The organism is Marinobacter lipolyticus, assembly GCF_018424605.1.
Classification (GTDB): domain Bacteria; phylum Pseudomonadota; class Gammaproteobacteria; order Pseudomonadales; family Oleiphilaceae; genus Marinobacter; species Marinobacter lipolyticus_B.
The window spans coordinates 114028-158058 of record NZ_QTKT01000010.1; the positions used below are offsets into that span (position 1 = coordinate 114028).

Here is a 44031-nt window from a genome sequence, read left to right on the forward strand (position 1 = left end):
ATCAGCCAGAAGCTGAAAACCGCGGTGCCTGATCAGGAACTGATGGCGGCCATGACGAACCCTCCGATCACCAGAAAGCGCGGTGGCCGGCGACCTCAGGGTAGCCGGGGCCAGGGCGGGCGCAGTCAGGGTGGACGACCCTCCCGCGCGCGCCGGAATTAAAATAAGCGGACAGCTCAGACTATGTTGATCGTAGCAGACGAAAACATCCCCCTGCTGGAATCGTTTTTTGCGGATATTGGCGAGATTCGACGGGTGTCCGGGCGAACCCTGTCGCCCGATGATGTCAACGACGCCGATATTCTGTTGGTCCGCTCGGTTACGCGGGTTAATGAGGCGTTGCTGAAAGACAGCAGGGTGCGGTATGTGGGTACCTCGACCATTGGCACCGACCATGTCGATGTGGCCTGGCTGGAGGCCAGGGGCATTGCGTTCTCGGCGGCGCCCGGGTGCAATGCCAACAGTGTTGCGGAATACGTGCTGTCGGTGTTGTCGTTGTATGCCGAGAAACAGGGTCGGGACGACTGGGAAACGCTCAGCGTGGGCATTGTAGGCGCCGGCAACGTGGGCAGTGAGCTCGCTCGCAAACTGGACAGGCTGGGCTTTACCGTGCGGTTGTGTGATCCCCCCAGGGCAGAGCGGGAAGAAGGCGCGGAGGAGCTTTTCTGTAGTCTCGACGAGGCCCTCGAGTGCGATGTGGTATCGCTCCACACCCCCCTGATCCGGGACGGCCAGCACGCCACGTTTCATATGATCGATGCCGCAAAGCTGGAGCGGATGACCGCAGGGCAATTGCTGATCAACAGCAGCCGCGGTGAGGTCATTGATTCTGCAGCACTGCTGGAAAGGCTCCAGGGAGCGAATGCGCCCACGGTGGTGCTGGATGTCTGGGAGCAGGAGCCGCGGATCAACCCGCAGTTGGTGGATCGGGTGTGGCTGGCGACCCCGCATATCGCCGGTTACAGCCTGGAGGGCAAGGTGCAGGGCACCGAAATGGTGTATCAGGCATTGTGTCGTTTCCTGGGGCTTCCCGTGCGCAAGAAAGCCGGCCAGTATCTGCCGGAGCCGGCCCTGAGCAAACTCTCGTTCACCAGCGCAGCCGAGGAAACGGGGGCGGGCAATATCGCCATGCGGTCCTGTTACGATCCCCGTCGGGACGATGCCCGGCTCAGGCTGACCATGGATCTGCCAGCGGAGGATCGTGGTGGGGCCTTTGACCGCCTGCGGAAGAACTACCCGGTTCGCCGCGAGTTCTCAAGCGTCAAGATTCAGCTCAAAGGCACCAGCAAGTCGCTCCAGGACACCTTTCGTGCCCTGGGTTTCAAGCTGAAGATCTGATCAGAGGCTTGCCCGTTGCAACGCCGCTATGCGGTCATCCAGCGGCGGGTGAGTCATGAACAGGGCGCTCAGGCCAGCGCGGGCGCCGCGAATGATGCCGAACGCCTGGAGTGAATCGGGCATCTGGTCGGGCACCTCACTTTCCTGCTTCAGTTTCGCCAGCGCGTTGATCATTGCGCCGCGCCCGGCCAGCTGGGCCCCGGCAATATCGGCACGAAACTCCCGACGGCGGGAGAACCAGAACACGATGGTGCTGGCCAGTATGCCCAGCACGATTTCCGCAATAATGCTGACCACGAAGAAACCGATGCCGTGGCCACTCTCGTTCTTGAACACCACCCGGTCCACAAACGACCCGATGACCCGTGACGCGAAGATCACAAAGGTGTTCACCACGCCCTGAATCAGCGCCAGCGTGACCATGTCACCGTTGGCGACGTGGCCAATCTCATGGCCGAGCACCGCGCGGATTTCGTCCTTGTCGAATCGCTGGAGAAGCCCTTCGCTGACCGCGACCAGAGAATCGTTCTTGTTCCAGCCAGTCGCAAAGGCATTGGATTGCGACGCTGGAAAGATTGCCACCTCCGGCATGCCAATCCCGGCGTTCTTCGCCAGTTGGCCAACGGTGTCCACCAGCCAGCGCTCCGCCGGGGTGCGTGGCGAGTCGATGACACGGGCCTTGGTACTCCATTTCGCCATGGGCTTGGAGATGAGCAGCGAGACAATGGCGCCGGCAAAGCCGAACACAGCGGCAAAGGCGAGCAGTGAACCGTACTGGATACCGTTCTGGGCGAGATAGCTGTCCACCCCGAGCAGACGCAGGGTGAAGCTGGCGACAATGATTACGGCCAGGTTAGTGGCGAGAAACAGCAGAATACGCATTATCGGTTCCTTTTATCAGTCTCAATCCACATGGGCGGCACAGGTGCCACGGAGGGAATACGTGGTCTGGTCAACTCCGTTCAAGCGACTAACGCGGATTTAATGATCGCCCGGGGCGACAGAAGTTCCTGCAAGGGTATTGCTGAAGAAGGTCTCCTGCATCACCTGGCTGATGGTGGCGGAACTGCCACTGCGCAAGGCGTTGCGTATCAGGTGGATGTGAGTGGAGAGATCCTGGCGGACGGAATCGGGCAGTTGGTCCCGCTCATCGGGAGTCAGTGTATCCAGAGTGCCCGGCAAGGTCCCGCTGGCGGGCATGCTCAGGCGAACAAAGGCGCGGCGGGTCAGCACCGCCTGATCCAGGGTTTCCTGACGAATGGTGTCCACATAGCGCAGCAGGCCTTCTTCCTCTAGCCAGAGCAGGGCGCCGAAGCACGCCATGTGGCGCTTGCTGTGGAGGCCAAATTCATCCGGTTCGTCGGGCCCGGCAATGTCTTCGACAAACAGGTTGATGCGCCGTGGAAAGGCGTTGAAAAGCTGGACCAGCGCAATAGCGGCGTCTTTGTAGAATTCCTCTATGTGGATGTCTGCCATGTCTGGTACCGCTTACTGCTGGTAGGTGGATAGGAAGTGTGCAAGACGCTTCATGGAGTCCTCCAGGGTATCCACCCGCGGCAGGAAGACCACCCGAAGATGCTGGCGGTCGTTGATGTTGAACGCCGACCCCTGAACCAGCAGGATTCGTTCCTGCAGCAGCAGGTCCAGAACCAGCTTCTCGTCGTTGACGATCGGAAAACGCTTGGGGTCGAGCTTCGGGAACAGGTAGAGCGCGCCTTTGGGTTTGACGCAGCTGACCCCCGGGATATCGTTGAGCAACTGCCAGGCGGTTTCCCGTTGTTCGTACAGGCGGCCACCGGGCGCTACCAGGTCGTCGATTGACTGGTACCCGCCGAGGGCGGTCTGGATAGCAAGCTGAGCCGGGACGTTGGCGCACAATCGCATATTCGACAGCATCTCGATGCCCTCGATGAGATCGCGGGCACGATGTTTGGCGCCGCTGATGATCATCCAGCCAGAGCGGTATCCCGCCGCGCGATAGTTCTTGGACAGGCCGTTGTAGGTAAAGAACAGCACGTCGTCGGCCAGCGACGCGGTGGATACGTGCTCCGTGCCGTCGTACAGAATCTTGTCGTAGATTTCATCGGACAGGATGATCAGGTTGTGCTGCCTGGCCAGTTCAATGACCTGCTCCAGCAACTCCGTGGAATAGACCGCCCCGGTAGGATTGTTGGGGTTGATCAGCACGATCGCGCGGGTACGACTGGTGATTTTCTTGCGGATGTCGTCAATGTCCGGGAACCAGTCCTGGGCCTCGTCGCAGTGGTAGTGCACGGGTTTACCGCTGGACAGGGTGACGGCGGCCGTCCAGAGCGGGTAATCCGGAGCGGGTATGAGGACTTCGTCGCCGGTATTGAGCATGGCCTGCATGGACATGACAATCAGTTCGCTGACGCCGTTGCCGAGAAAGATATCGTCTATGTCGACCTTGTCGATGCCCCGTTGCTGGCAGTAATGCATGACCGCCTTGCGGGCGGAGAAAAGGCCCTTGGATTCCACATAGCCCTGCGCCAGGTGCATGTTGTAGATAACGTCCTGCTGAATCTCCTCAGGTACATCCAGCTCGAATGCCGCAGGGTTGCCGATGTTGAGCTTCAATACCCGGTGCCCTTCCTCTTCCAGCCGGCGCGCCTCGCGCAGAACCACGCCACGTATCTCGTAGCACACGTTATCCAGCTTGGCGGACTTCTGGAAGTTCTGCATAGGACCCTGGTTTCCTTAACCCGTTATCGGAAAAAAATATAATAACATCAGCTCGGTATTCTAACGGAGCATGACCGCCCGACAACAGGGCAATTATGATGAATTGTGGCGAAAGCAGACATCCGTCGACAAATAATGTATTGTGCACAATCTAATCACGAACAATTAAAGGAGACAGTGCGTGAGCGAGAGCATTTACGATTTTACCGTGCAGGACATACAGGGAAACGAACACGACATGGGCGAGTACCGGGGCAAGGTACTGCTGATTGTGAACACCGCGAGCAAATGCGGTTTCACACCCCAGTTCGAGGGTTTGCAGGGACTTTACGGTGATCTGAAGGAGAAGGGCCTGGAGGTGCTTGGCTTTCCGTGCAACCAGTTTATGAATCAGGATCCGGCGGACAACGGCGCGATCAGTCAGTTCTGCAGTCTGAATTACGGCGTGGATTTTCCGATGTTCGCCAAGATCGAGGTCAATGGTCCCGGCACTCATCCGCTCTACGCTTTTCTGAAACAGCAGGCCAAAGGGCTGATGGGCTCCGAAAAGGTCAAATGGAACTTCACCAAGTTCCTGGTGAACCGGGACGGCCAGGTGGTGCGCCGTTATCCGCCGACCACCAAGCCGGAAGCCATTCGCAGTGACATCGAGAAGCTGTTGTAACCGATGATGGCGTCCGACGATGACATGGGGCTGGACAACCAGCTGTGTTTCGCGCTGTATGCCGCCAACCGGGCTGTTGTGGCCCGGTATCGGCCGCTGCTGAGCGAGCTCGGGCTTACCTACCCGCAGTACCTGGTCATGCTGGTGCTGTGGGAGGCCGCTTCGGATGGGCGACGGCTGAACGTGTCGGATCTCGGTGGCCGGCTGCGGCTGGATTCCGGAACGCTGACGCCGCTACTCAAGCGTCTGCAGCAACGAGGGTTGATTAGCCGAACGCGGAGTAAGGAAGACGAGCGAATCGTGAGCGTCGGGCTCACCGACGCGGGCAAGGACCTGCGGGCGCAGGCCCGGGCCATCCCGGGGCAGTTGCTGTGCGCCACCGGTGTGGCGCCGGAAAGGCTGGTGGCACTGCGTGACGAACTCAGGTCGATTCTTGCCCAACTGGAGAGCCCGGCGCCCAACGGGCAATGACGGCCTTCAACTCGTCACGGTTATAGGGCTTGGTGATGTAGTCATTCATGCCGGAGGCCAGGCAATCCTCACGGTCGCCCTGCATGACGTTGGCCGTCACCGCGACGACTGGCAATGCCTGCCAGTCCGGGTTCTCCCTGATCCGACGGGTCGCTTCGTATCCGTCCATCACGGGCATCTGGCAATCCATCAGCACGATGTCGTAGTTCTTGTTCGTCAGCGCCTGCAAAGCGCGCTTGCCATTCTCCGCAAGATCCACGTGATGACCGAGCTTACGCAACAGGCTGCTGGCAACCAGCTGGTTGACCTGGTTGTCCTCGACCAGAAGGATGTCGAGCGCAGGGATGGGGGCGTGTTCTTCTTCCGGTACCACAGCCGGTTCCGTTATCGGGACAGCCTGTTCATAGATTGGCAGGGGAAGCGTCACGGTAAAGTGAGTGCCGTGGCCCACATCGGAATCGACCAGAATCTGCCCGTGCATGCGCTCTACCAGCTGACGGCAAAGTGTCAGCCCAAGCCCGGTGCCGCCGTAAAGTCGGGTAGTATCGCTGCCGGCCTGCGAGAAAGGCGAGAATATGCGGTGCAAACTCTCCCTCGACATGCCGATGCCGGTATCGATCACCTCGATCTTGATGTTGCCGCCGACGCGGCCGGCCCGGATTTTGACGCTGCCGTTCTCGGTAAACTTGATGGCGTTGCTCAGCAGGTTATTGAGAATCTGGCGGGTGCGCGTGGGATCGCCCAGGACCATCTCGGGCAGCTCGCGGTCGATGTCTGTGAACAGATCAATGTTCTTGCGACGCGCCTGCTGGGCGTGCAGGGTGGCGCACTCCTCGATGAGGCCGCGGGCGCTGAATGGGATGTTTTCCAGGCTCAGCTTGCCGGCTTCGACCTTGGAAATATCGAGAATATCGTTCAGCAGCCCCAGCAGGCTCTGACCCGCATTGAGCGCGATCTCAAGCCGGTTTCTCTGTTCCGGGTCGAGATCGCCTTCCAGCGCCAGCCCCAGCATGCCCAGAACGCCATTCAGCGGAGTGCGGATCTCATGGCTCATGCTGGCCAGGAAGTTGGCCCGGGACCGCGCACGCCGCACAGCGTCCTCCTTGGCCTTCACCAGCGCATGATTACCCCGCTGCAGCGCCTCATTCTTTTCCGAGATTTCCCGGGTGCGATCGTCCACTTCCCGTTCCAGTTGGCTGGAATAATTTTTCATGGCGCTCTCGGCGTGACGGAGCTGGGCGAGACTGGAGTCGAGCGTTTGCAGGTGTTGATTGATGATGCCCACCATGGTGCCGATTTCGTCGTCCTCATGGTTGACCGGGATCGGCACTCGCACTTTTTCGGGGCTGTCCGCCTGCACCCGGCTTAACGCATTGATCACGTTCATCATTGGCCGGGTGAGTACAAAGTAGAAAATACCCAGCAGCGCCACCGTCAGGATCAGGCTCTTGAAGAAGCCGCTGAGCAAGGTGTAGCCCGCCCGCTGCAGGAACAGCAACCCGTAATGGTAGGTATCGATGGTGACGTTCAGCGTGCCGAGGGGCAGATCCGCCAGTTGGCGGACCCGCAGTTCATCACTGAAGGTCCGGTTTGCTCCGAACAGGGCATCGCTGATCCAGCGATAGGGGGAGGTCGGGCTGCTCTGGCTGGCGGCGGCCATGGTGTGCCCGTCGTTGTCGATAATACGGGCGTCTATGGTGGCCGGATGGCGCAGCAGGCCGTCCAGCAGCTCCTCGGCGAGACGGACGTCGATGTTGTAGGCGATCTGCGAGGCTGGGCTGTGACTGATTTCAATCAGCGCCTGGATTTCGTTTTCCATCGATTCCCGGGCGTTGAAAAATTCCAGCGCAACCTGAACCAGATTCAGTATCAGGCCCAGCAACATGGCCAGCAGCACCGTATCGCGGGTCAGGCGGTAGGATAGACGTTTACGGAATAGCCTGGTCACCAGTGTTCACAATCCTTGTCCGGAGGCAGTTCAGAAGCGAGTGGCGGGCCGTCGCTCAGTCGTCATAGTCGGCTTTTTTCTTCCACTCGTCATCATGGAGGAAGGTATCCCATTCCCGGTCCAGTTTGGATTGGTCGTCCTGACTGCCGGCGGTTTGTTCGCCGTCGTTGCTCATGGCTTCCAGTTCCTTGATCCGGGTTCGGAAACTCTTGACCGCTTTCATCGCCAGGGGATTGTCGCGGGATTTCCCCATCTCGGTACTGGCGAGGTGGTAGGCGTGAATGGCCTTGCGAATCTGGTTCTGTCTGACGTAGTCCCTTGCCTGGAACACGTGCAGGTCGGCGTGGGTTTTGTGCACCAGGAACAGCACGTGTTTGAGATTCTTCTTCGCCGTGGCGTTGTCGAGTTTTCCAGCCTTGTGCATGCCTTCAATCATCTTGAAAAGACTTTGAAGTAACTCTTTGACATAGGTTGATTTTTCAGCGGAATCGATTTTTATCGGAGAGCGGTTGTCGGTACCGTCCAGCACGTGTTTCTTGAGTTGCTGTGCAGCCTCAAGCCATTGCCTGGCGGGCAGGGCTGATTTCAGGGCGGCCAGCTCGTGACTGGCCTCCTCCATACGTTTGATCAGCAACAACTTGAGATCCGGGGTCAGGTACTGACCGGGAATTTCGTTGAGCAGGCGGTTGGCCCGGTTGTATTGGTCTTCCAGGGCAGCGGTTTTTCGGGCCCGTTCGATTCTCGACCTTTCACGCATCTGAATGGCCACAATAATGATGATCGAAATGGCAACCAGGGCAGCGAGAATCAGAACGATCGTAGTGGTATCCATAAGATTGGCAACGACTCCGGTGACAGTACCAATGGCGAAGAAACCGGCAATGGAGGTTCCGGTTTTTCCGCAAGTAACCGAAAGACTAGCAGAAAACGAGACCCGAATCCGTTTCCAAGTGTGAAAGATTGACTCATTATATTGATTTCATGAATCTGTATGATCATGTACATTAACACAGTGAATGCTGGCGCCTTTGTTCAGTATCACGAAGCTGTCTGGAGTGGATGAATGGATATTTCCCGGGTCGATCTCAATCTTCTGGTGTACCTCGATGTTCTCTTGCGGGAGCGCAACGTTACCAAAGCGGCCAACCACCTGGGCATCACACAGCCAGCCATGAGTAATGGTCTCAGGCGCTTGCGGGACGTATTCGGCGATCCATTACTGGTGCGCACCAGCGAGGGCATGTCGGCTACCGAGCGCGCGCGGGAACTGCAGCCGCTGGTCCGCGGAATACTCTCGGACATTGAGCAGGCGGTGCAGGAAAAGACGCCATTCTCGGCAATGGAAAGTCAGCGTGTGTTCCGCATCATGGCCAGTGATTACGCGGAATCCTGTTTGATGCCACGGGTACTGCGCCGCATTCGCCAGGAAGCGCCACACGTAACCCTGGATGTCCTGACGCCCAGTGACGTCAGCTTTCTGGACGTGGAGCAGGGCCGGCTCGACATGGCCATCAACCGCTTCGACAAGATTCCCCAATCGTTCCACCAGAAGACGTTGTGGACCGAGTATTTCGCCTGCCTGATGAATGCGCGGAACCCGATTCTGAGGGAGCCTTTTACGCTGGATACCTACCTGGCCGCCAGTCATATCTGGGTCAGTAAAACCGGTTTCGGGGTGGGCGTGGGTGTGAACCCGAAAGACGTCCAGCGCCTCGGGTGGGTCGACGAAGCGCTGTCACTGATTGGTCGCAAGCGCCAGATATCCGTGTTCACCCGCCACTATCAGGTGGCGATGCTGCTGGCCGAGCAGCATGACCTGATCGCCACCCTGCCATCCCGTGCGGCGTGGTTGCAGAAAGATAACGCCAACCTGGTGGTCAAGGTGCCGCCGTTCGAGATTCCGCCGTTTGAACTCAAGATGGCCTGGAGTCCGCTGCTTCAGCACAACGCCGACCATCAATGGTTGCGTAAGCTGATCGCGGAAGTGGCCGGAGAGGTGGACGCCGAGTTCGCACCCTTTGGCGCCCAGTTCGAATCTGCGGAGGTTTCGCCGCCTTTTCACTCAGAGCGGTAAGTCCCGCAATTCCAGCGAGGGGCGCCCGGTTTCCCACATGCGAAGGAAATTTTCCGCGAGCAGTTTGACTCTGCCGCCGTCGGCGAAACTGGCAAAACCCTCGGGCTTGAAGAAATCGTGGCGGTAGAGGACGCCTGCGCGATCCACCAGCATGAACGGTTGATCCGTGGCCGGGTAATCTCCATGCACCAGCCGCAGTTCCATACGGCTGGGCAGTCGTTTCATCAGTTCAACAATCTGGTGCCGTCGCTTGACCAGTGGTTTGTCGTCGTGGATGAGCAGGCGGATTTCGCTTAACCGGTTGCGGCGTGCCAGCGCCGACAGCAGTTCACGGAACTGAGGGCGGTCGTAGGTGTCATGGTCCAGCACCCGGTCATAGAGCCAGAGGCGCTGGGAGGCCTGCGCTGTCAGGGAATCCAGCAACTGGGTCATGGGCTGTTCGGAAGAGAACAGCCAGGCGTCGCGGTCGTTCCCCAGTATAGCCGGGCAGTGGCGTTGGCCCGGGTCGCGGGCAATCAATTCTGCCATCAGGCAGCGCATATCCACATGGGGGATGCCGGCATCGTCATAAACGCCCGAGCACACGTGAAAGCCGGAACGCTGGTAAAAGGCGATGGCGTGCTGCTGGGCCGACAGTCTGAGCTCGCGGAAACGACCGCCGGCGTCACGGATAAGGTGGTGGAGTAACGCCTCACCGACACCTTGACCGCGCCAGGCCGGCAACACCGCCATGCGGCCAATGTGGCCGGTCTCTTCAAGGGTGGAAAACAGGCGGGCGACGGCGACGGGCTGATTATCCGCATTGACGGCCAGATAGTGGTCGGCGATTTCATCCCTCGCATCCCACTCCAGCTCAGGCGGCACCTGCTGTTCCTCGATAAACACCCGTTGCCGGATATCGCGCAGGTCCCCCGGCGCCAGTTGCCAGCTGTACTTGCGTATGCGTATCCGCGTCATTCGAAGTAAACCGACCCCTGATTGTAAAGATGGCTGAGCAAACCGCCGATAGCGGTATCGTCCACCAGGGTGGCCAGTTCGGTCATGTCGATTCGGGCGCCGGCGCACATCAGTGGCGCCAGGGGCCGGGCATCCCCTTTCAGCAGATACTGCTCGCCATCCACGAACAGCGCGGTTTCGTCCCCGAACTCGTGAAACGCAAACCGCGAGCCTTCATTCCAGCGTAATTGTGCGCCTTCGCGTACGAGGTCGCTGAATACCTCCGGGGCAATGGGCTCTTCCGACGGCACCACGATGTCCATGCTTTTCGGTGCGGTGGTGAACTGGCCAAACCACAACGTGAGTTGGCGGCGGTCCGACATTTTGCGGTGAATGACGTCTGCAACACGGTCAATGACTTCCGGGGCAATGGTGCCGGGATTGCGTTGAATCTGCAGATCCGGATCGTCCAGATGATCAGAAGCGTCGGACTGGCCGCACAGGAAATCGGTAAACCCGGTGAGAATGTCGTCAACGGTTGGTGCGCGGAAGCCCACCGAGAGGGTAATGCAGTCGTCTTCCGCTACGCCGTGATGGCCAATGCCGGGGGGCAGATAGAGCATGTCGCCGGGTGCCAGGGTGACGGTTTCCTCGCCTTCCCAACTGCTCAGGATGCGCAGGGGAGTGCCATCCACCCGTGGCGAGGTGTGATCGCAATGGCCGCCGAACGTCCAGCGACGATGGCCCTGGGCCTGCAGCAGGAATACATCGTACTGATCGTAGTGCGGCCCGACACTGCCGCCTTTGGGGGCGTAACTGGCCATGATGTCGTCCAGCCGCCAGTTGGGAACGAAGCGGAAATGCTCCAGCAGATCGGCGGCGTCCGGGACCCAGTGGTCGAGCCCCTGCACCAGCAGCGTCCAGTCGTGCTCCGGCAGGCTGCTGAAGCGTTCGGGGTCGAACGGGCCATTGTGCAGTTGCCAGGGCTTGCCATCGTCGTTTTCGATGACCAGTCTTGACTCCACCCCTTCTTCGCAGGCCAGGCCCGCCAACTCGTCCGGAGAAACCGGAGAACGAAACTCCGGAAACGCCTGGCGGATCACCAGCGGCTTTTTCTGCCAGTAATCTCTGAGGAAATCAGCCGCTGAGCGTCCGCCGAGCATATCCATAAAGCGTTTCCCGATATCAGATGTTTTGTGCCTGATCGATAGCGTTGCCGATATACGATCCCGGCGTCAGCGCCATCAATTCTGCTTTGGCAGCCTCCGGGATAGCCAGAGACTCCACGAAATTCTGGATCACTTCCGGCGTCATAGCCTTGCCTCGGGTCAACGCCTTGAGCTTTTCGTAGGGTTTTTCGATGTTGTAGCGGCGCATCACGGTCTGGATCGGCTCCGCCAGAACTTCCCAGGCGTGGTCGAGATCCTCGTTCAGCCGCGCCGGATTGATCTCGAGTTTGCCAAGGCCCTTCAGCGATGCCTCATAGGCAATCAGGCTGTGGGCGAAGCCGACGCCGAGGTTACGCAGTACGGTGGAGTCGGTCAGATCGCGCTGCCAGCGGGAAATGGGCAGTTTCGCGGAGAGATGACTGAACAGCGCGTTGGCGATACCGAGGTTGCCTTCGGAGTTCTCGAAATCAATCGGGTTAACCTTATGGGGCATGGTGGATGAGCCCACTTCGCCTTCTACCGTCTTCTGCTTGAAGTAGCCGAGAGAAATGTAGCCCCAAATGTCCCGGTCCAGGTCAATCAGAATGGTATTGAAGCGGGCAATCGCATCGTAAAGCTCGGCGATATAGTCATGGGGTTCGATCTGGGTTGTGTAGGGGTTCCAGTCCAGCCCCAGGCTCTCGATAAAGTCTTTGGCGTTCTGTGCCCAGTCGATAGCCGGGTAGGCGGACAGGTGCGCGTTATAGTTACCGACGGCGCCGTTGATCTTGCCCAAAAGCTCGGTGGCGCGAATTTGCGAAAGCTGGCGCCGTAGCCGGTAGACCACGTTGGCCAGCTCCTTGCCCACGGTCGATGGTGAGGCCGTCTGACCGTGGGTGCGGGACAGCATGGGTTGTTCGGCGTGATCGTGGGCCAGCTGTGCCAGCTTGTCGACCACGCGATCCATAGCCGGCAACAAGCCATGATCCAGTCCTTCCCGCAGCATCAAGGCGTGGGAAAGATTGTTGATGTCTTCCGAGGTGCAGGCGAAATGAACAAATTCTGTCACCGCGTGCAGCTCGGCAACCTCGGCGATTTTTTCCTTGATGAAGTACTCGACGGCTTTGACGTCGTGATTGGTGGTCCGCTCAATCTCCTTGATACGTTCCGCATCCGCCAGGCTGAACTCACTGACCATTCGATCCAGAAAAGCGGTCGCTTCAGGGGACAGCGCGGGCACCTCGCTGATCTCCGGGTGCGCCGCCAGCTTTTGCAGCCAGCGAATCTCGACGGTCACCCTGTTCCGGATAAGGCCATATTCACTGAAGATGTCACGGAAGACGGTGACTTTGCTGCCGTAACGTCCGTCGACCGGGGAAATGGCGGTCAGGGCGGTGAGTTCCATCGAAAACCTCTCAAATCAACTGGGAATGGGTCATAAAAGGATTGGTGCCTATGATACACCAGCACTGCATGCGAATCAGTCGTAAACCGCCCGGTTCGCCTTCTCGGCCAGCTCTTTTGCGGTGGCGATAACCCGGCGCCGGGAAATGACCAGTTGCCAGCGGCGCCCGCCACTCTGGCGCCACAGCACCGCCGAACGGATACCCGCAAGCAGCAGCGTACGGACCCGGGCGGCATTCTCCTCCCGTTGCAAGGTGGCGGGGTCGCCGGTTACCTGGATCCGCATGCGAAAGGTGCTGATGGTGTCCGTGTAGATCGACGCCAGATTGGCAATCAGGTTGCTGTGCAGATAGCCGAAGTGGCTGGCGGTATGGCGGGCCTGGTCGATGCGGCTGCCAAGCACGGACATCATGTCTTTGTTACGGTTGAGCTTGGATTCCAGGTGAATCAGGTTCAACGCGTAGCGAAGCACTTCGATGTCCTGCGGTTTGCTTTGCTGGCTCAGTACATTGGCCAGCGTGGTCAACCCCTCGCGAAGATCTTTCAGTTCCCCGCCATAGACGTCCAACGTCGTGTCGGGATCGGTGGCAAACAGGGATCGCACCGAGGTTTCGAAACTGGAATCCGTACACTGGCCCGTATGGGCCACCTGCTGGACCTGGGCGGCGGCCTGAAACACGCCTGCAAGGGCCAGGGTCTGGTCGTACAGGGATCGGCTCATGCGGGCTCCCCGTTGGCGGCCGCCCGATCTGGAAGGCTCTCGCCGTCGCGCCAGGTCTGCTCGATGACACCGCCGCCAAGGCAGATGTCATCCTGATAGAACACCACGGACTGCCCGGGGGTCACCGCTCGCTGGGCGTCATCGAAGATCACCGTAACGCCTGTGTCACCCAGGGTCACAGTGCAGTCCTGGTCCGGCTGGCGGTATCGGGTTTTGGCCTTGCAGCGAAACGTCGGGGCCGGCGCCTCGCCGGCAACCCAGTCGATAGCGCCGCTGACCAGCCCGCGGGAAAACAGCAATGGGTGCTGCTTGCCCTGTACCGCGATGAGCACATTGCGGCTGAGGTCTTTCTCGGCCACGTACCAGGGCTCGTCACCGAATTCACTCAGGCCCCCGATACCCAGGCCCTGGCGCTGACCGATGGTGTGATACATAAGGCCCTGATGGCGGCCGATCACCGTGCCGTCGGGGGTCTCGATGTCGCCGGGCTGGGCGGGCAGGTACTGTTTCAGGAAGTCGCGGAACTTGCGCTCGCCGATGAAACAGATACCGGTCGAGTCTTTCTTGTCGTGGGTGATAAAGCCCTGGGCTTCGGCGATGCGCCGCACTTCCGGCTTTTCAAGCTCGCCGACCGGAAACAGGGTGCGGGCGATGCGGTCGCCGGAAACAGCGTGGAGAAAATAGCTCTGATCCTTGTTCGGATCCAGGCCCTTGAGCAGTTGGGCCTTGCCGGAACCGTCGTTGAGCGGGCGTTGGCGGGTGTAGTGGCCCGTGGCAATGAAATCGGCGCCCAGGGTGACAGCGTAATCCAGGAACGCCCGGAATTTGACTTCCTTGTTGCACAGAATGTCCGGGTTGGGGGTGCGGCCAGCGCCATATTCGGACAGGAAATGCTCGAACACGCGGTCCCAGTACTCGGCCGCAAAACTGGCGGTGTGCAGGGGAATGCCAATGGCGTCGGCGACCGCCTGCGCGTCCGCAAGGTCGGTCATGGCGGTGCAGTACTCGGTGCCGTCGTCTTCGTCCCAGTTTTTCATGAACAGGCCTTCAACCTGATAGCCCTGATCCTTCAAGAGCCAGGCGGCCACCGAGGAGTCGACCCCGCCGGACATGCCAACAATTACTCGGGTGTTTTCAGGAACGTATGTCATAGTCGAACCGTGCTGCTCAAAGCGCAGCAGTTTACCATTGTTGGTCACTCACGTCTCAGCGTCGACCACCACATCCAGCGGGAAGCGCCGCCCGTTTCGGTAATCTTCTATGCATCTCAGAACCAGCGGGCTGCGGAGCCGGTCTCCAAGCCCGGCGATCTCCTCGAGGCTTAGCCAGTGCGCGGCGATGATGCCGTCGTCGAGTTGATCGGTGACCTTTTCCAGTGCCCTGGCGGAATAGCAGAATCGGTGATAAGTCACCCCATTGGCCGGCGCCTTGTAGGTGTAGAGCCCAAGGAAGTGGGTCGGTTCTACCTTGTATCCGGTCTCTTCGAGGGTTTCCCGGCGCACGGCGTCCAGAATGGCCTCATCTTCCTCGATGTGTCCTGCGGGTTGGTTGAATACGACCAGGCCACTGCTGATTTCCTCGACCAGCAGAAACCGGCCTTCCGTGTCTTCAACCACCACGGCGACGGTGGCATGGGGTTTCCAGGTCATGGCGATGAATGTCTCCGGGTTGATCTGCCAGAGCCAGATCGCCGAGTACCGCGGCGGCGGGCGACCGGTGAGGGGGCTGGCGCGTGAATGCTGAGTTTGCGAAATTGGCCCGGTGGCAGATTGTCCAGTGTCCAGTCACCGATGCGGTAGCGGATCAGTCGCAGGGTAGGGAAGCCGACCGCAGCCGTCATCCGCCGGACCTGGCGGTTCCTGCCCTCGGTAATGGTGAGGGTCAGCCAGGATGTCGGTATAGACTCTCGGTGCCGCACCGGTGGCTGACGGGGCCACAGCTCGGGTTCGGGCATGGCCTCGGCCTTGGCAGGGAATGTCTTGCCATCTTTCAGAACGACGCCGTTGCGCAATTTGGCCAGGGCTTCGTCGGTGATGCTGCCTTCCACTTGCACCCAGTAGGTTTTGGGCATTTTCTGGCGGGGAGAGGCAATTCTGTGCTGCACCTGACCATCGTCCGTAAGCAGCAGCAGCCCCTCCGAGTCGTAATCCAGCCGGCCGGCAGGGTAAACGCCGGGGACGGAGATCCAGTCTGCAAGGGTTGCGCGGGGAGCGCCCTCATGATCTGAATCCGTAAACTGGCTCATGACCTGGTAGGGCTTGTTGAAGAGTATCAGGGTTGCCATGGCTAGAGGGTAGCCGAAGCCATTGCAGAGGAAAAGAAGAAATCCCGAGTCGTTACACAAACCGGCCTGGGGCCTCGGTGATTCGAGGCCAGAGAGTCTGCCGAATCTGATCTGGCCGGCTTGTCAGGGAGCCGGCGAAGATTCAGGCGTTCACGGCTCGCGGTTCGGTCGGGCGGTCGCTGCCTTCGCGGTCCGATCCTGCTTCCGCGTCAGACTGCTTTTCCCGGGAATCGCCTGCGCTGGCCTGAGCGCCTTTCTGTGGCTGCTCATCCGGCACAATATTGACCGCGTGAATACCCTTGTCACTGGGTTTTTTGTCAAAGGTGACGGTTTGGCCGGCCTTCAGGGTTTTGTAGCCGTCCATCTGCACCGAGGAGAAATGGGCAAACAGATCATCGCTGCAGCCGTCCTCGATAATGAAACCGTAACCCTTGGCATTGTTGAACCACTTTACTTTGCCCTTTGGCATGATGAACTCCCCTGTTCCTTCACTGTCAATCACTGTTATTGGTGTTATTGCCATGCGTTGAGCCTTGCACGGGTGATATCGGGTTACCTGATACGGATGCTTCCGTGGATACAAATAGATTACACCGATTTACATAATTTTACATTGCACCTGTACTGTTGACCAATATCGTCTGCGAGTCAATAGCGGACATTGCTCGAATGTATGGTTGAAGAGGGGGCGGAAGCGTTATCATGAGCGTATTGATAACCAGCGCACGTCCGCTCGGCTTGCAAGCTTGAAAAGCGGACGACTCACAACCACATTACAGGCAAGGGCACCGACTTCCGGTAAAGAATCATGAGGACTATCCAGAATTCTCTACTAGTATTGAATCAGGGGGAGGACGAACAACAGCCAGGGCGTCAGGACGACCTCAGTGTTGCTCCCGAGAAGCCAGCCCTCAAGCGCCCTGCGCGCTTTCGGGTGATGCTCCTGAACGACGATTACACCCCCATGGATTTTGTGGTGGATGTGTTAATGAAATTCTTCGGTATGAACGAAGAAAAGGCGACGCAGGTGATGCTGCTCGTCCATACGCAAGGAAAAGCCGTATGTGGGGTATATACCCGTGACATCGCAGAAACAAAGGCGGCACAGGTGAATCAGTATTCTTCGGAATGCGAACATCCGCTCCTTTGCGAGATTGAACGTGCGGACTGATAGACCCAGGGGTGGCCCATGCTGAGCAAAGATCTTGAAATTACGCTGAATACGGCCTTCAAAAATGCCCGCGACAAGCGCCATGAGTTCATGACGGTGGAGCATCTTTTGCTGGCCCTGCTGGACAATGAATCGGCGGTGGGTGTCCTGAAAGCCTGTGGTGCAGACCTGAAGCAGCTGCAGGAAGAGCTTGTCGAATTTGTCGACTCCACAACGCCCCTGATTCCGAGCAGCGACAGTGAGCGGGAAACCCAGCCCACGCTGGGTTTTCAGCGCGTACTCCAACGCGCGGTGTTTCATGTGCAGTCCTCCGGCAAGAAAGAAGTGACCGGCGCCAACGTGTTGGTGGCTATTTTCAGTGAACAGGAAAGCCAGGCGGTGTACGTGCTCAAGAAGCAGAGCATCGCCCGGATTGATGTGGTGAACTTTGTCTCCCACGGCATCTCGCGGGTGCAGGGCGCCGAAGACCAGGAAGGCCATGACCAGGCCTCCCACGAGGAAGGCGCCGAGGAGAGCGGCGCGTCCCGCCCGCTGGAAAGCTACGCCACCAATCTCAACGAGCAGGCCCGCCAAGGCCGGATCGATCCGCTGATCGGTCGCGAACACGAAGTGGAGCGCGTCGTCCAGATACTGGTGCGCCGCCGCAAGAACAACCCGCTGCTGGTAGGTGAGGCTGGCGTGGGCAAAACCGCCATCGCCGAGGGCCTGGCCAAGCGCATCGTGGACGGTCAGGTGCCGGAAATCATCTCGGACGCCGTGGTGTACTCGCTGGATCTGGGCGCGCTGCTGGCCGGTACCAAGTACCGGGGGGATTTTGAGAAGCGACTGAAAGGCCTGCTGGCGGAACTGAAGAAAGAGCAGCACGCCATTCTCTTCATTGATGAGATTCACACCATCATCGGTGCGGGTTCGGCGTCCGGCGGCGTCATGGATGCCTCCAACCTGCTCAAGCCCATGCTGAGCTCTGGAGAGATCCGCTGTATTGGCTCCACCACGTTCCAGGAATTCCGCGGTATCTTCGAGAAGGACAGCGCGCTGGCGCGGCGTTTCCAGAAAATCGACGTCAACGAGCCGAGTGTTGAGGACACCTACCAGATCCTTCGCGGCCTGAAGCCGAACTTCGAGAAACACCACGACCTCAAGTACACCGACAAGGCCCTCAGGGTGGCGGCGGAACTGGCGGATCGCTATATCACTGACCGTCACTTGCCGGACAAGGCAATCGACGTGATTGACGAGGCCGGCGCGCGCCAGCGGCTGATGCCTGAGGGTAAACGCAAGAAGACCGTCGACGTGCCCGATATCGAGGATGTGGTGGCAAATATCGCCCGGATTCCGCCGAAAAATGTGTCCACCAGTGACAAGGACCTGCTGCGCAATCTGGAGCGGGATCTCAAGATGGTGGTCTTCGGACAGGACCCGGCGATCGAATCGCTGTCCACGGCAATCAAGCTGGCTCGTGCTGGCCTGAAAGCACCGGAGAAACCCGAGGGCGCCTTCCTGTTTGCCGGTCCTACCGGTGTCGGCAAAACCGAAGTCACCAAGCAGCTGGCCAAGGTTCTGGGGATCGAACTGGTGCGTTTCGACATGTCCGAGTACATGGAGCGCCACACAGTTTCCCGCCTGATTGGTGCGCCCCCGGGCTACGTGGGTTACGACCAGGGTGGCTTGCTGACCGAGTCGGTCAACAAGCATCCCCACTGTGTGCTGTTGCTGGATGAGATCGAGAAGGCGCATCCGGAAGTCTTCAACCTGTTACTGCAGGTGATGGACCACGGCACGCTCACGGACAACAACGGCCGCAAGGCGGATTTCCGCCACGTGATTCTGGTGATGACCACCAACGCCGGTGCCGAGAGCATGGCGCGTCGGTCCATCGGCTTCAACGAGCAGGACCACAGCTCGGACGGTATGGAAATTATCAGCAAGACCTTCACGCCGGAATTCCGTAACCGTCTCGATGGCATCATTCAGTTCGCCGATCTGCAGAAGGAAACCATCACCCATGTGGTGGACAAGTTCCTTACCGAGCTGCAGGCGCAACTGGATGAGAAGCACGTGGTACTCCACGTGGACGAGCCAGCGAAACAGTGGCTTGCCGAGAAAGGCTACGACGTCACTATGGGTGCAAGACCGATGTCCCGGCTGATTCAGGACAAGATCAAGCGCCCTCTCGCCGAGCAGATCCTGTTCGGTCGCCTGTCAGAGAAGGGTGGTGACGTGCACATTCACCTGCGGGACGACGAGCTGGTGTTCGACTACGAGGATGAGCCCGCCGAAGCGGTGTAAATCCGCCTCTGGAGTGTAAAGCAGAAACCGCGCCTTTCCGGGCGCGGTTTTTTTATGCCCCTGCCTTTTGCAGTTGACCGCTTTTTAACCGATGCAATGGCGGCCCTGTCAATCCATTCAAGGCTGATCTCTGTCAGTTTAGAAAGCTCCGCCGGATGAAGCGGTTTCCGAGGGGGCTCACTAACAACAATGACAAGGAATCAGACGAATGAGGTTTCTCGCTGCATTGCTGGCAGGCGCACTGGGTCTGTTGGTCTGGACCCCGGCAGTGGCTGTTGAACAGAAACAGTTCTGTGTATTTGACGTCGCGGGTGCCGGTGGCTTTGTTTACAAGACCTTGCAGGAATACCAGCGCAAGATGATTGAGACGGGCGTGAAGCTGACGATGAAGCCCTACACCGACGAGGACCGGGCCGTTGCCGATTTTCGGGCGGGGTATTGCGATATCGTTGCACTCACCGATATGGGTGTTCGCCATTTCAACGATTTTACAGGCTCTATCAGCGCCATAGGGGCGGTGCCTTATTACGAGGATTTGCGGGTGTTGATGCATATCCTGTCCAGCCCGCGGGTGGACGAGCATCTTGCCCAGAACGGCTTCCAGATACTGGGGGTCGCCCCGATGGGTGCGGCTTACCTGTTTGTGAATGATCGCCGGATCGATCACGTCAATGCCCTTGAGGGCAAGCGTATTACCGTGTTCGAGGGTCACCACGATGCCCGCCACATGGTTGAGTATGTTGGCGCTATACCGGTGAACGCGAAAATCTCGAACTTTGCCCGACTGTTCAATTCCGGTGAGGCTGACATCAGTTACGCGCCGGCCGCGGCGTACGAGGTGCTCGAGATGTTTCGCGGCATGGGTGACCAGGGCGGCATCGTAAAATATCCGGTAGGCCAGGTGACCGTGCAACTGGTGGCCAGGGAGGGGGAGTTCGATGAACGTTTTGTGCGCCGGTCTCGAAAGAATGTTGCCCGTCTTTATCCGGAATCGATCCGGGTGATTCGCCAGTACGAAGAATCGATACCCGACGAGCGCTGGGTGGATATCTCACCGGCGTCCATTCGCGGGTATCAGGAGATGCTGCGCAGCGTGCGTATCGACATGCAGAATTCGACGGAGGGCGGTGGCATGCTGGCGGCGGGTGTATACGACGACAGCATGATGACCATCCTCAGGAAGGTCCGGTGTTATACCAACCCCGGAGCGGGAGAGTGCAGTGCTGAAGATCGGGAATGAGTGCGTTCAAAACTGAAAAAGCCCCGGATCCGGGGCTTTTCAGATGTCACGCTGACGATTAACGGGCGCGGTAAACGATGCGTCCCTTGCTGAGATCGTATGGGGTCAGCTCAACTTTTACCTTGTCGCCGGTCAGTATACGGATGTAGTTTTTCCGCATCTTGCCTGAAATGTGGGCGGTCACAACGTGGCCGTTGCTCAGCTCCACACGGAACATGGTATTCGGAAGGGTATCAACAATAACGCCTTCCATTTCAATGACATCTGATTTCGCCATTCAGTAGAAACCTCGTTTGGAATTAACTTGCCTTGATTTTAAATTGCGCAATTCTGCCTGAATTGTCGCCATTTAGCAAAATCAGTTGCGCTCCAGTACCTGCCACTGGCCATCCCGCAGGGCTTCTATGGGCCGGAAACGGGTTTTGTAGTTCATTTTCCGGCACTGGCGAATCCAGTAACCGAGGTAAAGGTGTGGCAATCCCCGGGTTCTGGCGGCCTCTATCTGCCAGAGAATGGCAAAGGTGCCGAGACTGCGGGCTTCATACGCTGGATCAAAAACCGTGTAAATGGCAGACAGCCCGTCGTCGAGCAGGTCAACGGCGGCGAGGCCGACCAGCTTGTCGGCCAGGCGTATCTCCAGAAACCAGGAGTCGGTGGCGCCTTCCACCAGAAAGGATGTGAATTGCTCCCGGGAAGGCGGGTACATGTCACCGTCGGCATGGCGCTGCTCGATATAATCGGCATAGAGCTGATAGTAACGCTCGGTGAAACTTGCAGGCACCAATTCGCAGGTCAGGTCGGCATTCCGGTCACGTACCCGCCGCTGACTGCGGTCCGGGAGGAAGTCGTCGACCCTCAGTCGAACCGGTATACAGGCATTGCAGGATTCGCAGTGGGGCCGGTAATAATGCGAGCCGCTGCGGCGAAAGCCAAGCGCTGTGAGCTGGCTATAAAGTTTCTTGTCGATATTCGCCCTGGGATCCACAAACATGGTGGTGGCCTCACGATTCGGCAGGTAACTGCAATCGTGGGGTGGTGTGGCGAAAAATACCAGGGTTCTGAGATTACTCATGCACTCCTCCGGGCCCGGGCCATTGCCACTGGAGTTGCCAGGAGCTCTGGTTCGGAGAGCGGTCGACACCTGCTCTGAGTATAGATAAAAACTCGCTTCGGGGAATGCTTCGTGCACCCATTTTCAGCAGATGAGAACTCTCGACCTGGCAGTCCATAACGCGGTAGCCCCACTGATCAAGCTGATGGGCCAGGTGAACCATCAGCACCTTGGAGGCGTTGGTTTCCAGCGAGAACATGGATTCCCCGAAAAAGCACTGGCCGATGCCCAGTCCGTACATGCCGCCCACCAGTTCCCGGCCGGGATTCCACACTTCGATGGAGTGGGCAATGCCTTGCTGGTGCAGCTGGGTGTAGCTATGGATCATGTCGTCGGTGATCCAGGTGCCTTCGGTTCGGGTGTCCGCGCACAGCCGGATAACCTTGCGGAAATCCTGATCGCAGGTCACCGTGAAATAGCCACGGTTAAGGGTGCGTCTGAGGCTGCGGGATACGTGGATCTCATCGGGAAATAACACGCACCTTGGATCGGGAGACCACCAGAGGATGGGCTGGTCGTCGCTGAACCAGGGAAAAATGCCGTTGCGGTAGGCGAGGATCAGGCGTTCGGTAGAGAGGTCGCCACCCAGGGCGAGTAGCCCGTCCGGTTCGTCGAGGGCTTCTTCGGCGGGAGGAAACCAGAGGTGGTCAGGGTCTATCCAGGGTAGTGAGGTCATTCGGATCCGTTGCTTTCAGTGACTTGCAAACCGAATTCCGGAGTAGCGGGCCTCGGGTACAAGCGGCTGAAACACGCTGTGGATACGTCCTTGTACGCTTGGCTCCGCCATCCATGGCTCCGCACAGTTTCAGCCGCTTGCACCCGAGGCCCTCGTCGAGCTTCTGAGTTGCTTTCCTCAGTGTAGATCAGTCCTGTTGGTCCAGAAATTTCTCTGCATCCAGAGCCGCCATGCAGCCGAAGCCTGCGGAGGTCACGGCCTGGCGGTATACGTGGTCAGCCACGTCGCCGGCGGCGAAGACGCCCGGGATGCTGCTCTGGGTGGCCATGCCCTCAAGGCCTGAACGGATCTTGATGTAGCCGTTTTCCATGTCGAGCTGGCCGGTGAACAGGTCGGTGTTCGGCTTGTGACCGATGGCGATGAAGACGCCGGCCAGATCCAGATCCTGCGTACTGCCGTCTTTGGTGCTCTTGATGCGCATGCCGGTGACGCCGGTGCCGTCGCCAAGTACCTCGTCAAGGGTGTGGTCCCACACGATGTTGACGTTTCCGTTCTCGGCCTTTTCGAACAGCTTGTCCTGCAGGATTTTCTCAGCGCGCAGGCTGTCGCGGCGGTGTACCAGGGTGACCTCGTCAGCGATGTTGGAGAGGTACAATGCCTCTTCCACTGCGGTATTGCCGCCACCGATAACCGCGACTTTCTGTTTCTTGTAGAAGAAGCCGTCGCAGGTGGCGCAGGCGGATACGCCCTGGCCTTTGAATTTTTCCTCGGATTCCAGGCCCAGGTACATGGCGGAAGCGCCGGTGGAAATGATCAGGGCGTCGCAGGTGTATTCGCCGCTATCGCCCTTGAGGCGGAAGGGGCGATTGCGCAGGTCAGCTTCGTTGATGGTGTCGTAGACCACGTTGGTCTCAAAGCGCTCGGCGTGCTTGAGCATGCGCTGCATCAGCTCCGGACCCTGAACGCCGTCATTGTCACCGGGCCAGTTGTCCACGTCGGTGGTGGTGGTGAGCTGGCCACCCACTTCAATACCGGTGATCAGTGTCGGCTTGAGATTGGCCCGGGCGGCGTAAACCGCTGCGGTGTAGCCTGCGGGGCCGGAGCCAAGGATGATCAGTCGGGAATGTTTGGTTTCGCTCATTGTGGGTCTCTCGTCAAAATCTCGATTCAACAGGGTGGAAAACGTTATCGATACAGTTCTGGAAAGTGCTGAAGGCTATCACGAACCGGGTGATGTTCCAGTAATTTTGGGCAATTCCTGTCATTAACGAATGCTATTCACTCAATGACAGATACCGAGGCAAGAAGTTGCCTGACCCGTTCCTTGCTCTTCCCGGACTCTCCCTGTTCCAGCCGATGCTCTGCAACGGCCGGAAAAACCGCTTGAATATCGTCGGGCAGCACGTGATGACGGCCGTCCATCAGGGCCCAGGCCCGGGCGGCGCGCACCAATCCCAGGCCGGCGCGAGGAGACAGTCCGTAAAGCAGTCCCGGCATGCGGCGGCTTTGTTCCAGCAGTCGCTGAACGTAATCCAGCAACGCCGGGCTGGTGGTCACACGGCTGATGGACTCCTGCAGGGATTCAAGGTCCTGCTGGCTCAGCAACGTCGGCAGCTTGTCCGTCAGGGTGCGGCGATCCTCACCTTCCAGCAGCTCCCGCTCGGCTTTCGGATCGGGGTAGCCCAGGCGCAGTCGCATCAGGAAGCGGTCCAGCTGGGATTCGGGCAGCGGATAGGTACCGCCCTGTTCAATGGGGTTCTGGGTCGCGATCACGAAGAAGGGGTGGGGCAGCGGCCGGGTTTCGCCTTCAATCGACACCTGCCGTTCTTCCATGGCTTCCAGCAAGGCGCTCTGGGTGCGTGGTGAGGCGCGGTTGATTTCGTCTGCCAGCACAACCTGGGCAAAGATCGGGCCTTTATGAAAGACCAGTGAACCTGCTTCCTTGTCGTACATGGAGTAACCCAGTACGTCGGACGGGAGCAGGTCATTGGTAAACTGGATGCGCTGGTAACTCAGCCCCATGATCCGTGCCAGTGCGTGGGACAGGGTGGTTTTCCCCATGCCGGGGATATCTTCAATCAGCAGATGGCCCCGCGCCAGCAGGCCGCAGATGGCCAGGCGGACCTGCTGCTCCTTGCCCAACAGAATGGTGTTGAGCTCGGTTACTACGCTGTCGATCATTTTTTTCATGCAGGAGTCAGTCCCGTACCCGTTTGAGGATGTCGCCGTACGCATCGATGCGTCGGTCTCTCAGATACGGCCAGATGCGCCGAATCGATTCGCTGCGGTGGCGATCAATGGCGGCGTGCAGAATGGTCTCGGAGGCGTCATCTGCCCGTGCGAGAATCTCTCCCTGCGGACCACAGATAAAGCTGTTCCCCCAGAAGCGGATACCACCGGACTGCCCGGAAGGGTCGGCTTCGGTGCCTACCCGGTTGGGTGCGATAACCGGGAGGTTGTTCGCCACCGCGTGGCCCCGCTGCACCGTCACCCAGGCATCAAGCTGGCGGGCCTGCTCGGAGGCCTCGTCTGTCATATCCCAGCCAATGGCGGTGGGGTAGATCAGCACCTCCGCACCGGCCAGTGCCATCAGCCTGGCGGCCTCCGGATACCACTGATCCCAGCAGACCAGCACACCAAGTTTTCCGACGGACGTTTCGATCGGTGTAAAGCCGCTGCGCCCGTCGTTGAAGCTGGCGTCGCCGGGGGTGAAATAGAATTTTTCGTAAAAACCGGGGTCGTCCGGTATGTGCATCTTGCGATAGATGCCGGCAATGCGGCCGTCGCGCTCAAACACCACAGCCGTATTGTGGTAGACGCCGTTCATGCGGCGCTCGAAGATCGAGCCCACCAGCACAATGCCGAGTTCGGCGGCCAGTGCGCCAAGCGTGTGGCTGGTTGGCCCCGGTATCGGTTCGGCAAGTTCGAACACCGAAGTATCTTCCGTCTGGCAGAAGTACAGGGTGGCATGCAGCTCCTGCAGGATCACCAGTTCCGCGCCTTCAGCGGCTGCCTCACGTATCAGCCGTTCGCTGGTCGCCAGGCTGACGGCTTTGTCGTCGCTGCAGGTCTGCTGTATGGCGGCAACCTTCAGTGTGCTCGAGGTTTGAGGGGCAGCATGGTTCATAGGGTGACCACTCCGGCCGGAATCTGCATGGTGACGCAGTGCAGGCTGCCGTGCTGCCGAATCAGCGGGCGACAGTTGATTGGAACAATGTCGCGGTCCGGGAACAGCCCCTGCAGGATGTCCAGCGCCTGTTGGTCCTGGGGTACGTCGTAGGTTGGCACTAGAACCGCACCGTTGATGATCAGGAAGTTGGCGTACGTGGCCGGCAGGCGATGCCCGTCATCGTCATGGATGGCGTCGGGCCAGGGCAGGGGCGTCAGCCGGTAGGGGCGGCCATCGGCCTGGCGGAACTGCTGTAACTCTTCTTCCATGGCGGCCAGGGCGCTGTAGTGCTCGTCTGCAACGTCAGGGCAGGCGACGTAGCACAGCTGATCTTCGGAACAGAAACGTGCCAGGGTATCAATGTGGCTGTCGGTGTCATCACCGGCAAGATAGCCGTGGTTGAGCCACAGAATGCGCTCGGCACCAAGGGTTTCGCCCAGAAGATTCTCGATAGCGCCCCGGTCAAGGGTTGCATTCCGGCTCGGGGTCAGCAGGCATTCACTGGTGGTGAGCAAAGTGCCCGCACCATCGGATTCGATGGAGCCGCCCTCGAGAACGAAGTCCACGTTTGCCATGGGGGTGGTGCCGAAACTGCCGGCATTGCAGAGGTGCTGGTTGAGTGCGTCGTCCTTTTCCCACGGGAATTTGCCGCCCCAGGCGTTAAAACGGAAATTGAGCAACAGCGGGCCGCTGTCTGTGGTCACCGTGATCGGACCGTGATCCCGGGCCCAGGTGTCGTTCGCTGGAGCGGGCACGGCGATTACGCGCCCGGGCAGTTGACGCTCGCGGGCATAGGCGGAGAGTTCCCGCTCAAGCTCCTGCAGCCGGGCAACGTGCTCACAGCTGACGATCAGGTTCTCCCTCGCCAAAACAGCCGTGGCGATCTCCAGAAAAACCGGCTCCACGTCGTCAAGGATGCCGGACCAGTCGGTGCCGGGGTGCGGCCAGGTCAGCATGATCGCGCTTTGAGGGGCCCATTCGGCGGGCAACACACGTTTGCTAGTCAATTTAAAGCCACCTATTGCAAAAAAAATCGTCATTCTAACCAACGGACGACGTTGCGTCAGGATATGGATGAAGGAAAACCGCGCGGTGTGCTGTAGCACCGCGCCCCGGGATGGAGTGTCTCGTGCCTAGCGCTGTGGATTCAATACCGCATGCAGGACCCGGTCGCCCTCGAAGTAAACCACAAATCCATCGTAGTGCCACTGGGAAATGGGAGGCTCGCCAACCGGTCCGCGGATTTCCCACGGGGTGCCCCAGTTGTCTCGCACACTGGCCTGGGTCATGCCGGTGCGCGGCAGATCGGCCTGGTTGCGCTCGGCCTGCGAGCCTACGGGAATGGTGATGTCTTCGGCCATGAGAGGGCTCAGTGGGGTCAGGCCCATTGCCGCTGCCAAGGTGAGGGTGCCGAACAGCTTTGGTACAGGTTTTGTCATCGGTATGGATCTCCCTGGACTGTGGGTTTCGATGGTGATTGAGCGCCCCTGAAGGACATGGATAAAAGGTAATATCGGTAAAAATCAGGCAAAAGTCACACGATTCCGACAGTTTACTCTTTTTGCCGCTGACGGATCTGCCACCGCATCACATGACGGGCAATTTGCTGACGGTCGCTATCGTGGATCTCGGTAAACTCGGTGTGAAACCGTGCTTTCCCGGCGCTCCCGGCCGCTATGGCGATGACCCGGGCAACGGCCTGGGGCTGGAATAATTCCGGGGGCAGGGTCATCCGTATCGCCAGCAAATCCCCTTCGCCCCACGCCTGCTCGTCATCAGTGAAGGCAACGCCACCTTCGCTGAGGGTGACATCCTGCCAGTGCTCCGGTTGCAACGGATTTTGCTCAAAGGCCATAATGCGCGCCAGCGTATCGAGCTTTCCGTTCAACGACTTGATCAACGAGCTCAGCAGTCGGTCACGCTCAGCCAGTGTGGCAAGCTGCGAGCGCACGTCCTGGTCAAGCCGCCTCAGCTCGGCGCGGAGACTCCCCAGGTGATCATCGTTATAGGGGCTGGAGTGTGTCGCGGTTTCTGCGGGCGCTCGCTGGATTTCTAGGCCGATACGGTCGTCTATCCGGTAATAATCACGACGGTCTCCGGCGGCAGATGGTATCGGAGCAGAGGGCGCGTTGGCAGGGGGGCGTGACGGCATTGCGGCTCCGTTTAAGCGCAGCATTTTTTGTTAATGAAGAAAAGTTTAGCAGTTTCCGTTCATTCCGTGTGAGTGGAAATCCGAATGACCCGAAGGTAGCAACAGGCACCTCTTCTCATGTTCAGACCTTTATCGTTGTACGTTGGTTTGCGCTACACCGCGGCAAAGCGACGCAATCACTTTATTTCCTTCATTTCACTGACGTCGATGATCGGGCTGATGCTCGGTGTTGCGGTGCTGATTATTGTGCTGTCCGTGATGAACGGCTTCGACCGCGAGCTCAAGCAGCGCATTCTTGGCATGGTGCCACACGCGGTGATTGAGGGAGCTGACCACATCGGGGACTGGCAGGACGTGGTCCGGCGTGTGGAGGAACACCCGCGGGTACTGGCTGCCGCGCCGTTCATCCAGGGGCAGGGCATGGTTACCGGCGGCGGCGATGTGCGCGGCGTGCTGCTCAACGGGGTGTTGCCCGAGCAGGAGCGCGACGTGTCGATCATCGAGAACCATATGATTGAGGGCAGCCTGGGCGATCTCAAATCCGGCGAGTTTGGCATCATTGTGGGCCGCATCATGGCTGCCAGCCTGCGCCTGCAACCGGGTGACAAGGTCACGGTGGTCCTCCCGGAAGCCTCGGTAACCCCTGCCGGTGTGCTGCCGCGACTGAAGCGGTTTACGGTGAAAGGTATTTTCAGTGTCGGGGCGGAGCTGGATGGCAACTACACCCTGATTCATATGGACGACGCCGCCAAACTCATGCGAACCGGCGGCAAGGCCCAGGGTGTGCGGCTGCTGGTGGACGACCTGTTCGCCGCACCGCGGGTTGCAGAACAGGCAGCAAGGGGTTTGGGTGGACGCTATTTCATCTCGGACTGGACCCGGACCCACGGCAATCTTTTCCAGGCAATCCGCATGGAGAAAACCATGATCGGGCTGCTGCTGATGTTCATCGTTGCCGTGGCCGCCTTCAATATCGTGTCGACTCTGGTCATGGTGGTAACCGACAAGACAGCAGACATTGCCATCCTGCGCACCATGGGCGCCACGCCGGGGCGAATCATGAGGATTTTCATCATTCAGGGTGGGGTCATCGGCATTTTCGGTACCCTGGTTGGTACGGCGCTCGGTGTTTTCGGGGCGCTGAACATCAGTGGATTCATCTCCTGGCTGGAGGGTGCGCTGGGGCACCAGTTCCTCAGCGCCGATGTTTACTTCATCAGCTACCTGCCATCGCAACTGCAGTGGCAGGACGTGTTTATTATCAGCGGAGCTGGCCTGGCCATGAGCCTGCTGGCAACCATCTACCCCGCGTGGCGGGCATCACGAGTGGATCCGGCGGAGGCCCTGCGCTATGAATGATCACCCAGCACCGACGCCGGAGAACGCCCTGGTTATTGATTGCCGGCAGGTGACCCGAACTTACAATGCGGGCCCGGAAAAGCTGACCATCTTTTCCGATATATCGTTGCAGGTCTGCGCCGGGGAAACTGTGGCCATTGTCGGCAGCAGCGGCGCCGGCAAAACCACCCTGCTGAATCTCCTGGGGGGGCTGGATAAGCCATCCTCCGGCCACATCACCATCTGTGACCAGGATATTCACGCCATGGGCGAGGCCGGGCGGGCGCGCTTCCGCAACCGGCACCTGGGCTTTGTCTACCAGTTTCACCACCTGCTGCCGGAGTTCACCGCCCTTGAAAATGTGATGATGCCGTGTGCGCTCGGGGGCATGTCCGTCAGGGCCGCGAGGGAAAAAGCGCAAGCGGTTCTCGCGGAGGTGGGGCTGAGCGCACGGCTTACCCACAAGCCCGGCGAACTGTCGGGTGGAGAGCGGCAGAGAGTCGCCATTGCCCGCGCGCTGGTGAACGAACCCGAGTGCGTGTTGATGGATGAGCCGACCGGGAATCTGGATGAGCATACCGGGGAAGGGGTCAAGCAGTTGATCGAGTCGCTCAGGGATCGCCTGGGCATTGCCTTTGTCATGGTGACGCACGACATGGCGATGGCTCGCAGTCTTGGTCGGGTGTTGAGGCTGGAACAGGGCCGGCTGCTGACCGAGCGTTAGTGTCCGTGGCGCCTGTATTTGCGGCGTTCCTGCCAGTCAGAGCGAACCTTGCGGCGCCAAAGGAACTGGATCAACAGATAGGCAAAGCAGGCTGACAGGGTGGCGACAATCAGCGAACCGAAATACAGCGGGATGCCGATGTCCAGTAACCGTTCGCTGATCCAGCCCCAGGATGCCTGAAACTCGAAATTCAGTACGGGGCGGTCAAGCACGTAGGCCCCGACCTTGTAACTGAAATAGAAAATCGGTGGCATGGTCAGCGGATTGCTGATCCACACCAGCACCACGGAAAGGGGCAGGTTGGCGTTAAACCAGATGGCAAAAAAAGCCGCCGCCAGCATCTGAAACGGCATGGGAATAAAGCACAGAAAGATGCCAACCAGAAAGGCGCGGGAAACACTGTGACGGTTAATGTGCCATAGGTTGGGTTCATGAAGGATATCGCCCAGGAACTGTAGCGATTCCATCGAACGGACGCGCTCCGGCCTTGGTAGGTAGCGTTTCATGAACTTCTTTGGCATCTGGACGTTCTGCCTGTTCAGATTGACAGTTCCGGGGTGTGGCGTGGTGCCGGAACTCTGGAATATCAGGAGGACAAGGATTGTCCGGATGTCTTGTCGCATTTGCCTGCGGCGTTATCTTACTTTATACGTTCCCGGTCGTGCCACCTCTGGCGTGGCCGATTGCGGCCGTCGTTGCCGCAGTGTTCGCCGTCTTCCGGTTCCGCTTGCAGCGAATCGGCGCATTGGCCGGTCTGCTTCTGGCCCTGGCGGTTGGGCTGGCCTGGGCCACATGGCACACCTCGCAAAGACTGCAGCAAGCCCTGCCTGTAGCTCTGGAGGGGCGGGTGTTGCCGGTGTCCGGTTATCTGTGCGGAATACCCTCCCAGGGCAGTTTCGATAGTCTGCGGTTCAATTTCTGTGTCACTCGCTGGCACCTCGCTCACACGTCCGGGGCGGGCGAGGCCGAGCTGCCCGGAAAGATCAGGCTGGCCTGGTATGGCGTGGAAGGGCGAACGTTGCCCGGGCATCGGCTGAAACTCGACGTTGTGCTCAAGAAACCCCATGGCGCGGTCAATCCGGCGGGTTTCCGCTACGAAACCTGGCTGTTCCGGCAGGGTTTCCGGGCAACGGGTACGGTCAGGGCGGTAGCAGCGGACACCACTGAAACCTGCGGTCTGCATTGTTATTACGTGGCCTGGCGCCATCGCTTGGCGGGTACTGTGGCCTCGGTCATGGCCGGCGTGGAACATTATCCATTGCTGGCGTCGCTGCTGATTGGCCACCGTGGCGAGATGACGCCAGAGCACTGGGAGGTTCTGCAGGCGACCGGAACTATCCATCTGGTTGCGATTTCGGGCCTGCATCTTGGTCTGGTCGCCATCGGCGCGGGGTTTGTCGCGAGGCGTCTGGTCAGTGCGGTGCCGGCAGGATTCTTGGCCCCGGTTGCGGGACGCTATCTGGTGCTGGCGGCTGTAGCCTTTGCCAGTCTGGTGTATGCCCTTGCCGCAGGATTCACCGTGCCCACCCGTCGGGCGCTGATCATGGTTCTGGTCGCCAGCTGGGTGCTGCTCAAAGGACGCCAGGTGTCAGCCTGGCAAGGCCTCGCGCTGGCTCTGTTTCTGGTGCTGTTGCTGGATCCTTTCGCCCCGCTGGATCAGGGCTTCTGGCTGTCCTTCGGTGCGGTAACGGTATTGGTGGCGGTTTTTGCCGGGCGGTTGGCCTCTCCGAACTGGTGGGCGGCGCTGCTTCTGGCCCAGGGCGCGGTCTTCGCGGGGCTGTGGCCGATCCTTGCGTTTCTGGGGCATGGGCAGCCATATTCCGGCTTGCTTGCCAATCTGTTTGCCATTCCCTGGGTATCGATCGTGGTGATGCCTGTATTGATAGCCGGTAGTGCCTTGCTGTGGCTGTTTCCTGCCTGTCAGAGCTGGGTGCTTCTGATCTTCGATGGCGTGCTGGAAGTGCTCTGGCAGGTGTTGAGCTGGCTGGCATCGCTGGACATGCCCGTGAGCAATCCGGGCATCGGTGTGGCTGGCGGGATGTCGCTGTTGATGCTCACGGCGCTCGTATTGCCGTCCCATCGGGTGCGATGGGTGGTCGGGCTAGCGGTGTCCTTGCTCCTTGGCGGCGCCTCGGTGGCTGATCGAAGCCCGAATCCGTGGCTGGAGTCCGTGGAAATCCGTGTCTGGGATGTTGGTCAGGGGCTGGCAGTGCTGGTGCGTCACCAGGATCGGGTCATCCTATACGACACCGGGCCCGCCATACCTGGCGTGTTCTCCGCCGTGGAATCGGTGCTGATTCCAAACCTGCGGCATCTGGGTGTGAGACGCATCGACACGCTGATTGTCAGCCATGGCGACAGCGACCACGCCGGTGGGCTGGCAGCCCTGTTCGAGGCATTTCCTGTGGGTGAGGTGATTTCCGGAGAGCCCGCGCGGCTGCGCGGGATGTTGAGCCCCGTTGTGGCTGCGCCGGCAGTCAGGCCATGCGCTAGTGTCCGTGCCCGCGCCGTCGGGGAAATGATCATGGGGTTCTGGCAGCATCCGCAACCCGATACCGCCAACGACGCCTCATGCGTGGTTACCATCACGCTGTCCGATGGCAGCGCGCAGGTGGTTCTGCCCGGCGATATCACCCGCGCCACTGAAAAGCGCCTGCTGAAGGCTCAGAAAGCCGAAGTCCCTGCCATTGCGCCTGCCGCACAACGGGTCATTGTTGCCCCGCATCACGGCAGCAACACGTCATCATCCGAGGCCTGGGTGGCGGCGCTGGCTCCGCAATGGGTGATATACAGCGCGGGTTACCGGCACCGTTTCGGGCATCCGCATCCCTCGGTCGTTGAGCGGTATCGGGCAGCCACCAGCGGCCAGCTAAACACGGCCGAAGCAGGCGCGATTCGCCTGGAACTTGGGCAAACAGGAATTGGTATCGGCCTGCAGAGAGAAGGCGCTGCGTTCTGGATCAGACCGCCCGTAACCGATGACGGAGTATTGTAAAATACCGTGACACAACGGGTGTGGCCTGGGGCGGCAGCTATGCTAAAGTAGCGCGGCTTGTTAACAATCAGGGAGACCAAGCGTGTTCGAGCTGTTGAAAGCCGGTGGCATTCTGATGGTGCCAATTGTTGCCTGTTCCATCCTGGCGCTTGCCATAGTCCTCGAGCGTTTCTGGACGCTGAGAGCGTCGCGGGTGGCGCCCCCCCAGACCATCAATGAACTGTGGCGCTGGATCAAGAAAAAAGAACTCAATGGCCGCAAACTCAAAGCCCTGCAGGGCTCGTCTCCCCTCGGCCGGATTCTCGCGGGCGGATTGATGAACGCCAAACACGGCCGTGAAATCATGAAAGAAAGCATCGAACATGAGGCCAGTCAGGTCATCCATGATCTGGAGCGCTTTCTCAACCCGCTTGGTACTGTCGCCACCATTACGCCGTTGCTGGGTCTGCTGGGCACGGTGATCGGTATGATCAAGGTGTTCGCAGAAATCCAGCTGGCCGGTGTCGGTGATGCTGGCAACCTTGCCGGTGGCATCTCCGAAGCCTTGATCACAACAGCTTCCGGCCTGAGTGTCGCCATTCCTGCGTTGATCTGTCATCGCTACTTTATCCGTCGCGTCGATGAGCTGGTCGTGGGTATGGAGCAGGAGGCGATCAAGCTGGTGGAAGTGGTCCACGGCGACCGCGAAATTGATGTCGAAGGAGCCTGAACGTCGTGAAGTTCAAGCGCCAGAGAAGCCAGGAAGTGGGAGTAGACCTGACACCGCTGATTGACGTGGTGTTTCTGCTGCTGATCTTCTTCATGGTTTCCACCACCTTTACCCGAGAGAGCCACTTGCAGGTAGAGCTGCCGAAAGCCAGCGCCGAGGCAAGGGCTGAAACCGAGGTGCGGGAAATCGACGTAGTGATTAACGCCGAGGGCCAGTACATCCTCAATGAACGCACGCTGGTGAACAACCGCCGGGAGACGCTGGAGCGGGCGGTGCGCGAGCTGGCCGAAGGTGATAATTCCTTGCCCTACGTGATCACCGCCGATGCCCGAACACCCCATGAATTTGTGGTGCGTGCCATGGATGTGGCCGGGCGTCTCGGTTTTGCCAAGCTGAGCATTACCACCGAGCGGGAGGCTGACGGCCAGTGAGTGAATCCGCCAGGGCGGTAGTGGCGGAAGCCCCGACTGCCTCCAACTGGGCCACCTACAAGCGCCTGCTCGCCTACGTCAAACCGTTCTGGCTGGCGTTCTCGCTCGCGGTGCTGGGTAACGTGATCTACGCAGCGGCGTCGACCGGTATGGCCGCTGCCATGGAATACGTCATCGTAGCGATCGAGAACCCCACCGAACAAAACCGGATTCTGCTGACGGCGTTGATTGTCGGCGTTTTTGCGTTCCGGGGCGTCGGTACCTTCCTCAGTCAGTACTTTATTAGCTACGTTGGGCGGCAAGTGATCAATGCCCTGAGAAATCAGGTATTCGACCGCCTGCTGAGCCTGCCTTCACGTTACTTCGATGACAACGCCTCCGGCCGTCTGGTGTCCAAGCTCACCTTCAACGTGGAGCAGGTTGCCGAGGCCACCACCAATGCGGTGACCATTACCCTGAGGGAAGGTTTGACCATCCTGGGCTTGCTGGGGTTCATGCTCTACACCAACTGGAAGCTGACCCTGGTTTTCGTGGCTGTCGGACCCATCATCGGCTTTGTAGTGAGCTATGCCAGTAAGCGATTTCGCAAGATCAGCAAGCGCATTCAAGGCTCGATGGGGGATATCACCCATGTTGCGTCCGAATCCATTTCCGGCTACCGGGTTGTGCGTACGTTCGGGGGTGAGGACTATGAACGGGAACGCTTCCGCGACGTCAGTGAGAAGAATCTCAAACAGAGTCTGAAAATGGCCTCCACCCAGGCAATCAGCATTCCGGTCATCCAGGTGCTGGTTGCGGTGGCCATAGCGGCCCTGGTGTGGACCATGCTGGCTCCGGAAATCCGCGGCGAAATGAGTACCGGCCAGTTGATTGCCTTTATTACTGCCGCGACCACCATGGCTAAGCCCATCCGTCAGGTCACGTCGGTGCACGCCAAGATTCAGAAGGGGGTTGCTGCCGCCCACGACGTGTTCAGCACCATGGATGAAGAGCCCGAGCACGATAATGGCAGCTATCGCCCTGAACGGGTGAACGGCGATATTACCTTCGATAATGTCTCCTTCCGCTACCGTGACCAGTTGGATGATGTCTTGAGGGCCATTTCCCTGGATATTCCTGCCGGGCAGAGCGTGGCCCTGGTCGGCCGCTCCGGCAGCGGCAAGTCCACCCTGGTCAGCCTGCTACCCAGGTTCTATGAATACACGGGTGGCGATATTCGCATAGACGGTCACTCGCTGAAGGACTTCAGTCTGCAGGCATTGCGCGCTCAGATCGCGCTGGTGACCCAGAACGTAGTGCTGTTCAATGACACCATCGCCGCCAACATCGCCTATGGCGCGTTGCGTCATTGTTCGCGGGAGGAAATCCGTGAAGCGGCCTCCAAAGCTCACGCGCTGGAATTTATCGATCGTATGCCGGAAGGGCTGGACACCATGATCGGAGACAACGGCGTGATGCTGTCCGGTGGTCAGCGCCAGCGCCTCGCCATTGCCCGCGCGCTGCTCAAGAACGCACCGGTACTGATCCTCGATGAAGCCACCTCGGCGCTGGATACGGAATCCGAGCGCCACATCCAGGAAGCCCTGGAAACCGTGATGCAGGGCCGCACCACACTGGTGATCGCCCACCGTTTGTCCACCATCGAGCAAGCAGACCGCATTCTGGTGATGGATGCCGGGCAGATCATCGAGTCCGGGCGTCATGATGAGCTGCTTGCGTCCGGCGGCGCCTACGCCCAACTACATCAGATGCAGTTCAGCGAGCACGCATGAGCTCGCTGGTTGACCGTCTCTGGTACGGTACCCGGCGGCCGCTGTGGTTGTTGTATCCGCTGGCCTGGCTTTACCGGATGGTGTCGGAGAGCCGGCGCAGAAAGGCCTGGAAGGTGAAGGATGCCCCGTTGCCGGTGCCGGTGATCGTGGTCGGCAACCTGACGGCCGGCGGTACCGGTAAATCGCCGCTGACGGCGCGGCTGGTAGGCCTCTTGCGGGGCCACGGCTGGCAACCGGTCATCCTGAGCCGTGGCTACGGCGGTCGATCCGATTCCTATCCTCTGTGTGTGAACGAAACCACCAGCGCCAATCTCGCCGGCGACGAGCCGGTGATGCTGCACCTGGAAACCGGGTGCCCGGTGGTGGTCGACCCGCAGCGAAAGCGGGGTGCCCTGTGGGCGCTCGAGCAGCGGCTGGGCAATATCCTGATCTGCGACGACGGCCTTCAGCACTACGCCTTGCCCCGCGACATTGAGCTGGCCGTGTTCGACGCCGCCCGCGGCATTGGCAATGGCGCGGGCATCCCGGTCGGCCCGCTCCGGGAGCCCCTGGAGCGTCTGTCTGGTGTGGATTTCGTGATCACCAACGGGGGAGCCCTGGAGGATCTGGAACACCCGGCCCAGTTCACCATGACGCTGGAGCCCACGGAACTTCGCAACCTGAAAACCGGGGAAACAGCACCGCTCGAAAGTCTGCGCGGCCAGCCGGTGTTTGCGGTAGCGGGCATCGGCAATCCCGGGCGTTTTTTCGCTACACTGGAGTCGCTGGGCGCGGAGGTGTCTGGTCGGGCGTTTGCCGACCACCATAACTTCCGCGCCTCGGACCTGGAGACGCCTGGCGGCAGCCGGCTGGTAATGACCGCCAAGGATGCGGTCAAATGCCGTGGGATCGCCGGGGACAATGCCTGGGTGCTGTCGGTGACGGCAGCGCTGCCAGAAGCATTCGCCGAAGCATTTCTGGATCGGGTACGGGAGTGCCAAGGCTTATTTCCTAATCATCAATCCGAGAGAACCTGAAATGGATAAGAAACTGGTGGCCATGCTGGCCTGCCCGGTGTGCAAGGGCGAGCTGAAGCTGAATCAGGACAAGACCGAGTTGGTGTGTTATCAGGACGCAATGGCGTTCCCGATCCGCGAAGGCATTCCGGTGATGCTGGCGACGGAGGCACGCACGCTGTCAACAGACGAACGTCTCGACAAACACGGCTAGGGGAGCGTCATGTCTTTTACCGTGGTGATTCCCGCTCGGTACGCATCCACCCGGTTGCCGGGAAAACCCCTGGCGGACCTGGCCGGCAAGCCGATGATCCGACATGTCTACGAGCGCGCCAATGAGAGTGCAGCGAGCCGTGTAGTGATCGCGACCGACGATGAGCGCATTGAGGCCGCCTGCCAGGCGTTCGGTGCCGAGGTGGTCATGACCTCGCCCGATCACGCCAGCGGCACGGACAGGCTGGAAGAGGTGGCCCGCACACTGGGTTTTGCGGCGAATGACCGCATTGTCAATGTTCAGGGCGACGAACCCCTGATTCCTCCCGCCCTGATCAATCAGGTGGCACACAATCTTCAGCGCTTTCCCCGCGCCGCCATTGCCACCCTGTGCGAGAAAATTACGGATGCCGACAGCGTGTTTAATCCCAACGTGGTCAAGGTGGTTGCCGATCATCAGGGGATGGCGCATTACTTCAGCCGTGCGCCCATTCCCTGGGCCCGGGACCACTGGAAAACCGACCACTGGCCGCCCCGTGAGAAAACCCTGCCTTCCGGTGTGAACTATTTCCGTCACATTGGCATCTATGGGTACCGGGTGCGGTTGCTGAGCGATTTTGTCGGTTGGGCACCGGCGCCCACCGAACTCACGGAATCCCTGGAGCAGTTGCGCGCCCTGTATAACGGCGCGCAGATTCACGTGGAAGAGGCTGTGGAGCAGCCGCCGGCGGGCGTTGATACCGAGGCGGATCTTCAGCGGCTGCGTCAGTGGATGGAGGCAAATCAACCATGAGCGATCGCAAACCGGTGAGCGTGCTGTTTGTCTGTCTTGGCAATATCTGCCGTTCTCCGAGTGCCGAAGGGGTGTTTCGCCAGGCCGTTCACAGTGCCGGCCTGGCCGCCCACATCCACATTGATTCCTGTGGTACCGGCGACTGGCACGTTGGCAAGGCGCCGGATGCACGGGCGCAGGACAAGGCTCGGCAGCGGGGGATCGACATCTCCGGGCTGCGGGCGCGACAGTTTGATGCCAGTGACCTGCAGCGTTTCGATTTCATTCTGGTGATGGACCGTCAGAACTTGTCGGATATCCGGGACATCTGGCGTCGCAACGGCGGCACTGAACCTGAGCTTTTCCTGAGCTACGGCAACAGCTCCCACGATGAGGTTCCCGACCCTTACTACGGTGGCGATGAAGGTTTTGAGGCAGTGCTGGACCTGATTGAAGAGGCCAGTGACGGGCTGCTGGAAGCCATCCGGGAGAGGCTGGCTTGAGCCTGCCTGCGGACATCCGGGAGCACGTCAGCCTGCAGGCCATGAACAGCCTCGGCATTGCGGCCAGTGCCCGTTGGTTTGTGGACGTAGACTCCGATACCCAGCTTGGCCCCATACTGGATTATGCAGACAGAGAGGGGCTGCCTACCCTGATTCTGGGCGGCGGCAGTAACCTGGTGTTTGCCGACGATTATTCCGGGCTGGTGGTGCGTATGGCGATTGCCGGCAGGCGCTGGGAACAGGTCGAGGCGGATTCGGCGGTGCTGGTGCTGGGGGCAGGGGAGAACTGGCATGAGTCTGTACTCTATGCGGCGGCGGCCGGCTATCGGGGCATTGAGAATCTGGCGCTGATTCCGGGTACCGCAGGTGCGGCGCCGGTGCAGAATATCGGTGCCTATGGCGTGGAGCTCGGGGACAGTCTTGTCAGCGTCACGGTGTTGGACCGTGAGGCCGGTCAATGGCGGGTGATCGCCAACGAAGACTGCGACTTTGCCTATCGGGACAGTCTGTTCAAGCGCCAACCGGGGCGGTTTGTCATCACGGAGCTGCGGCTTCGCCTGAGCCGCTCACGGCCAATGGTGCTGGGCTACGCTGACCTGGCTGACTATTTCGATGGCCAGAACACGGAGGAACTGACGCCGCTGGATGTCGCCCAGGCCGTGATGGCGGTGCGGCGCCGCAAATTGCCGGACCCCCAGCAAGTGCCGAATGCCGGTAGCTTCTTCAAGAATCCGGTGGTGTCGTTAGCGACCTGGGACAAGCTGAAATCTGACTATCCGGATATGCCCGGTTACCCTGGCGCGCAAACGGCCAAACTGGCGGCAGCGTGGCTAATTGATCAATGCGGCTGGAAAGGCTACCGCAATGAGCGGGTGGGTGTGCACAATCGCCAGGCGCTGGTGTTGATCAATCATTCCGGGGGTAATGGCACCGATGTGCTGACCCTCGCTGAGCGAATCCGCAAGGACGTGGTGAAGCGTTTTGGTGTTGCCCTGGAGATGGAGCCTGGCGTTATTCCTGCTGTGCTGACGCCGGAGAAGTGATCTCCGGCGTCAGCGGCTGCCTCAAAGGCCGTTGCGGGGAGAGGCTTTCAGCAGGAACGGTAGCGCTTCCTCGATACTGACGTCCTGCTTGTCGTCATCCTGGCGTCCCTTGTACTCCAGCGTGCCTGCAGTCAGGCCACGTTCGGAGATGACAAACCGGTGCGGAATGCCGATCAGCTCCATATCGGCAAACTTGACGCCCGGACGTTCATTGCGGTCATCCAGCAAAACGTCAAAGCCAGCCTGGCGCAGCTGATCGTATAGGCGGTCGCCCGCTTCAGCCACTGCCGGCGATTTGTGCGCGTTGAGAGTAACGATCGCCACTTCGAACGGGGCAATGGCGTCCGGCCAGATGATGCCCTTGTCGTCGTGGTTCTGCTCGATTGCCGCTGCCACGATGCGAGACACGCCGATACCGTAACAGCCCATCTCCAGGATCACGCTCTTGCCATTCTCGTCGAGCACTTTGGCGTTCATCGCGGTACTGTACTTGTTACCCAGCTTGAAAATATGGCCCACTTCGATACCGCGTCGGATCTCCAGGGTGCCTTTTCCATCCGGGCTCGGGTCACCTTCCACCACATCACGAATGTCTTCGATGCGGTCGGCGCTGACATCACGATCCCAGTTGACCCCCGTCAGGTGAAAACCGTCGCGGTTGGCGCCGCAGACAAAATCGGACAACTGGGCGGCGCTGCGATCCACAATCACCGGTAGCGGAAGATTGACCGGACCGATGGACCCCGGTGAGCAGCCAACGGCCTGCTCGATTTCCTCGTCCGTGGCCATGGTCAGTGGCTCGGCAACGCCGGCCAGTTTCTCGGCCTTGATGTCGTTGAGGCTGTGATCGCCGCGCAGGATCAGCGCTACCAGTCCGGCGTCGCCGTCGTCATCCGCCTCGCCTTTGACCAGCAGGGTTTTCACCGTGCGGGTGGGAGCAATGCCCAGGAACTCAGAAACAGCCGCGATGGTGCGTTGGTCCGGAGTGGCAATCTCCTTCAGTTCCTCGGTTGCTGCCGCGCGCTCTGCCGCCGGCGCAACGGCTTCGGCTTTTTCAATGTTTGCCGCGTAGTCACTGTCGGTGCTGAAGACAATGTCATCTTCACCCGACGACGCCAGAACATGGAACTCGTGAGAGGCACTGCCGCCGATGGCGCCGGAGTCGGCCTGGACCGGCCGGTAATCCAGACCAATGCGGTCGAAGATCGCGCAATAGGTGCGGTGCATGGTTTGATAGGTTTCGTCCAGGGATTGCGCAGTGACGTGGAACGAGTAGGCGTCCTTCATCAGGAACTCACGGGCACGCATGACACCGAATCGCGGCCGGCGTTCGTCGCGGAACTTGGTCTGGATCTGATAAAAGTTGGCCGGCAGCTCTTTATAGCTTTTCAGTTCGTTGCGGATCAGGTCGGTGATCACTTCTTCGTGAGTCGGGCCGTAGCAGAAATCACGGCCATGGCGGTCGTTCATGCGCAGCAGTTCGCCGCCATACTGTTCCCATCGTCCGGACTCCTGCCAGAGTTCCGCCGGCTGCACGGCTGGCATCAGCAGTTCCTGGGCGCCGCTTTTGTCCATTTCCTGGCGCACGATGCGTTCCACCTTGCGCAGGGTGCGCAGGCCCATGGGTAACCAGGTGTAAAGTCCCGAGGCGAGCTTGCGAATCATCCCGGAGCGGAGCATCAGCTGGTGGCTGATAACCTCCGCATCGGCCGGTGTTTCTTTCAGAGTGGCAATCAGGAAACGGCTTGCTCGCATTGTGTCTTCCGTATGAGGTTGTAAAAGGTTCTTAGACTAATGGACAGGCCGCGGATGGCGCGCCAGCCCCTTCAATTGTCGTAAAGTGGTGGATATTGTACGGAGCCTGTCACATAAGGTACAGATCGAGTAGGTGCACCCCGCTTATGAGTTTACAGAGCAGTGAGTTCGTCGTGGATGTTACGCCTCGGCGGAAACCCGTTCAGGCTCGCAGCCGCGAGCGCGTCAACAACATTCTTCACCATGCTGCCGCCATTTTTCATGACGTTGGTGTCGACGCAACCAGCATGTCCGCCATCGCCCGGCAATCGGGTATGTCGCTGGCCTCCCTGTATCGTTATTTTCCGAACAAGCCAGCCATTGTGAAGGCAGTGGCCGAGCGCCAGGTGGAAAAGATGGAGACCGCGTTGCGGGATCGTCTTGGAGAAACCAGTCTGACAGATGCGGTGGATGTGCTGATTGACCTGTTCTACGAGTTCTACCGTGACGAGCCGGCGTATTCGGCCATCTGGAGTGGCGTGGAGTCCATGCCCGAATTACGGGAGCTGGATTTGCGGGAACTCTACAGTAACGCCCGTGATCTGGATGCCCGGCTGCAGGAGGAATTTCCTCAGCTTGATGGTGACCGACGCTGGACCGCCAGCCTGATGTTGCCCCGCTCGGCCGGCAGTATCCTGCGGTTAGCGGTCACGCTTCCGGATCATCAGGCCAGCCGTCTGGTTGACGAGCTCAAGGGCATGGTCGCCGCGTACATGAAGGCGCTGGTTCGCCCCTGACCGCCCGCGCTTACGAAAGATACCCCAGTGGCAGGGCGGTGTTGTCGATAACCCGCCGCAGTACAAAACTCGAATGGACGCCGCTCACGCCCTGAATTCTGGTAATGCGGTTGAGCAGGAAGTGGTGGTAATGGTCCATGTCCGGTACCACCACTTTCAGCATGTAGTCTGCATCCTGCCCGGTGATCAGATAGCACTCCTGTACCTCCGGGTACGCTGCAACCTGTTCCTCAAACGCTGAAAACCGTTCAGGCGTATGGCGGTCCATACCAATCAGTATGATGGCGGTGAGCGATAACCCGAGTTTCTTGTGATCGAGTATGGTCACCTTCCGCACAATAATGCCTGCCTCTTCAAGGGCCCTTACTCTGCGCAGGCAGGGGGAAGGTGAGAGACCGACCTTGTCTGCCAGTTCCTGATTGGTGAGCGAGCCGTCCTGCTGCAGCTGTTCGAGGATTCTGCGGTCGGTGTTATCAATTTTAACGAGCGGGGCGCTTGAATTAGGCATAATATTGCTTCTTTTGTTTTATATAGGCTATAAAAAGTTAAAATATCAGGCCTGTTCGTAAAAATAGCAATCATTTTTCCCGTAATCGCGGGTATTCTGTACACCATACGCTGATTGGCACCTGTAACGCGCAAGGAAAACACATCATGGCATTCGATCATCGCAAATACGTTGCTTTCAAACCCGTGGCCAAGAAAGATCGTCGGTGGCCTGACCGGGTCATCGACAGGGCGCCGGCCTTTTGCGCTGTGGATCTTCGTGATGGCAATCAGGCACTGGTCAAGCCCATGTCCGTTGCCCAGAAGCAGCGTCTGTTCGATTTGCTGGTCAAGCTCGGTTTCAAGGAAATTGAGATAGGTTTCCCCGCAGCGAGCCAGCCGGATTTCGATTTCTGCCGCAAGCTGATTGAAGAGAACCGTATTCCGGACGATGTGAAGATCCAAGTGTTGACGCAGGCCCGTCCGGAGCTGATCGAACGGACTTACGAAGCGTTGAAGGGGGCGGCGCGAGCCATTGTTCACGTGTATAACTCCACCTCTACGGTTCAGCGCGAACAGGTGTTCGGGCTGGATCGGGACGGGATCCGGGACATTGCCGTGAACGGCGCCCGGCTGGTTCGGGACATTGCTGCCCGTCATCCGGAAACGGAGTGGACCTTCCAGTATTCCCCGGAGAGTTTTACCGGCACCGAGCTGGATTTCGCCGCAGAGGTGATCGACGCGGTAAACGAGGTATGGCGCCCGGATCAGGGCCAGCCGGTGATCATCAACCTGCCGGCGACGGTGGAAATGGCAACCCCGAACGTGTTTGCCGATCAGATCGAATGGATCTGCGACCGGGTTCGTTACCGTGAGCATTTCAGCATCAGTGTACACACCCACAATGACCGTGGCTGTGCAGTGGCAGCGGCCGAGCTCGCCGTTATGGCCGGCGCGGACCGGGTAGAAGGTACCCTGATGGGCAACGGGGAGCGCACCGGCAACATGGATCTGGTTACCATGGCCATGAACCTGTACTCCCAGGGTATCGACCCCACGCTCGATCTGTCCGGCATGGCGGAGATTACCGAAGTGGTCGAGGCGTGCACCGAAATCTCCACCCATCCCCGCCACCCTTACGCCGGTGAGCTGGTGTTTACCGCGTTCTCGGGCAGTCACCAGGACGCCATTCGCAAATGCCTGTCGAGGCGCAAGGACGGCGACACCTGGAACGTGGCCTATCTGCCGATTGATCCCCGGGATCTGGGGCGTCGCTATGAGGAAGTGGTACGCATCAACAGCCAGTCCGGTAAAGGGGGCGTTGCCTACGTGCTGGAGCGGGATTACAACATCAGCCTGCCACGCTGGCTGCAGATCGAATTCAGCAAGGTGGTACAGGGGGAAGCCGAAATCAACGGAGGCGAGATTGATTCGTTGACCATTCATCGGCTGTTCGAGGATCGTTACCTCAAGGTCTATCAACCCTGGGCGCTTAAATCCTACGATCTGCACCGGGACGATAACGGTGTTAAAGCATCGTTCACCATGGGCAGCGCCGAACACGCCGTGCGTCTGGAAGGACGGGGGCTGGGCGCCGTGGAAGCCGTTTCTGCTGCGCTGGAGGTGGCGTGTGGTGTGTCGATCGCGGTTGAGGCCTACGATGAGTTTGCCCTGGGCGAGGGTACCACGGCCAATGCCCTGGCCTGTATCCGCCTGACGGTGGATGGAGAACACTGCAGTGCTGCTGCGCTGGCGGAAGACACCACCTCGGCAACGCTGCAGGCGTTGTTCTCCGCCGTTGCCCAGGTTGCCGATGCGCCGGTCTCGCAGCCGGAGATGGCTTCTGACGAGGCCTGAGGCTTGTCCCATGTCCAACAAAAAAGCCGGCTGAAGGAGGCTGTGTGAAAACAGCCTCCCAAACTGGCAAAATAACCGCGACATGGCTCGCGGTTATTTTTTTATGAGACATCTGGAAGGTACCCCTCGCAGTCAGACGCTGCTGCTCCCGCCCAGCGTTGAA

Annotated in this window: 46 protein-coding genes (1 of these 46 only partly in view); 21 read left to right on the plus strand and 25 right to left on the minus strand. The window is 59.4% G+C overall.

Translation table 11 applies throughout. The features are described 5' to 3' along the window. Positions 1–162, plus strand: partial view of a DEAD/DEAH box helicase gene (locus DYI22_RS13980; RefSeq protein ID WP_213478705.1) — the 3' end only. The gene continues 1134 nt to the left of window position 1, outside the view; 162 of the gene's 1296 nt are visible here — the last part of the coding sequence; its start codon lies off the left edge, out of view; its stop codon occupies positions 160–162. 21 nt (positions 163–183) lie between these two features. Beyond that, entirely contained in the window at positions 184–1338 is a 1155-nt protein-coding gene (gene pdxB, locus DYI22_RS13985) for a 4-phosphoerythronate dehydrogenase PdxB (RefSeq protein ID WP_213478706.1), read from the plus strand. Here the strand turns inward: pdxB and htpX are convergent, their stop codons facing one another. From htpX to DYI22_RS14000, 3 genes are all read right to left on the minus strand, one after another. After that, positions 1339–2223, minus strand: a complete 885-nt coding sequence (gene htpX / locus DYI22_RS13990; protein ID WP_323132922.1) for a protease HtpX — start codon at positions 2221–2223, stop codon at positions 1339–1341. 96 nt (positions 2224–2319) lie between these two features. Beyond that, the gene (locus tag DYI22_RS13995; RefSeq protein WP_213478708.1) at positions 2320–2814 is read right to left on the minus strand and encodes a hypothetical protein; all 495 of its coding nucleotides are present in this window, start codon (positions 2812–2814) and stop codon (positions 2320–2322) included. 12 nt (positions 2815–2826) lie between these two features. Then, positions 2827–4041, minus strand: a complete 1215-nt coding sequence (locus tag DYI22_RS14000; protein ID WP_213478709.1) for a pyridoxal phosphate-dependent aminotransferase — start codon at positions 4039–4041, stop codon at positions 2827–2829. A 181-nt stretch (positions 4042–4222) separates the two neighbouring features. Between DYI22_RS14000 and DYI22_RS14005 the strand changes: the two genes are divergently transcribed. Both DYI22_RS14005 and DYI22_RS14010 read left to right on the plus strand, forming a co-directional pair. Continuing rightward, positions 4223–4705 (plus strand): glutathione peroxidase, encoded by a 483-nt coding sequence (locus DYI22_RS14005; protein ID WP_213478710.1) that lies wholly within the window; start codon positions 4223–4225, stop codon positions 4703–4705. A 3-nt stretch (positions 4706–4708) separates the two neighbouring features. Continuing rightward, positions 4709–5176, plus strand: coding sequence for a MarR family winged helix-turn-helix transcriptional regulator (locus DYI22_RS14010; protein WP_213478711.1), 468 nt, complete (start codon positions 4709–4711; stop codon positions 5174–5176). Here the strand turns inward: DYI22_RS14010 and DYI22_RS14015 are convergent. Together DYI22_RS14015 and DYI22_RS14020 are read right to left on the minus strand one after the other, a co-directional pair. After that, complete coding sequence (locus DYI22_RS14015) at positions 5127–7124, minus strand: ATP-binding protein (protein WP_213478712.1); 1998 nt, start codon at positions 7122–7124, stop codon at positions 5127–5129. The two genes, DYI22_RS14010 and DYI22_RS14015, sit on opposite strands and share 50 nt — an antisense overlap. A 55-nt stretch (positions 7125–7179) precedes the next feature. Next, the gene (locus tag DYI22_RS14020; protein WP_213478713.1) at positions 7180–7956 is read right to left on the minus strand and encodes a hypothetical protein; all 777 of its coding nucleotides are present in this window, start codon (positions 7954–7956) and stop codon (positions 7180–7182) included. Between the two features lie 231 nt (positions 7957–8187). Between DYI22_RS14020 and DYI22_RS14025 the strand changes: the two genes are divergently transcribed. Then, positions 8188–9198, plus strand: coding sequence for a LysR family transcriptional regulator (locus DYI22_RS14025; protein WP_213478714.1), 1011 nt, complete (start codon positions 8188–8190; stop codon positions 9196–9198). On the opposite strand, the gene DYI22_RS14030 is transcribed toward DYI22_RS14025, so the two are convergent. The 8 genes from DYI22_RS14030 to DYI22_RS17645 all read right to left on the minus strand — a co-directional run bounded on the left by DYI22_RS14030 (position 9187) and on the right by DYI22_RS17645 (position 16160). Further along, positions 9187–10155 (minus strand): GNAT family N-acetyltransferase, encoded by a 969-nt coding sequence (locus DYI22_RS14030; RefSeq protein WP_213478715.1) that lies wholly within the window; start codon positions 10153–10155, stop codon positions 9187–9189. The genes DYI22_RS14025 and DYI22_RS14030 overlap by 12 nt on opposite strands. Further along, positions 10152–11303 carry a cupin domain-containing protein gene (locus DYI22_RS14035; RefSeq protein ID WP_213478716.1) on the minus strand — a complete coding sequence of 384 codons (1152 nt, stop codon included), beginning with the start codon at positions 11301–11303 and terminating at the stop codon, positions 10152–10154. Before DYI22_RS14035 ends, DYI22_RS14030 begins: the two co-directional genes overlap by 4 nt. Positions 11304–11319: 16 nt before the next feature. Further along, a complete protein-coding gene (gene purB, locus DYI22_RS14040; RefSeq protein ID WP_213478717.1) occupies positions 11320–12687 on the minus strand; it encodes an adenylosuccinate lyase in 1368 nt (455 codons plus the stop codon). A 75-nt stretch (positions 12688–12762) separates the two neighbouring features. Next, complete coding sequence (gene hflD, locus DYI22_RS14045) at positions 12763–13407, minus strand: high frequency lysogenization protein HflD (protein WP_213478718.1); 645 nt, start codon at positions 13405–13407, stop codon at positions 12763–12765. Then, a complete protein-coding gene (gene mnmA, locus DYI22_RS14050) occupies positions 13404–14558 on the minus strand; it encodes a tRNA 2-thiouridine(34) synthase MnmA (RefSeq protein ID WP_213478719.1) in 1155 nt (384 codons plus the stop codon). The genes hflD and mnmA overlap by 4 nt, the downstream gene beginning before the upstream one ends. A 48-nt stretch (positions 14559–14606) precedes the next feature. Further along, on the minus strand, positions 14607–15056 hold the full coding sequence (locus DYI22_RS14055; RefSeq protein WP_213478720.1) for an NUDIX hydrolase: 450 nt from the start codon (positions 15054–15056) through the stop codon (positions 14607–14609). Next, positions 15053–15691: a pseudouridine synthase gene (locus tag DYI22_RS14060; protein ID WP_213478721.1), complete on the minus strand. Its 639-nt coding sequence runs from the start codon at positions 15689–15691 to the stop codon at positions 15053–15055. The genes DYI22_RS14055 and DYI22_RS14060 overlap by 4 nt, the downstream gene beginning before the upstream one ends. A gap of 142 nt (positions 15692–15833) precedes the next feature. Then, positions 15834–16160, minus strand: coding sequence for a cold shock domain-containing protein (locus DYI22_RS17645; protein ID WP_323132920.1), 327 nt, complete (start codon positions 16158–16160; stop codon positions 15834–15836). Between the two features lie 339 nt (positions 16161–16499). Between DYI22_RS17645 and clpS the strand changes: the two genes are divergently transcribed. The 3 genes from clpS (at position 16500) to DYI22_RS14080 (ending at position 20391) form a co-directional block, all read left to right on the plus strand. After that, positions 16500–16862, plus strand: coding sequence for an ATP-dependent Clp protease adapter ClpS (gene clpS, locus DYI22_RS14070; protein WP_213478722.1), 363 nt, complete (start codon positions 16500–16502; stop codon positions 16860–16862). An 18-nt stretch (positions 16863–16880) separates the two neighbouring features. Continuing rightward, positions 16881–19151, plus strand: coding sequence for an ATP-dependent Clp protease ATP-binding subunit ClpA (gene clpA, locus DYI22_RS14075; RefSeq protein WP_213478723.1), 2271 nt, complete (start codon positions 16881–16883; stop codon positions 19149–19151). Positions 19152–19359: 208 nt separating this feature from the next. Further along, the gene (locus tag DYI22_RS14080) at positions 19360–20391 is read left to right on the plus strand and encodes a putative solute-binding protein (RefSeq protein WP_213478724.1); all 1032 of its coding nucleotides are present in this window, start codon (positions 19360–19362) and stop codon (positions 20389–20391) included. A gap of 58 nt (positions 20392–20449) precedes the next feature. Here DYI22_RS14080 and infA read toward each other — a convergent pair whose 3' ends face one another. The 9 genes from infA to DYI22_RS14125 form a co-directional block, all read right to left on the minus strand. Beyond that, positions 20450–20668 (minus strand): translation initiation factor IF-1, encoded by a 219-nt coding sequence (gene infA, locus DYI22_RS14085; RefSeq protein ID WP_008938619.1) that lies wholly within the window; start codon positions 20666–20668, stop codon positions 20450–20452. Between the two features lie 81 nt (positions 20669–20749). Beyond that, entirely contained in the window at positions 20750–21463 is a 714-nt protein-coding gene (locus DYI22_RS14090; protein WP_213478725.1) for an arginyltransferase, read from the minus strand. Next, positions 21456–22178 carry a leucyl/phenylalanyl-tRNA--protein transferase gene (gene aat, locus DYI22_RS14095; RefSeq protein ID WP_213478726.1) on the minus strand — a complete coding sequence of 241 codons (723 nt, stop codon included), beginning with the start codon at positions 22176–22178 and terminating at the stop codon, positions 21456–21458. The genes DYI22_RS14090 and aat overlap by 8 nt, the downstream gene beginning before the upstream one ends. 187 nt (positions 22179–22365) lie before the next feature. Beyond that, the gene (gene trxB / locus DYI22_RS14100) at positions 22366–23319 is read right to left on the minus strand and encodes a thioredoxin-disulfide reductase (RefSeq protein ID WP_213478727.1); all 954 of its coding nucleotides are present in this window, start codon (positions 23317–23319) and stop codon (positions 22366–22368) included. A gap of 137 nt (positions 23320–23456) precedes the next feature. After that, positions 23457–24368, minus strand: coding sequence for an AAA family ATPase (locus DYI22_RS14105; protein WP_213478728.1), 912 nt, complete (start codon positions 24366–24368; stop codon positions 23457–23459). A gap of 7 nt (positions 24369–24375) precedes the next feature. Next, positions 24376–25305, minus strand: coding sequence for a carbon-nitrogen hydrolase (locus tag DYI22_RS14110; protein ID WP_213478729.1), 930 nt, complete (start codon positions 25303–25305; stop codon positions 24376–24378). Further along, on the minus strand, positions 25302–26354 hold the full coding sequence (locus tag DYI22_RS14115) for an agmatine deiminase family protein (RefSeq protein ID WP_228301039.1): 1053 nt from the start codon (positions 26352–26354) through the stop codon (positions 25302–25304). Before DYI22_RS14115 ends, DYI22_RS14110 begins: the two co-directional genes overlap by 4 nt. Before the next feature lie 126 nt (positions 26355–26480). Next, positions 26481–26786, minus strand: a complete 306-nt coding sequence (locus DYI22_RS14120; RefSeq protein ID WP_213478731.1) for a hypothetical protein — start codon at positions 26784–26786, stop codon at positions 26481–26483. 113 nt (positions 26787–26899) lie between these two features. Continuing rightward, entirely contained in the window at positions 26900–27499 is a 600-nt protein-coding gene (locus tag DYI22_RS14125) for a PilZ domain-containing protein (protein ID WP_213478732.1), read from the minus strand. Between the two features lie 117 nt (positions 27500–27616). Here DYI22_RS14125 and DYI22_RS14130 point away from each other — a divergent pair, with 117 nt between their 5' ends. Continuing rightward, entirely contained in the window at positions 27617–28858 is a 1242-nt protein-coding gene (locus DYI22_RS14130) for a lipoprotein-releasing ABC transporter permease subunit (RefSeq protein ID WP_213478733.1), read from the plus strand. Then, positions 28851–29561, plus strand: a complete 711-nt coding sequence (locus DYI22_RS14135) for an ABC transporter ATP-binding protein (RefSeq protein WP_213478734.1) — start codon at positions 28851–28853, stop codon at positions 29559–29561. The genes DYI22_RS14130 and DYI22_RS14135 overlap by 8 nt, the downstream gene beginning before the upstream one ends. On the opposite strand, the gene DYI22_RS14140 is transcribed toward DYI22_RS14135, so the two are convergent. Next, complete coding sequence (locus tag DYI22_RS14140; protein WP_416234603.1) at positions 29558–30028, minus strand: DUF2062 domain-containing protein; 471 nt, start codon at positions 30026–30028, stop codon at positions 29558–29560. The genes DYI22_RS14135 and DYI22_RS14140 overlap by 4 nt on opposite strands. Before the next feature lie 134 nt (positions 30029–30162). On the opposite strand from DYI22_RS14140, the gene DYI22_RS14145 reads away from it, so the two are divergent. From DYI22_RS14145 to murB, 9 genes are all read left to right on the plus strand, one after another. Next, positions 30163–32556 (plus strand): DNA internalization-related competence protein ComEC/Rec2, encoded by a 2394-nt coding sequence (locus DYI22_RS14145; RefSeq protein WP_213478736.1) that lies wholly within the window; start codon positions 30163–30165, stop codon positions 32554–32556. An 82-nt stretch (positions 32557–32638) separates the two neighbouring features. Beyond that, the gene (locus tag DYI22_RS14150) at positions 32639–33265 is read left to right on the plus strand and encodes a MotA/TolQ/ExbB proton channel family protein (RefSeq protein WP_213478737.1); all 627 of its coding nucleotides are present in this window, start codon (positions 32639–32641) and stop codon (positions 33263–33265) included. Positions 33266–33270: 5 nt separating this feature from the next. Next, a complete protein-coding gene (locus tag DYI22_RS14155) occupies positions 33271–33696 on the plus strand; it encodes an ExbD/TolR family protein (protein WP_213478738.1) in 426 nt (141 codons plus the stop codon). Continuing rightward, positions 33693–35468 (plus strand): lipid A export permease/ATP-binding protein MsbA, encoded by a 1776-nt coding sequence (gene msbA, locus DYI22_RS14160; protein ID WP_323132921.1) that lies wholly within the window; start codon positions 33693–33695, stop codon positions 35466–35468. Before DYI22_RS14155 ends, msbA begins: the two co-directional genes overlap by 4 nt. After that, complete coding sequence (gene lpxK, locus DYI22_RS14165) at positions 35465–36484, plus strand: tetraacyldisaccharide 4'-kinase (RefSeq protein ID WP_213478739.1); 1020 nt, start codon at positions 35465–35467, stop codon at positions 36482–36484. Before msbA ends, lpxK begins: the two co-directional genes overlap by 4 nt. Position 36485: 1 nt before the next feature. Then, the gene (locus DYI22_RS14170; RefSeq protein ID WP_213478740.1) at positions 36486–36677 is read left to right on the plus strand and encodes a Trm112 family protein; all 192 of its coding nucleotides are present in this window, start codon (positions 36486–36488) and stop codon (positions 36675–36677) included. A gap of 9 nt (positions 36678–36686) precedes the next feature. Continuing rightward, positions 36687–37469 carry a 3-deoxy-manno-octulosonate cytidylyltransferase gene (gene kdsB / locus DYI22_RS14175; RefSeq protein WP_213478741.1) on the plus strand — a complete coding sequence of 261 codons (783 nt, stop codon included), beginning with the start codon at positions 36687–36689 and terminating at the stop codon, positions 37467–37469. Then, on the plus strand, positions 37466–37951 hold the full coding sequence (locus DYI22_RS14180; RefSeq protein ID WP_213478742.1) for a low molecular weight protein-tyrosine-phosphatase: 486 nt from the start codon (positions 37466–37468) through the stop codon (positions 37949–37951). The genes kdsB and DYI22_RS14180 overlap by 4 nt, the downstream gene beginning before the upstream one ends. After that, a complete protein-coding gene (murB, locus tag DYI22_RS14185) occupies positions 37948–38994 on the plus strand; it encodes a UDP-N-acetylmuramate dehydrogenase (protein WP_213478743.1) in 1047 nt (348 codons plus the stop codon). Before DYI22_RS14180 ends, murB begins: the two co-directional genes overlap by 4 nt. Before the next feature lie 21 nt (positions 38995–39015). Here the strand turns inward: murB and DYI22_RS14190 are convergent, their stop codons facing one another. Next, positions 39016–40749, minus strand: coding sequence for a proline--tRNA ligase (locus DYI22_RS14190; RefSeq protein WP_213478744.1), 1734 nt, complete (start codon positions 40747–40749; stop codon positions 39016–39018). A 146-nt stretch (positions 40750–40895) separates the two neighbouring features. Between DYI22_RS14190 and DYI22_RS14195 the strand changes: the two genes are divergently transcribed. After that, the gene (locus tag DYI22_RS14195) at positions 40896–41525 is read left to right on the plus strand and encodes a TetR/AcrR family transcriptional regulator (protein WP_213478745.1); all 630 of its coding nucleotides are present in this window, start codon (positions 40896–40898) and stop codon (positions 41523–41525) included. Positions 41526–41535: 10 nt separating this feature from the next. Here the strand turns inward: DYI22_RS14195 and DYI22_RS14200 are convergent, their stop codons facing one another. Continuing rightward, on the minus strand, positions 41536–42033 hold the full coding sequence (locus DYI22_RS14200; RefSeq protein ID WP_213478746.1) for an Lrp/AsnC family transcriptional regulator: 498 nt from the start codon (positions 42031–42033) through the stop codon (positions 41536–41538). Between the two features lie 146 nt (positions 42034–42179). Here DYI22_RS14200 and leuA point away from each other — a divergent pair, with 146 nt between their 5' ends. Beyond that, a complete protein-coding gene (gene leuA / locus DYI22_RS14205) occupies positions 42180–43868 on the plus strand; it encodes a 2-isopropylmalate synthase (RefSeq protein ID WP_213478747.1) in 1689 nt (562 codons plus the stop codon). The last annotated feature ends 163 nt before the right edge of the window (positions 43869–44031 follow it).

Coding starts and splice junctions, on each gene's coding strand:
- DYI22_RS14055 (WP_213478720.1), bottom strand. CDS start 15,056: ATGACCTGGAAACCCCATGCCACCGTCGCCGTGGTGGTTGAAGACACG.
- lpxK (WP_213478739.1), top strand. CDS start 35,465: ATGAGCTCGCTGGTTGACCGTCTCTGGTACGGTACCCGGCGGCCGCTG.
- DYI22_RS14140 (WP_416234603.1), bottom strand. CDS start 30,028: ATGGAATCGCTACAGTTCCTGGGCGATATCCTTCATGAACCCAACCTA.
- leuA (WP_213478747.1), top strand. CDS start 42,180: ATGGCATTCGATCATCGCAAATACGTTGCTTTCAAACCCGTGGCCAAG.
- DYI22_RS17645 (WP_323132920.1), bottom strand. CDS start 16,160: ATGCCAAAGGGCAAAGTAAAGTGGTTCAACAATGCCAAGGGTTACGGT.
- DYI22_RS14090 (WP_213478725.1), bottom strand. CDS start 21,463: ATGAGTAATCTCAGAACCCTGGTATTTTTCGCCACACCACCCCACGAT.
- purB (WP_213478717.1), bottom strand. CDS start 12,687: ATGGAACTCACCGCCCTGACCGCCATTTCCCCGGTCGACGGACGTTAC.
- DYI22_RS14105 (WP_213478728.1), bottom strand. CDS start 24,368: ATGAAAAAAATGATCGACAGCGTAGTAACCGAGCTCAACACCATTCTG.
- DYI22_RS14020 (WP_213478713.1), bottom strand. CDS start 7,956: ATGGATACCACTACGATCGTTCTGATTCTCGCTGCCCTGGTTGCCATT.
- DYI22_RS14025 (WP_213478714.1), top strand. CDS start 8,188: ATGGATATTTCCCGGGTCGATCTCAATCTTCTGGTGTACCTCGATGTT.
- DYI22_RS14010 (WP_213478711.1), top strand. CDS start 4,709: ATGATGGCGTCCGACGATGACATGGGGCTGGACAACCAGCTGTGTTTC.
- clpA (WP_213478723.1), top strand. CDS start 16,881: ATGCTGAGCAAAGATCTTGAAATTACGCTGAATACGGCCTTCAAAAAT.
- DYI22_RS14135 (WP_213478734.1), top strand. CDS start 28,851: ATGAATGATCACCCAGCACCGACGCCGGAGAACGCCCTGGTTATTGAT.
- DYI22_RS14170 (WP_213478740.1), top strand. CDS start 36,486: ATGGATAAGAAACTGGTGGCCATGCTGGCCTGCCCGGTGTGCAAGGGC.
- clpS (WP_213478722.1), top strand. CDS start 16,500: ATGAGGACTATCCAGAATTCTCTACTAGTATTGAATCAGGGGGAGGAC.
- trxB (WP_213478727.1), bottom strand. CDS start 23,319: ATGAGCGAAACCAAACATTCCCGACTGATCATCCTTGGCTCCGGCCCC.
- DYI22_RS13995 (WP_213478708.1), bottom strand. CDS start 2,814: ATGGCAGACATCCACATAGAGGAATTCTACAAAGACGCCGCTATTGCG.
- DYI22_RS14190 (WP_213478744.1), bottom strand. CDS start 40,749: ATGCGAGCAAGCCGTTTCCTGATTGCCACTCTGAAAGAAACACCGGCC.
- pdxB (WP_213478706.1), top strand. CDS start 184: ATGTTGATCGTAGCAGACGAAAACATCCCCCTGCTGGAATCGTTTTTT.
- DYI22_RS14030 (WP_213478715.1), bottom strand. CDS start 10,155: ATGACGCGGATACGCATACGCAAGTACAGCTGGCAACTGGCGCCGGGG.
- DYI22_RS14035 (WP_213478716.1), bottom strand. CDS start 11,303: ATGGATATGCTCGGCGGACGCTCAGCGGCTGATTTCCTCAGAGATTAC.
- hflD (WP_213478718.1), bottom strand. CDS start 13,407: ATGAGCCGATCCCTGTACGACCAGACCCTGGCCCTTGCAGGCGTGTTT.
- DYI22_RS14080 (WP_213478724.1), top strand. CDS start 19,360: ATGAGGTTTCTCGCTGCATTGCTGGCAGGCGCACTGGGTCTGTTGGTC.
- DYI22_RS14200 (WP_213478746.1), bottom strand. CDS start 42,033: ATGCCTAATTCAAGCGCCCCGCTCGTTAAAATTGATAACACCGACCGC.
- DYI22_RS14125 (WP_213478732.1), bottom strand. CDS start 27,499: ATGCCGTCACGCCCCCCTGCCAACGCGCCCTCTGCTCCGATACCATCT.
- kdsB (WP_213478741.1), top strand. CDS start 36,687: ATGTCTTTTACCGTGGTGATTCCCGCTCGGTACGCATCCACCCGGTTG.
- DYI22_RS14130 (WP_213478733.1), top strand. CDS start 27,617: ATGTTCAGACCTTTATCGTTGTACGTTGGTTTGCGCTACACCGCGGCA.
- aat (WP_213478726.1), bottom strand. CDS start 22,178: ATGACCTCACTACCCTGGATAGACCCTGACCACCTCTGGTTTCCTCCC.
- mnmA (WP_213478719.1), bottom strand. CDS start 14,558: ATGACATACGTTCCTGAAAACACCCGAGTAATTGTTGGCATGTCCGGC.
- DYI22_RS14195 (WP_213478745.1), top strand. CDS start 40,896: ATGAGTTTACAGAGCAGTGAGTTCGTCGTGGATGTTACGCCTCGGCGG.
- DYI22_RS14180 (WP_213478742.1), top strand. CDS start 37,466: ATGAGCGATCGCAAACCGGTGAGCGTGCTGTTTGTCTGTCTTGGCAAT.
- infA (WP_008938619.1), bottom strand. CDS start 20,668: ATGGCGAAATCAGATGTCATTGAAATGGAAGGCGTTATTGTTGATACC.
- DYI22_RS14110 (WP_213478729.1), bottom strand. CDS start 25,305: ATGAACCATGCTGCCCCTCAAACCTCGAGCACACTGAAGGTTGCCGCC.
- DYI22_RS14000 (WP_213478709.1), bottom strand. CDS start 4,041: ATGCAGAACTTCCAGAAGTCCGCCAAGCTGGATAACGTGTGCTACGAG.
- DYI22_RS14060 (WP_213478721.1), bottom strand. CDS start 15,691: ATGGCAACCCTGATACTCTTCAACAAGCCCTACCAGGTCATGAGCCAG.
- DYI22_RS14120 (WP_213478731.1), bottom strand. CDS start 26,786: ATGACAAAACCTGTACCAAAGCTGTTCGGCACCCTCACCTTGGCAGCG.